Raw genomic sequence first — 56590 nt, forward strand, 5'->3', positions numbered from 1 at the left:
AGCGGCGATACCGATGCCGACGGCGAGCTCGATGTCAACGAGACCTGGACCTACACCGCGCAGTACGTGGTGACCCAGGCCGACGTCGACGCCAACAAGCCTATCGTTAATACCGCGACCGCCAATGCTGTCTCGGTAGCCTCGGGAGATGCGGCTGAAGAATCCTCGGACGACGCAAGTGTCGACGTGTGCTGGGAGCCTGCAATCGACGTCGAGAAGCTTGTTTCGATCAGCGGCAACACCTTCGATCCCGTACTCGACGATCACGACAGTCCGACAGGACCTCAGGCGACGACGGCCAATACGCCAATCTACTTCCTCGTATCAGTAGCCAATATCGGCAACGTCACGCTGACTGCACTCGACTTCAGCGATATCCTGTCGTCACCGGGAGGATCCATCTTCGCCGGAGAGCTCAACTACGCCGATCCCTCGATCGATGCCTGGGTTGATCTCAACGACAACGGATCGCGGGATGCGAACGAGGATTGGAACCTCAACGATGTCAATGCCGACGGCGTACTGGACACTGTCGAGCTCGCTCCGGGCGAGACGCTCAATGTCTACTACACCATGCCGTTCGAAGCCGGGCAGCACATCAACACCGTTACGGTCACGACCGCGCAAGGTGTGTCCGACAGCGATGCGGCACATTACTTCGGGCTCAACGATCCGGGATCGGGCGTCCGCACCCCAGGCTTCTGGCAGGGTCCGAACAATGGCCTTACGTTCTGGGACGGCATCGCCGACAACCAGGCGCACGACGGTGAAGGCTTCCCCGATGGCGATCCGGAGGCCGAGGGTAACCAGGACCTGCTCTACGCGGTGGATTCTGACGGACCCGGTGATGGCAATGACAAGGACCCGATCCCGGTCGATAGCGATGGCGATGGCTCCATCTTGGACGAGGCCGGTGCTGGGAAGGTCGGACTTCTGATCGGGGACTATAACAAGAATGGCGTTACGGATCCGGGTGAAGACACCTTCTTCATCTCGCTCAAGGATGCCCAAGACCTGGTCGATGCATCGACCAAGAGCGGCAACGACGTCATCTCCAAGATGGGCCGCGACGTCGTGGCGACCTGGCTCAATTACCTTGCCGGAAACAGCCTGGGCGACGGTTCGGAAGGCACGGCAAAGCATTACCTCGATGACGCCATCGACTGGATGCAGAGCTTCGCCGACGGCACACCCAAGGTCTCCGAACTTGGCGAAACCTTCGACGATTACGTGGCCGGTTCGCGCATCAAGACGAGCGACAACAGCTGGAAGTCCCCGCAAGGCGACAGCGATCACTCCGGCGCGGACATCCACAACGCACTCGCGGAATACAACGAGAGCGGCACGGTGAACGGCCTCTTTGTCGCCGGCGACGGGGACAGCGCGGCCTTCCAGGCAGCATTGTCCGAGGCAGTGAACAGCGGGCTCTTCATGGTGGCACCGATCGGAGATGATCCGCTCGTGGTGGGAGATGGCATGACCATCGCCATCGCCTGAGGAGAAACTGTCCGGGACCGGCATCGCTGCCATCGCGGCAGCGGTGCCGGACCTTTCATTGGGGGGAGGATTGGACTTGGCAGACCTGGAACATGAATCGGATGGGCCGAAGCCGCGCATAGCGCCGTGGTTGTCGGGTCCGCTGAAGAAGAGCCGCCCGCTCTACATGCGGGTCCTCGTCGCAGCCTTCCTGATCAATTGCTTCGCCCTTGTCACCGCCCTGTTCACGATGACGGTCTACGATCGCATCGTCCCGAACAATGCGACCGAAAGCTTGATCGGCCTTGCCATCGGGCTCGGCATTGTCCTGGTCTTCGATTTCGTCCTGAAGCTCCTGCGATCTTACTTCGTGGACATCGCCGGTGCGCGTGTGGACCGCGATATCGGCCGCGCCATTTTCGAGCGTATCCTAGCCCTGCGCCTGGACCTCAGCCGGCACACCACCGGCGGCCTTGCGGGCCTGGTCCGTGAAATCGAGACGCTGCGCGATTTCTTCGCCTCCGCCACCATCACAGCGATGGTCGATGTGCCCTTCACCATCATTACGCTGCTGGTGATTGCCATGATCGGTGGTTGGCTGGTCATGGTGCCCTTGGTGATGATCCCGGTGGTCATCTTGGCTGCACTCGCCACGCAGCCGGCCATGCGGCGGCTTTCGTCGCAGGCCCTCGATGAAGCATTGGGTAAACAGGCCGTGCTGGTGGAGACCATCGGCAGTTTGGAAACGGTCAAGTCGTCGAATGCCGGCGACATGCTGAGCAAGCGCTGGGACGAGGCGATGAAAGGCCATGCCGGCGTATCGCTGCGCCAGCGCCTGACCGCCAACCTCGCGACTACTGTCGCTGGTAGCGCACAGACCATGGCCTATACGGGCATGGTTATTTTCGGCGTCTTTGCGATTGCCGACCAGTCGCTGACGATGGGCGGCCTCATCGCCTGTTCTATCCTGGCCGGGCGTGCCGTTGCACCCCTCGGGGCGATTTCCGTCCTGCTGACGCGGATCCATGCAGCGCGCACCGCCTATCGCCGGATCGACGCGATGATGGAAATGCCCGCGGAAGGGCCCGAAGGCCTCGGTCTTGCCCCCGCAAAACTGGAAGGCGGGATAGAGTTCAGGGACGTCGATTTCCGCTATCCGGGCGCAGCCGAAATGGCCCTGACGGGTGTCAACTTCAACATCCGGCCGGGCGAGCACGTGGCCCTGATCGGTCCGATCGGGTCGGGCAAATCGACCGTCGCACGGCTGTTGATCGGGCTTTACCCGCCCACGAGCGGCCTGGTCATGATCGACGGCACCGATATCCGGCAGCTAACGCCCAAGTCGCTACGTGCGAAAGTAGGCGCGCTGCTGCAGGATAATGCCCTGCTTACCGGTACCATCCGCGAGAACATCATGCTCGGCCGTCCTGATGCCGATGACGAGGAGATGATCAGGGCTGCCAAGCTTAGCCATGCCCACGACTTCATCTCGCGCATGCCGAACGGATACGACCTCAGGCTGGCAGACCGCGGTTCGGGACTTTCCGGCGGGCAGCGGCAGGCCATCGCGATGGCGCGGGCACTCGTGGGGCAGCCGCCCATCCTCGTGTTCGACGAGCCGACATCGGCAGTCGATACCGAGACAGAGGCACTGCTGATGAACAATCTGCGCCACGAATTCCAAGGGCGGACGCTGATCCTGATCACGCACCGCCCATCCCTCCTCGGCCTGGTGGACCGGGTCATTCTCATGTCGCGCGGGCGGGTGGCGATGGACGGCACCCCTGAAGACATCACGCGCAAGGTGACAAGGATAGCGGCACGATGAACGCGTTCTCCAAGATAACGAGCAGCCTCCTGGGCGAGGAAGAGGAATTCGAAGAGCAGGAGCTCAAGGCGAAGAAATCGTCCAACCTGATCCTGTGGTCGATTGCCGCGTTCACGCTGATCGCGGTTGTTTGGGCTGCCTTTGCTACCGTGGAAAGGACAGTACGGGCGTCAGGCCGCGTAGTGCCCAGTTCCAAGCTGCAGGTCGCCTCGAACCTCGAAGGCGGCGTGGTGGAACAGATCCTTGTGACTGCCGGACAGGACGTCAGGCGCGGTCAGGTCCTCGTCCGCCTGAACCCCGCGATTACCGGATCTGCGCTTGGCAGTTCGGAAGCCAGCGTCGATGCTCTGGAAGCTCGTATCGCGAGGCTGCGTGCCGAAGTCAGCGGCGGTGCGCCGGAATATGGCAGTTTGCCCGACAGCCAGGTGACTATCGAACGCTCGCTCCATTCGGCGCGTTCTGCGGAACTGAGCAGCCTCCGGTCTGCCGGACAGGCACGTGTCGTCCAGGCGCAGCGTTCGGTTGCGGAAGCACAGTCGATCCTTGCTGCACGCGAGTCCAATCTCGTCACGGCAAACCGAGAGCTGGAAATGCTGCGGCCCCTTGCGGCCCAAAGGATCGTGCCGGAGATTGAGCTCATTCAGGCCGAGAACGCGGCCCAGATCGCTGCCAGCGAGGTAGCCGCGGCAAGGGCCTCCCTCGCCCGGTCCCAATCGAGCATCGCCGAGGCACAGGCGGCGCTGGCGCAGCAGGTCAGCGATTGGCGCAGTCGTGCGGGCATGGAACTTTCGCAGGCGCAGGCGGATCTTTCGGTGCAGAAGATGTCCCTCCCCGGCCTTGAGGACAGGGTCGACCGTACGGTGATCCGTGCTCCCATGACCGGGCGGGTGAACCGTGTGTTCGTCACCACTGTGGGCGGAAGCGTCGGTTCGGGCGAGCCGATCGTGGAGATCGTGCCGACCGACGATGCTCTCTATATTGAGGCCATGGTGCGCCCGCAGGACATTGCCAATGTAGGTCTCGGCCAGCGCGCCTTCGTGGAAATCACCGCCTACAATCCAGCGATCTTCGGCAAAATGGCCGGAACCGTAACGTCGATTTCGCCCGATGCCGTCGTAAACGAAGAGACGGGCGAAAGCTTCTATACCGTTGAGGTTAGGACGACAGAGGTGCTGAAAGACCAGAACGGCGACCCTCTCGACATCGGACCCGGCATGGTGGCCAATGTCAGCCTCCTGGGCGAGGAGCGCTCGATCCTGTCGTACCTCTTCACGCCGATAACCTGGCTGAAGGAAAACGCCTTCAGGGAGTAGGCGTCAGAAACCTTATTCGTCGCCCAACTGCACCAGAGATTGATCCTCGCGCTGCTCGCGCGGGTAATCCTCGGGGCGCACGCTCGACTGGTTCCGAAGCGCGATGTGGTCTTCGACCAACCCTCCGTCACGTCTTGCGCCCTCATCCCTGTTGCTCGGTCTACCCTGAGGATCGTCGCCGATTTCGTATTCCACAGCAAATCTCCTTTGCACGTGGAACGCGCTGGGCGCTTCGAGGTGTTTGGGGTTGAGACGAACAGTCGGGAAAAGACGCCGAGATGTTAAACGTTCAGTCGATGTGCCGCCAATGCTTCGTAATCTGATCGACATGCTTCGGCCACCGCTTCAAACTCCGGAGCGAGATCGGGAAGGCCGCCAGGGGGTGAGCCAAACCCGGTCGAGGCATTCACCTTGTCATACCAGTGAGCACCCCAGATCCCGTCTTCCGGATGTGGTCCTTTCGTCCAGGACAACATTGCCGGATCCCATTCGATGCCCAGCTTTTCGCACAGCTTAGAAAGAAGGCCTCCGGGATTGTCGAGGATGTCGCTCGTGTCGACTACCGGCGGTGCGTAACCCAGCCGGTCGGCTTCCATCTCGAAGTACAATCGCTGTCGTGTCACCCCGAGATGCTCGGGCCGGATCGAAGTCCGCTTGTTGGCATAGCTTGCCGCTACACGGCGTGGATCCCGGATGAGGAAGGCGTGCCTCGTCTCGGGGAAGTCCCGAATATCGACCGGGCCTTCCATGTGATGAGGCATGTGCTTCTGGTACCAGATCGGACTGCCGTCCGGACTTTCGCACCGCATCGCTTCGGCGACGGATTCCCAGTCGCAGTCCATATCGGCGATTACCGCATCGGCCATGGGTTGGGGATCGCCGGTTTCCTTCAGGTAGGCACCGTAGAAGGGTTCGTCGCTCACGTAGGTATCCGGTCGGGCGCCGAAGCTGCGCATCATCGCGGTCGAGATGTTGCGCGGTCCTGACCACATGGCGATGCGGATGGTCACGTGCGCGCCCTGCCCATCGTGTCCGCAGCCAGCCGCGCGAGGTACAGCTTCTGGAGGCGTTCCACCATCGGCCCGCGCTGGGTGCCAAGCACCCTTCCGTCGATCTGTCCCACCGGAGCAACGCCGGCGAACGTGCCGGTCGTGAAAGCTTCCTCCGCACCGTAGACATGCGTCAGCGAGAAATTACGCTCGCGTACGGTAATGCCTGCCTCGCGTGCGACTTCGATGACCATGCCCCGCGTGATGCCGTCGAGGCAGTAGTCGCCGCTGGAGGTCCAGATCTCCCCGTCCTTCACGATGAAGAAGTGAGTGGAATTGCAGGTCGCGACGAAGCCGTGCGGGTCCAGCATCAGCCCTTCGTCGGCACCCGCTTGCGCTGCCTGGATGCACGCCGTGATGCAATTGAGCTTGCTGTGCGAATTCAGCATCGGGTCCTGCACGTCGGGGTATCCGCGGCGAACATGGACCGTTGCGAGGCGCAGCATGCGGGTTGCGGTTTCGGGCGCGGGCTCCTTCCATTCCGGTATGATCACGATGGTCGCGGGCGACACGACCACACGCGGGTCCTGGTAGGGCGTCGAGCGGATACCGCGCGTGCACATCAGGCGGACATGCACGCCATCTTCGGTCATGCCATTCGCATCGCAGACGGCGTAGAGCCGTGCTTCCAGCTGTTCGCGCGAGACGCCAAGGTCCATCAGGATTGCCTTCGCGCCCCGCCACAACCGGTCGAAATGGCGGTCGAGGAAGGCGAAGCGTCCGCCATGCATCCGGATGCCTTCCCACACGCCGTCACCCAGCATGAAACCGCTGTCGAACACGCTGATCTTCGCATCGGGCCGGCGGAAGTGTTCGCCGTTGATATCGATCCAGACGTTTTCATTACGGCTATCGGGGACGTACAGGTGGGTGCCGCGCTCTTCCTTGTCGGTCATTTGCCCCTCTTGAGGATTTCATCCATCTGCGCGGTGAGGATCGGATCCCATTCGCTGCGCAGTTCCTTGACCCGCTGCATCAGCGGCTCGTTCTCGTGATACGGGATGTCCAGACGATAGAGACTGGCCACCTCGGGCATGAACCTGCGATCCATTTCCTCGAAGGCGTCGGTCGCAGCCTGGGCCTGCTGCCGGTCCATGCCGAGCGCCTCGAAGGCGGAGCGGCCCATGCGCAGGCTGCTGTCATAGGTTTCGCGTATGATGTCGCGGCAGCCATAGGCCCATAGCTCGTAGACATGGTTGCGATCGATCGCGCGCGCGATGACGTGCAGCTTCGGATAATGCTTGGTCGCGTATTTCACGAGCTTGTCGATTTGCTCGCGCTCGTCCATCGCGACGACGAGCAGCCGGGCTTTGTCGATGCCGGCGGAGTGCAGCAGGTCCGGCCTCGTCGCATCGCCGAAATAGGTGCGGAAGCCAAACTTGCGGACGATTTCCAGCTGGTGGCTGTCGTAGTCGATGACGGTGGTGGAGTGACCCGCAGCTTGCAGCATGCGGTCGACGATGCCGCCTACCCTGCCCCTTCCCGCGATAATCACGGGATTCTCTTCGTCGATCGTATCCGCTTCCAGTTCGTCGCCCGTGCAATAGGCATGCGCGATTAGCTTGTCGTAGAGGATGAACAGTAGCGGCGTGACCAGCATGGTGAGCGCCACGATGAGCAGCAAGAGTTCCGCGAATTCAGGTTCGAAGACAGCATTGGCAACCGCGAACGCAATAAGCACGAAGGCGAACTCGCCCGCTTGCGGAAGGCTGAGACAGAACAGCCAGAGCGCCTGCCGCCTGAGGCCGTAAAGCCAACCCACTATGAACAGCACGGCCAGCTTCGCCGCGATGGTGACGGCCGCCCAGAAGACTACGTCCTGCCAGACCTGCTGGGCCAGCACGAAGTCGATGCCTGCCCCTACAGTGATGAAAAAGAGGCCGAGGAGCAGGCCCTTGAAGGGGTTGATGTCGCTTTCCAGTTCGTGCCGGTACTCGCTCGTGGCGAGGACGACGCCTGCCACAAAGGCACCAAGCGCGGGCGACAGGCCGACAAGCGACATGAGCAGGGCAATTCCAATGACCACCACGAGAGCGGCAGCCGTGAACAGTTCGCGCAGGTTCGCCGCGGCGATGTAGCGGAACAGCGGGCGGATGGCGTAAATGCCAATGCCGACGACCGCCGCCACCGCCGCGATACGTGACAGGGCGGCGAGCCACACCGACATGTTTGCCGTGAGGTCCAGCCCGCCATGGCCTTCTTGGCTATGACCCGCACCGCTTGCGTAGAGCTCCGGCATGGCCAGCACGGGCAGCAGCGCCAGGATCGGGATGACCGCGACGTCCTGTACCAGCAGCACCGAGAAGCTGGCTTCCCCGCCTTCGCTGCGCAACAGGTTCTTCTCGGTCAGGGTCTGGACGATGATCGCGGTCGAAGAGAGCGCGAGGACCATGCCGATCGCCAGCGCTGTCTGCCATGGCTGGGCATCGATCAGGGCAATTCCCATGATGGCGAGCGTAGTCAGCACGACCTGCCCGCCGCCAAGGCCCAGCAGCTTGCCGCGCATCGCCCACAGCCGCTTTGGCTCCATCTCGAGGCCGATGATGAACAGCATCATCACCACCCCGAATTCGGCGAAGACCTGCAGTGCCTCCACATCGACATTCAGCGCGCCCAGCACCGGACTGATCGCCATGCCGGCGAGAAGGTAGCCGAGCATCGAGCCGAGCCCGAACCGGCTCGCCAGCGGCACGGCAACGACCCCCGCAACGAGGATCAGGAAGGCGAGGATCAGGAAACCGGTCACACTATGCGCCCTATATCAGCCAGCCGCCCTGGGGTCGGCACGCCGGAACACGCCGATGATGATGCAGTCTTCGGCTTGCGGCCAGTCGAGTTCGGAAAGTCCAACGTCATCCTCGCGGACAACCACTTCTCCCACTTCGATGGGCTCACCGCAATTGCGTTCGATCGTCAGGCTGTATGTGGTGGCATGGAGGTTGGAGAACCGGAAGGCGCCCTTGGAATCCAGGTTCCGGCGCCATTCGCGTCCTGCCGGATCGGTCAGGACGGCAACGGATCCGAATTCCGGGTATTTCGCCTTCCCGGTGATCTCGTAGCGCGGGGTAACCTCGTCGAGACCGGTCGTGCTGCAGGCGGCAAGCGCGAGGCCTAGCGGAGCGGCGACGGCGGCGAACAAGCGGCGGTTGGCATTCCCGGCAAGGGTCACCGAGCCATCGGCGGTTATCCTGGCCCTGACGCAGGCTTCTGCCTCGAGCAGGTTCAGAGCTTCGTCGAAACCGACTTCGGAAAGGTCGTGAATGGTCTGGTCGCAGGCGGCGCAGTGACGGTTGCAGCCGCGCGGCTCCATCGCATCCCAGCTTTGCGAGCATTGAGCGGGGAAGCTGACCTCGATATCGCGCATCAGCTTATCTCCCCTCCCCGATCCTGCGGCTGTCAGATATGCAGCGCCCTGCCGTAGCTAGCAAGCACGCTCTCGTGCATGCTTTCGCTGATGGTGGGGTGCGGGAACACTGTGTTCATCAGTTCCGCTTCGGTCGTCTCCAGCGTCTTGCCGACGACGAAGCCCTGGATCATCTCGGTCACTTCCGCGCCGACCATGTGCGCGCCGAGGAGTTCGCCGGTCTTCGCATCGAACACGGTCTTCACGAAGCCTTCCGCCTCACCCAGCGCGATGGCCTTGCCGTTGCCGATGAAAGGGAAGGTGCCCGCCTTGACGGTATAGCCGGCTTCCTTGGCCTTCTCTTCCGTCAGGCCGACGCTGGCGATCTGCGGGTGGCAATAGGTGCAGCCCGGGATGTTGCCGCGGTCGAGCGGGTGCGGATGGACATCCTTGTTGCCGAGTTCCTTGGCGATTGCCTCCGCAGTCGTGACGCCTTCATGGCTCGCCTTGTGCGCAAGCCACGGTCCCGGCGTGCAGTCGCCGATGGCCCAGAGGCCTTTCGACTTGGTGCGGCCATAGGGATCGATCTGGATGAAACCGCGGTCCATTTCGACCAGCTTTTCGAGGCCCACGTTCTCGGTATTCGGGACGATGCCAATCGCAACGATGCAGTGGCTGAACTCGGTCTCGGCAACCTTGCCGTCCTTGGCCTTGATCTTGGCCTTCACGCCCTTGTCCGACACGCCGAGCGCTTCGACGCCCGCGCCGGTCATGATCGTCATGCCCTGCTTGGTCAGGCTCTTTTCGAGGAAGGCGGACACGTCCTTGTCTTCCACCGGCACGATCCGGTCGAGCATTTCGACCACGGTCACATCGACGCCCATGTCGTTGTAGAAGCTGGCGAACTCGATCCCGATCGCGCCCGATCCGATCACGAGCAGCTTCTTGGGCATTTCGGCCGGAGTCATGGCGTGGCGATAGGTCCACACGCGCTTGCCGTCGGCAGGTGCGAAAGGCAGGTCGCGGGCGCGCGCGCCGGTGGCGACGATCACGTGCTTTGCAGTGAGCTTTTCCTCGCCCTTCTCGCCCTTCACGGTGAGGCTGGTCGGGCCGGTCAGCTGCCCCTCGCCCATGTGCACCGTGATCTTGTTCTTCTTCATCAGGTGCGTGACGCCCTGGTTAAGCTGCTTGGCGACGCCGCGGCTGCGCTTCACGACCGCGTCGAGGTCCGCCTCGATCTTGCCCGCGACCTTGAGGCCGTAGGATGCGGCGTGTTCCATGTAGTGCTTGATCTCGGCCGAGCGCAGCAGCGCCTTGGTCGGGATGCAGCCCCAGTTGAGGCAGATGCCACCGAGCAGTTCGCGTTCGACGATGGCGGTCTTCAGACCCAGCTGCGCACAGCGGATCGCGGCGACATAGCCGCCGGGTCCGGAGCCGAGAACGATGACGTCGTAGTTGGTAGCCATTTGGATTTAGCCTTCGGTTGGTCCGACAGGATGGAACACTTGGAACACGGTCCTGGCACTAAAAAGCCGCCCGGACGTGCGAGGGGAAACGGAATAGGTATTCGGGTGAAAATAGCGCGCGGTCATGCGGCCATTCATGCCACGGGGCGCGGTGTGTAGGACAGCGCTCATGCCCATTGCCCCGACACCGCGCGGGGGCGGTTGTTCTCGTCGAGCAGGACGAACTTGAACGTGCCCTGCGCCACCTTGGTCTCGGCTTCGCCGTTGCGTTCGCGGCCGATGGCTTCCGCACTGATGGTGAGCGAGGTGTTTCCGGTCGCCGCGATCTCGCAATAGACCGACAGTTCGTCGCCCACCTGCATCGCGCCGGGGAAGGCGAAATCGTTTGCCGAGACGACCACCGCCTTGCCCTTCCCCTCGCGACTGGCGAGCGAGCCTGCGCCAAGCGCCATCTGGCTCATCAGCCACCCGCCGAACACCCCGCCATAGGGGTTGAGGTCGGTCGGCATGGCCGTGACGCGGATTAGGGGGGAGCGGTCAGCCATGATGCGCTCTTTCGGCATCACCAAGGTGGAGCCAATACCAGAGGACTGAGGCAACGAGTCCGGCAAGCGCACCCATTCCAATCCAGAAGTGCACCCCGCTATTTATGAGATCCCAACTGCCTTGCCAGAAAAAGATACTCATCACGAAGCCACCGGCTGCGCCAGCAATGCAACCGAACAAGGCCAACTTGCGAATTTCGTGATCCCACCGATGGAGCCTTGCGAACCATAAGGCTGGGAGGCCGATAAATATGCCGCCGGTCACTGCCATGACTAAGGCGATCGCTCCCAGGCCGAAGAACGCTTCGAAGGAGAACGGCTCGCTCATCGCCAGGGAAACGGCCAGGAAGGCCGACGGAATGGCGATTGCAACCGCAAGGGCAATTACGATGAAGCGGCCGATTTCGACCAACAGTCTCAAACCACCAGCCCCATCGGGTTTTCGCACAGCTGCTTGAAGGCCTCCATCAGCTGCGCGCCGTCCGCACCGTCGATGGCGCGGTGGTCGAAGCTGCCGGTCGCGCTCATCACGGTGGCGACGCCCAGTGCGCCGTCGATCACCCAGGGGCGCTGCTCGCCAGCGCCGACGGCGAGGATCATCGCCTGCGGTGGATTGATCACCGCGTCGAACTGCTTGGTGCCGAACATGCCGAGGTTGGAGAGCGAGGCAGTGCCGCCCTGGAATTCATGCGGCTGTAGCTTGCCGTCCTTGGCCTTGCCAGCCAGCTCCTTCATCTCGGTGCTGATCTGCGCGAGGCCCTTGCGGCCCGCATCGCGGATGATCGGCGTGATCAGGCCCGAAGGTGCGGCCACAGCGACCGAGATATCCTCGCGCGTGTACTGGAACAGCTCGTCGCCCTGGAAGCTGACGTTGCACTTGGGGACGCGCTGCATCGCGCGGGCGAGTGCCTTGATCAGCAGGTCATTGACCGACAGCTTCACGCCGTCTGCCTCCAGGCTCTTGTTGAGTTCGCCGCGCAGCTTGAGCAGTGCGTCCAAGCGCACGTCCACGGTGAGGTAGATGTGCGGGATGGTCTGCTTCGCCTCGGTCAGGCGGCGCGCGATGACCTTGCGGACATTGTTGAGCTTCTGCGCTTCGTAAGGCGCATCGAGATCGCCGCCGAGCGTCGCAGGCTTTGCCGGAGCAGGCGCGGGAGCCGCCGCATCGGCCTTGGCCGGAGCTGCGCCGGGGCTCGCACCCTCGACGTCCGCCTTGACGATACGGCCATTGGGGCCGCTGCCCTTCACGCCTGCAAGGTCGACGCCCTTCTGTTCGGCAATGCGCTTGGCGAGCGGCGAGGCAAGGATGCGGTCGCCAGCGGCTTTGGGTGCAGCCGCGGCAGGTGCCGGAGCAGGTGCGGGTGCAGCAGCAGGAGCTTCTGCGGCCTTGGGTTCTTCCTTGGGAGCATCACCAGAAGGAGCCGCAGATGCTGCATCATCCACATCCTCGCCCTCTTCGGCGAGCATGGCGATGACCGTGCCGACCTTCACGCCTTCGGTGCCTTCATCGACCATGATCGAGGCAATCGTGCCTTCGTCCACGGCTTCGAATTCCATCGTCGCCTTGTCGGTCTCGATCTCGGCCATGATGTCGCCCGCTTCGACCTTGTCGCCCGGCTTCACCAGCCATTTGGCGAGCGTGCCTTCTTCCATGGTGGGCGAAAGGGCGGGCATCTTGATCGGCGTGGGCATGTGCTGACGTTACGTCCTCGCTGGAAATACTGTTGCTGCGACCTCTGGCCAAATCGCAGCCGCATCGCAAGGTCCTTGCGCAGAATACGAATTAGCGGATAACCCACGCGTGCGAGAGGGGAGCCGGGGCATGCGCGTTTATCTGGTGGTGATGGACGAGACCGAGGAAGCGCAGCGGGCGCTGCGCTTTGCCTCGCTGCGGGCGCAGCAGACGGGCGGATCGGTGCATATCCTCGCCCTCGTGCCGCAGCAGACTTTCAACGCTTTCGGAGGTGTGCAGGCGACGATCGAGCAGGAAGCGCGCGAACGCGCCGAGGTCATGGCCAACAATGCCGCCGGCAATATCTTTGCAGAAATGGGCAAGATGCCGGTCATCGCCGTGCGGCCCGGTGCGCCTGCCGATGTTATCAACAAGTACCTCGAGGAACACGGCGAAGTTGCCGCGCTCGTCCTCGGCACGGCCAAGGCCGGCGGCAAGGATCCGCTGGTGCAGCATTTCTCCGCCCGGGCGAGCGAGCTGCCCTGCCCGCTCTACATCGTGCCCGGATCGCTGACGCGCGAACAGATCGACGCGCTGGGTTAGCGCTTCTTGCCGCGCCCCTGGTGCCGGATATTCTTGGGTCGCCCTCGCTGGCCCTGCGAATGCTTCTGGCGCGGGGCGCCCTGCCCCTTCACGAACGGTTTCTTCTTGGGCGCAGGACGTTCGCCGCGCCGTTCGATCGGCGCGCCGTCGCTGTCGGGCACCTCGAACTTGAGCGCACCGGTCAGTGCATTCGCCTCTGCCAGTTTGAGCTTGAGCCTGTCGCCCACGGCATAGGTCGTGCCCGAGCTTTCACCGGTCAGTTTCTGCGCGGCTTCGTCATAGCTGAAATATTCGCGGCCGAGCGTTGAAACGGGCACCAGCCCGTCGCCGCCCAGCTTCTCGATCGTGGCGAAGAAACCGAAGCCCTGCACGCCGGTAATCCGGGTGTCGAACACCTCGCCCACGCGGCCCGATAGCCATGCGGCGACATAGCGGTCGATGGTATCGCGCTCTGCCTCCATCGCACGGCGTTCGGTCTGGCTGATGGCATCGGTGATCTGGCTGAGCGCGGTCCGGTCACGGTCCGACAGGCCGGAGCTTTCCGGGATGTCATGGTTCTTCGGCCGCGGCTGTTCCAGCTTGTATGCATCGACCAGCGCGCGGTGGACGAGCAGGTCGGCATAGCGGCGGATGGGTGATGTGAAATGCGCGTAGCTGCCCAGCGCCAGGCCGAAGTGGCCCGCATTGGCCGGTCCGTAATAGGCCTGCGTCTGGCTGCGCAGGACGGCCTCCATGATCAGCGCCTTCTCGGCCGGATCGGCAATGTCCTTCAGCATGCGGTTAAACAGGCCGGGCGTGATTACCTGGCCCAGGGCGAAATTGCGGCCCTGCGTGGCAAGGTAGTCCTTGAACGCGGTCAGCTTCTCGCGGCTCGGGGTTTCATGGATGCGGTAGACGACGGGTGCCTTCTTCGCTTCCAGCGCCTTGGCCGCAGCGACGTTGGCAGCGATCATGAAGTCTTCCACCACGCGGTGCGCATCGAGGCGTTCGCGCACGGCGATTTCCTCGATCTGGCCCGCATCGTTGAGGCGCACCTGCCGTTCGGGCAGTTCGAGGTCGAGCGGGTCGCGTGCCACGCGTGCCCGGTGGAGCAGCTTCCACGCGCCCCACAGGTTCCTGAGCACATCGTCGGCGCTGCCGTCGTCGATGGCCTTCTGCGCGTCCTCGTAGGCGATGTTGGCCGAAATGCGGACGATGGCGCGGGTGAAGCGCCAGTCGGTGACCTTGCCGTCCTTGTCGATGCGCATGTGGCAGGCCATCGCCGCGCGGTCCTCACCCTCGACGAGCGAACAGACGTTGGCGCTGAGGATTTCGGGGAGCATCGGCACGACGCGGTCAGGGAAATAGACTGAGTTGCCGCGCTTCCTCGCCTCGCGGTCGAGCGCGCCGCCAGGGCGGACGTAGAAGCTGACATCGGCAATCGCCACAATCGCGCGGTAACCGCCCTTGTCGTCTGGTTCGGCCCAGATGGCATCGTCATGGTCGCGGGCGTCGGCGGGGTCGATGGCGACGATCGGCACGTCGCGCAGGTCTTCGCGCTGGTCCGCGCTCAGCGGCAGGTCGGAGACGGCGTTCGCCTCTTCCAGCGCGCCATCGGGAAAGATGTGCGGGATGCCGTGCTTGGCAATGGCGATGAGGCTGAAGCTCTTGGGCGCCAACGGGTCGCCGATGACTTCGATGACCTTGACCTTGGCGCGCGGGCTCTTGCCCATGCGCTCGGCAAGGACGAGCTCGCCTTCCTTTGCTTCGCCAAGGTCGCCGATGGGCGCGCTTTCGCGCACGCGCTTGTCTACCGGGGCGAGCCACGGCTTCCCGCCGCCGTCCATCTCGACGACGCCCATCAGCCCTTCGGTGCGGGCCGGGAGCTTCTTCATCGGATGGGCGATCCACCCGCGCTCGGTCTCTTCGGTGCGGGCGAGGAAACGATCGCCGCGCTTCAATGCGGCCAGCTTCTTGCTTTCCTTGACCACGAGACGCGGCGGTTTCTGTCCGCCGTCGGTCTCCCAGTTCTCGGGCACGGCAACGGGCGCGCCGTCCTCGATCTCGACGACCTTGAGCACGGTGACCTTCGGCACGCCGCCCATACGATGATAGGCGGTGCGCTTGCCGTCGATGAGGCCTTCTTCGGCCATGTCCTTGAGACGCTTCTTCAGCGCGATCTTTTCCTGCCCCTTGAGGCCGAACGCCTTGGCGATTTCGCGCTTGCCCGCCGGTGTCGGCGAGCCCTGGATGAATTCGAGTATCTGTGTCTTGGAGGGCAGCCCCTGCGGGCGCCCTGTCCTGTTATGTTTTTTCATGCGCGCCATATGGGGACGCGCTTACTCGGTTTCACCCTCTGCCGCAGCAATTGGTGCGAATTGTCCGGCGGGCACGGCGCTGGCGAAGGGGCTGCAGGCCCCGCCCGAAGAGCAGGCGGCCACACCGAAGATCCAGTCGTCGCCGCGCACCGGCTCGACATGGCTGAGCTTGCGCTCTTCCATGGGGGTGCCCTCCCCGACAGGAAGCTCAGAGGTCATGATCGCTACCTGGTCTTCGCGCCATGCGGGCTCGTCTGTCCGGCGCTTGCCGACGAGGTAATAGCTGGCGCCCTTTACGCCCTGCCATTCGATCAGCGTGTCGGTGCGGACCGCTGCATTGGCAGTCACGACCGGCGGCTTGGGCGTGCTCGCCAGCTTGTCGAGCGCGCGGATGTTGAACTGCGTCACCTTGGCGAGATAGGGGAAATCCATCTCGTCGGGCGTATCGCCATAGACCGTGCCGTCCTCGGTGCGCAGGTCCTGGTGCTGGTGTTCGTAATCCTCCACCGCGACGGTGATGCGCACGGCGGGATAGCCCTTCTCGAGGAATGGGATCTGGTCCCCGCCCCGCCCCATGCGGTCGGTCCGCCAGATCTGGCGCACGTCGAGGCCGCCTTCGGCTTTGTCGGCAAGACCGTCGAGCCAGCGGGAGAGGTTGCGGCTCGGCGTGTCGTTCTCGCCGCCTTCGCGCCGCTGGGCCGCGCGCAGTTCTTCGGTGAGGTCGGCACGCGGGCCTTCGGAGAACACGCGGACGTGCTCGTCGTCACAATAGCCGTCGCTGCCGCAGGACCCGCCGACGATATCGTTGTTGAGCACGGCCTTCACGTCCCAACCCTGCTCTGCGGCATAGTCGGCCATCAGACGCCCGCCGTAGAGGCCCTGCTCTTCGCCCGACAGCAACGCGTAGACGATGGTGACGGGATAGCTGCGCTGCGACAGCTGCCGCGCCGCCTCGAGAACGAGCACGGTGCCCGAGCCATCGTCGTTCGCGCCCGGCGCATCGACCTTCCAGTCGAGCGGGTCGGAGCCGCGGCTGTCGATATGCGCCTGGACGATGACAACCTCGTTCGGCCGCTCGGTCCCGCGCTGGATAGCGACGGCATTGCGCAGTCGCGTGGGCTGCGGAATGCGGCGGCCCTCGACCACGGTTTCGGGTGCCACGACGTCGAGGCAATCGCCGCAGGCAGCGCCGATCCGGCGGAATTCGGCAAGGCCCCAATCCACGGCAGCGCCGATACCGCGCTTGGGATTGTCCTGTTCGGACAGCGTGTGGCGCGTGCCGAAAGCGACCAGCGTGTCGATATCGGCGCGCAGGCGCGCTTCGGAAACACCGGCAGCCGGATCGGAGTCCTGTGCAGATAGAGGTGTGGCGACGAGTGCGGCGAGAAGGGCGAGCTTTTTCATGCGGCCTGTCTTCCGCAGAAGCGCGCTCAGATCAAGCTAGTATGCCTTCGCCAGCAGCACGCGTTCGATCGCCGGCTTGCCGGTGAAGATGCATACGCCGTCTGCGGGCCTTGAACCGAGCGGCACGTTGCGCATGGTCAGCTTGAGCGCCTTGAGGCGTTCGACGACCTGTTCCAGTTCCGCGCCGGTGGGCTTCGACCACTGCACCTCGACCCAGCCCGGATAACGGGATGCGGCGAAGAACTTCTCCACCTCGGCGAATTCGGTCACGCCGCGCGTGATGTTCGCCTCGCGGCGCTCCTGCGCTTCGGAGAAGATCGCGGCCTGCATATCGCCAAGGATGGCGGGAATGCTCTGTCCCGCTTCAACGCGCGTCGGGGTCTGGAAATCGGGCTTTCCGGTCGTCTCGTCCCATAGGCGGTCGCGCCGCAGCAGGCTGACGACGCCGTTTTCCATGTCGCGGCCACCGACCTCGACGATGATCGGGGCGCCCTTGCGCACCCAGTCCCAGCGCTTGGCCGCAGCCTTGCCGGGGCGAGTGTCGAGCAGCACGCGGATCGGCTCGCCAACAGCGAACTGGGCGGCGAGCGTTGCACGCAGCGCTTCGCAATATTCGACCAGTGCATCGTCTTCCGGCTTGTCGCGCAGCATCGGCAGGATCACGACCTGCTGCGGAGCAATCTTCGGCGGCAGGCGCAGGCCGTCATCGTCGCCGTGCGTCATGATGACGCCGCCCACCATGCGGGTCGAAACACCCCAGCTGGTGGTGTGGCACAGGCTCTCGCCGCCTTCCCTGTTCTGGTACTTGATGCCGCTGGCATGCGCGAAATTGGTGCCGAGATAGTGGCTGGTGCCGGCCTGCAGGGCCTTGCCGTCCTGCATCATGGCCTCGATCGACCAGGTCTCGACCGCACCCGGGAAACGTTCGTTCTCGGGCTTTTCGCCGGCGATGACGGGAAGTGAAAGATCCTCTTCCGCAAAGGCGCGGTAGACTTCGAGCATGGTCAGCGTGTGCTCGCGAGCCTCGGCCTCGTCGGCATGGGCGGTGTGCCCTTCCTGCCAGAGGAATTCACTGGTGCGCAGGAACATGCGAGTGCGCATTTCCCAGCGCACGACGTTGGCCCACTGGTTGAGCTTCAGGGGCAGGTCGCGCCAGCTCTGCACCCAGCGCGCCATCGCATCGCCGATGATCGTTTCCGAGGTGGGGCGGACGACCAGCGGCTCTTCCAGCTTCGCTTCGGGATCGGGGATCAGCCCGCCTTCCGGCCCAGCAATCAGGCGGTGGTGCGTGACGACCGCCATTTCCTTGGCGAAGCCTTCGACATGCTCGGCCTCGCGCTCGAAATTCGACAGCGGAATGAAGATCGGGAAATAGGCGTTGGAATGGCCCGTCGCCTTGATCCGGTCATCCAGGAGGCGCTGCATGCGTTCCCAGATGCCGTAGCCCCACGGGCGGATGACCATGCAGCCGCGCACCCCCGATTCCTCGGCCATTTCGGCGGCGGAGATGACTTCCTGGTACCAGGCGGCGAAGTCGTCGGCGCGCTTGGTGTTCAAGGCATGGCGAATCTGGGCCACGGGGCAATTCCTGTATCTGGGTGGGTGTCGGCGCGCGGGCCGATGCAATTATTTGCCGAGTTCGTCCAGCTTCTTCTGCATGGCGGCCATCTGCTTGCGCATCTCGGCCAGCTCGTCGGCCTGGTCCGGCTTCGGCGGCGATTTGCGCGCACCCGGGATCAGCGCCTCGGCGGCGTTCTGCATCATCTTGAAGTTGGCTTCCGCCATCTTGGCGAGCGGATTGGCCTCGATCCCCTTGGCGAAGGCGGCTTGCAGCTGTTCGCGGTTCTTGCGGAAATTCGCCATGCTGGCTTCGAGATAGCTCGGCATCATCGACTGCATCGAATTGCCGTACATGGAGATGAGGTCGCGCAGGAAGCTGACCGGCAGCATCTGCTGCGATCCGTGGCTTTCCTCTTCCACGATGATCTGGGTCAGGATCGTATGGGTGATGTCGTCGCCGCTCTTGGCGTCGAGCACCTGGAAGTCGACATTCTCGCGGACCATCTTCGCCAGGTCGTCGAGCGTGATGTAGCTGGACGTGTCGGTGTTGTAGAGCCGACGGTTGGCGTACTTCTTGATCGTGATCGGTTCGCCTTCGGCGGTCCGCTTTGCCATGGATTGCTTCCCCCAATCTATTGTGCAGTGCAGCCCTGCTTAGCAGCCGCACAATGTGCAGCGCAACACGAGAGATTCAGCGGGCGAAGCGGTGTCCCAGAATGGTCAGCAATTCGTATTGGGAAACAGCAGTTTGCTGCGCAGCATCGGGCAGGTAATAGGGCAGTTCGACCCAGTCGCCCTCTCCGATCTCGGGAGCTGCGCCGAGGTCGATCACGATCATGTCCATCGAGACCTTGCCCAGGATCGGGAGCCTGCGACCCTCGTGTTCGAACGCCGCGCCGACCCATGCGCGCAGGATGCCGTCGGCATAGCCGAGCGAGACGACGCCGGTCCGCATCGTGGTTTGCGCGGTGAAGGTGGCGTTGTAGCCGACCGTCTCCCCGGCCTCGATCGTCCGCGTCTGGATTATCGCTGCTCGCGGAGTGGCGACCTGCCTGATCTGGCCGGCAAGCTCCTCGCGCGGGACACCGCCATAGAGCGAGAGGCCCGGGCGGGTCAGGTCGAAATGATAGTCGGGCCCAAGGGCAATGCCTGCGCTATTGGCAAGGCTCTTGGCCATGTGCGGGATCAGCTGCGCCACGGCGTTGAACCGGTCGCGCTGGGCCGCGTTCATGGGGCTGTCCTCGTCCGCGCAGGCGAGATGGCTCATGAGGACCTCGACCTGCAGCGAACGGATCACCGGGTCGGCAGCCTCGGCAGGGCTGATGCCGAGCCGGTTGATCCCCGTGTCCACCATGAGATGGCACGAACCGCCGCCACTCTCGCTCCACAGCCTTGCCTGCAGGAGGGAATCGATTACCGGCCTCACGCCCGTCTGGCGCGCAAAGGCCGCATCGGCGGCGCTCTGGGGGCCGTGGAGAACGGCGACCTGTTCAGGCGGCACATGTGCGACGACCGCAGGAACTTCGGACCAGTGGGCGACGAAGAAATCGCGGCACCCGGCATCGCGCAGGACCGGCACACAGTGTTCGACGCCCAGGCCGTAGCAATTGGCCTTCACTGCCGCCCCGGCGCGCGCAGACCCGCTCAACCGGTCGAGCGTGCGCCAGTTGTGCGCCAGCGCCTCGCGATCAATATCGAGCCGGAGTGTGGGCGGTGGAAGGTCAGCCATTGGCCTCTTCAAAGTCCTTGGGCGGTCCGTCGGGAATGCCCCACCAGGCGACAACCAGGCCGAAAGCGACGACGGCGATGGTGTACCACAGGCCCGAATACACATCGCCCGTCATGGCCACGATGTAACCGGCAATCAGCGGCAAGAACCCGCCGAGGTAGCCTGCACCGATGTGGTAGGGGATGGACATGGAACTGTAGCGGATGCGCGCGGGGAACATCTCGCACAGCAGCGCGGCCACCGAGCCATAAGTCAGCGCCGACAGCATGCCGCAAACCAGCAGCAGGCCGATGATGCCGAGAATGCTCGATATCGGCGGAGACTGCCGTTCGAAGCTGTAGCCGCCCTCTTCCAGCCAGCCCTGGATCGTCGCGCGGCGGTCAGCATCGCCCAGCGCCGCATAGCTATGGCGCGCTTCGCCGACGGCAATCGCGGCAGCCGCTTCGCCCGTCGCCGGCGCGCCGGTGTCGATCGTATAGGGCACGCCAAACGCGGTCAGATCCTGCAGCACGCGGCCGCAGGCGCTCGCCTGTACCTCGGCAAAGGGATCGTAGTCGCACTGGATGCCGCTGACGGTGACAGGCGCCGCCTTGGCGCTGGCCGACAGGCCGGGGTTCGCAAGCGCTCCCATCCCCCAGAACACGGGGAATAGCAGCACGAGCGAGGCAATCGCGCCGATGATAATGGGCTTCTTGCGCCCCACACGGTCGGACCATTTCCCGACCATGATGTAGAACGCCATCGAGATGGTGCCGGCGATCAGCAGCATCCATTCGACGATGCCCTCCTCGACTCGCATCGGACCGCGCAGGAACGACAGGCCCGAGAAGAACGCGGTGTACCAGATCGTCGTCAGGATGCCGGTGATGCCGAACAGCGCGACGAAGATGCGCTTCGGATTGCCCGGATAGGTCATGCTTTCCTTGAACGGGTTGGCCGAAGTTTCGCCCGCTTCCTTCATGGCCTGGAACACCGGGCTTTCGGACAGCTTCAAGCGCATCCACAAAGATATGCCGAGCAGGATGATCGAGAGCAGGAAGGGGATACGCCAGCCCCATTCAGCGAAATCTTCCGCCGGAATAAGCGCGCGGCAGGCGAGCACCACGATGATCGACAGGACAAAACCGCCGACCACGCTCGCCTGGATGAAGCTGGTGTAGAAGCCGCGCTTCTCCGGCGGGGCATGCTCGGCAACATAGATGGCCGCGCCGCCATATTCGCCGCCCAGTGCCAGCCCCTGGAGGATCCTCAGTCCGATGACGATGATCGGCGCTGCCAGCCCGATGCTCGCCGCGCTGGGGATCAGGCCGACACCGGCGGTCGCAACACCCATGAGGGTGACCGTCACGAGGAAAGTATATTTGCGCCCGAGCCTGTCGCCAAGGAAGCCGAACAGGATCGCGCCAAGCGGGCGGAAGCCGAAACCGACGGCGAAACCTGCCCAGACGAGCAGGACCTGCAGCGTCTCGTTATCGCTCGGGAAGAAGGCAGCGCCGATCAGGCCGGCCAGCGTTCCGTAGATGAAGAAATCGTACCATTCGAAAATCGTGCCGGCACTGCTGGCGGCGATGACGAGGCGGATTTCCTTTTCGGTCGGCTCCCTTTGCAGAGCCCCCTCACCTGCGGACATGCTTGCGCTCCCCTTCCAGTTCTCTCGAGCGAAGCGCGGTTTAGCGAGCGTCGCCAGCCTTGCCTAGCGCGTCCAAGGCCGCTCTCCACGGCAGCAGGATCGCGCCATGGCGACCGGGATACTCTTTCGCAGGTTCTAGCATCGCCAGGTCAGGCCAGTCCGGCAGCGCCCCGTCACCCGAAAGCCAGTCCTCTATTTCGGACGGCATGGCCATCAACCGGTCGCGGCCCGCATCGCCGCAATGGCGCGCGAAGATCGCGCTGGCCGCCTGCCCCACGGCACAGGCCGTGACCTTCAGGCCAGGAGCGTTGAACGCCGGATCGGCGGAAAGCGCTAGCGTGCTGCCACAGCTGCGCGAGCGGCTTTCACCCTGCAGCGGCGCATCGGGATCGTAGGGATATCGCGCCAGTTCGACCGCGAGAGACAGGAGGGCGGGTGAATAGAGTGCGCCGCCCGGTGCGGCGCTCACTCTTCGGTGACCTCTTCCGCGGCCCGTTCTTCGCCGAGCAGGCGGGCGCGGCGTTCGGCGAGCACTTCGACGAGCGTACGTGAGCCGCCGTCGACCAGCTCATAGCTGCGCGCGGTCGTGATCCATGCCGGACGGCCGCGATAATCCCACACGCTGTCATAGCCCAGCACCAGCAGCGAGAAGGCGATTACGACGATAACCACGCCTTTCAATGCTCCGAAACCGAAACCGAGCACGCGGTCGATCGGCCCGAGAACGGAACCGCGCGAAGCCTTGCCGACGTTGTTGGCGATCACTTTCATCGCGGCATAGGGGATCAGCAGCAGCAGTGCGAAGGCGAGGACCGAGGTCGCAATGCCCTGCCCCAGGAAATCCTGCATGGCGAGAGTAAGCGGGGTGTGCAGGAAACGGATCGCGAAGGCTGCAAGAACCCATGCAGCAAGCGACAGCACTTCCTGCATGAAACCACGCATGAAGCCGCCCACTGCGGCCACTCCCACGATCAGGAGAACGATGAAGTCAAAACCCGTCATAGACCCGACGATGGTGCTTATTGCGTCCCAATAATCCGGTCAACGAGGTTGGAGAGTTGTCCCAAGCCCGAGTAATCGAGTTCTGCCGAGCCGGTCTTTGCATCGGACGGACCGAAACCGCGTCCGAAACCCAGCTTGGCAGCTTCGCGCAAGCGGACATTGCCATGCGCGACAGGACGCACTTCGCCTGCAAGACTTACCTCGCCCAGCCAGACGCTGCGATCGGGTAGTGGTTTGTCTGCCAGCGCGCTCACGAGCGCGGCGGCAACCGCAAGGTCGGCGGCAGGGTCCGACAGGCGATATCCACCTGCAACATTCAGATAGACTTCCGCCGAGCTGAAATTCAGCCCGCAGCGCGATTCCAGCACGGCCAGCAACATGGCGAGACGGCCATTGTCCCATCCCACCACGGCACGGCGCGGCGTAGCGCCCGATTGCAAACGCACGATCAGGGCCTGGATTTCCACCAGTACCGGCCGGGTTCCCTCCATCGCCGGAAACACCGCACTGCCCGCCATGAGCTGGTCGCGTCCCGACAGGAACAGCATCGAGGGATTCTCGACCTCTTCCAGCCCCTCGCTAGCCATGGAGAAAACGCCGATCTCGTCGACCGCACCGAAGCGGTTCTTCAGCGCGCGCAGGATGCGGTACTGGTGCGAGCGTTCGCCTTCGAAGCTCATCACCACGTCGACCATGTGTTCGAGCACGCGCGGTCCGGCGATACTGCCGTCCTTGGTGACGTGGCCGACCAGCACCAGAGCCACGCCGTTTTCCTTGGCGTAGCGGATCAGTTCGAACGCGCATCCGCGCACCTGGCTGACCGTGCCGGGTGCACCCTCGATCGTGTCGGAATGCATCGTCTGGATGGAATCGATCACGAGGAACTTGGGCGGGGCCATCGTGCCGAGCGTGGTCAGGATGTCGCGCACGCCCGTTGCAGCGGCCAGCTTGACTGGCGCATCGGAGAGGCCGAGCCGCGATGCGCGCATCCTCACCTGCCCCGCTGCCTCTTCGCCGCTGACATAGACGACACCGTGCCCTTCGCGCGCGACCTTCGCCGCAGCCTGCAGCAGCAGCGTCGATTTGCCGATTCCGGGATCGCCGCCCATCAGGATCGCGCTGCCCGGCACTAGGCCGCCGCCAAGGGCCCGGTCGAATTCGGCCAATCCGGTCTTCTGGCGAACGGGCATTTCTCCCGGTTTGTCGAGGTCCACGAATTCCACCGCGCGACCGCCGCTCGACAGATCGTGCTTCAGCGAGAAGACCGTCGCGGGCGCATCTTCGACCAGCGTGTTCCACTCGGCACAATCGGCGCACTGGCCCTGCCAACGGTGCGAAACACCGCCACAGGCCTGACAGACATAGCGTTTCTTGGGTTTAGCCATCCACAAGAGCTAGCCGGAACATTTGAGGAACGCAATTGCCAATCCATGCGATGATGTGCACAAGGATGCCGATGCGGCAGAAGGAACTGAGGATCGCGCTCGTCTGCTACGGCGGGGTCAGCCTGGCGGTCTATATGCACGGCGTCACGCGGGAGCTTTGGCACCTCGCCCGCGCCAGCCGCGATTACCATTCCGGCGCCGCGCCCCGCAGCGGGGTGGACGGGGTCTACACCGAACTGCTGGCCGCCATCGAAGAGAAGCATGCCCTGCGCCTGCGCGTCGTACCTGACATCATGAGCGGCGCCAGTGCTGGCGGCATCAATGCTGTCTTCCTCGCGCAGGCCATCTATTCGGGGCAGAGCCTGGAGCCGCTGACCGACCTGTGGCTGGAAGTCGCCGATGTCGACATTCTCACCGATCCCGATGCCAAGCTTCGCTGGCGTGGCGGCAAGATCTGGGCGCAGCCGGTTGCCAGCTTCATCCTCAGCCGTCCGGGTACCGAACTGGCCGAACAGGTCGCTCCCGAGACGCGTGTCGAGGTGCGGCGCAAGGTATCGCACCTTATTCGTGGCCGCTGGTTCGAGCCGCCCTTTTCGGGGCTCGGTTTCTCCAAACTGCTGGAACGCGCGTTCACGGCCATGGCGGCAGCGCCGCACGAAGCCCCGCTCTTGCCGCCAGGCCACCCGCTCGATCTCTTCGTCACGACGACGGACTTCCACGGTTATCGCGAACTGCTGCGGCTCAACAGCCCTGCAGTGGTAGAGGATACCGAACACCGCCTGCCCATTGCGCTGAGGGCCAAGACCCCGCTCGAAGGCGGGCACGATCTGGCCAACCCGCTCGAACTGGTCTTTGCAGCCCGCGCGACTGCGAGTTTTCCCGGTGCCTTCCCTCCGCTGAGGGTCAAGGAAATCGACCTGCTGGCAGCCGAAACTGGCAGGCACTGGCCGGGCAAGGCGGATTTCCTCGACCGGATCATGCCGGTCCATGTCATGCGCGGGGAGACGCAGAATGTCTCGCTGATCGACGGGTCGGTGTTGGTCAACAAACCGTTCGCCGGGGCCATGACCGCGCTGCGTGGCCGCCCTGCCCAGCGCGAGGTGGATCGCCGCTTCGTCTATGTCGATCCGCGCCCCGAGGGCCTCAATCCGCGCGACGAAAGGCTGGCGCGCGATGTCGGGTTCTTCTCCGCCATTTTCGGCTCGCTCTCCACGATCCCGCGCGAACAACCGATCCGCGACAACCTCGAACAGTTGCAGGAACAGAGCCGGGAGGCGGAACGGCTCGGCCGTATCGTCGCAGCGCTCCGTCCGGAAGTCGATGCCACGGTCGAGCGCCTTTTCGGACGCACGCTCTTTCTCGACCGTCCCACGCCAAAGCGGCTCAAGGCGTGGCGACAGAAAGCCCAGCAGGCTGCCGCGCAGCAGGCGGGGTATGCCTTCCACTCCTATGCGCAGGCCAAGTTCAGCGGCATCGTGACGCGCCTTGCGCGGCTCGCGTACGAGGCGGCGCCATCGCTCCACCTGCCCGATCCTCTGGCAGTGGAGGAAGTGCTACGGGAAGAATTGGGCCGCCGCGGCCTGGTGAAGCTATCCGAAGGCACTTCCGGCGCAACGCCCGAGGCGATCGGCTTCTTCCGCGAACACGACATCGGTTTCCGCGTCCGCCGCCTGCGATTGCTGGCGCGCCGGCTCGCCCGCGACTGGGAGGCTGATCCCGATATCCCCGACGATGCGCTGGAGAAAGGTCGCGACGCAATCTACGCGATACTCGCGCTCTATTTCGAGAAGGAAGGCGTTGCCTCGCTCGGCGACGATTTTGGGGACGTGGCGCAGCATGTCCTCGCCGATCCGGGGCGGCTGCTCGACACGCTGGATGCCAAGCGCCACCTGATCGAAACGGACGACGAGGCGGAGGTCATGCTGGCCGATGCGCTCGAGCTGATGCCGGCAAACCTCAAGCGGCGGATGCTGTTCGCCTATCTCGGCTTCCCGTTCTACGACGTCGCCACCTTGCCCCTACTGCGCAACGAGGGGCTGACCGAGTTCGATCCGGTCAAGGTGGACCGCATCAGCCCCGACGATGCGCGCAGCATCCGCGACGGAGGTACCTCGGCCACCCTGCGCGGCATCGAGTTCTACAATTTCGGCGCTTTCTTCAGCCGTTCCTATCGCGAGAACGATTATCTGTGGGGCCGCTTGCACGGGGCAGAACGGATGATCGACCTCGTCTGCTCCACGATGGAGCACGAGCATGACGAGCCGTTGCTGCGCACGTTCAAACGCAAGGCGTTCCTCGCCATCCTCGACGAGGAATATGCCTCCGGGCGATGCGCGCGCAGCCTGCTCGACGAGGTACGCGCCGAGGTGCTCGAACGGGTGGTCTGACCTATTCCGCCTCGAGGCTCTGGTAGATTGCGGTGACGAAGGCATCGGGGCCGATGAAGCCCTCGCCCCGGTTGAACCCGGCCAGTGGCTTGGCAGCGACCGCTTCTTCCACACTGGCACCGCCATCCTTAAGCGTGCGAACCAGCCCGACCGCTTCACCGATCATCGCGCGGTAGGCGACGAGCCCGGCCTTGTCGCTCATCGGGCCGTGGCCCGGAATGACCTGTGTCTTGTCGTCGATCGCCCGAATGACCGTATCGAGCGAGGTCATCGCATGAAGCACGTTGCCGCCCGATTCCAGGTCGATGAAGGGATAGCCCGGGCTGTTGAAATAGAGATCGCCCATGTGGACGATGTTGTCTTCCTTCCAGAACACCACGCTGTCGCCATCGGTGTGACCGCCGCCGACGAACATCACGTCGATCGTGTCGCCGTTGCGATGCATGCGGACACCCTGTTCATAGGTCACGACGGGCAGTGCTGCAGCGGGCGCGGGCGGCACCTCGAAGCGCCCGGAGCTTCCCTCAATCATGCGCGCGCGGACGTTGTGATGCGCAAAGATGAGCGCGCCCTTCTCGCCGAAATTCTCGTTCCCGCCGGTGTGGTCGAAATGCCAGTGCGTGTTGATGACGAAGGCGGTGGGCGAGGCACCGAGGCCGGCGACTGCAGCCTCGATCTTCTCGCTGAGCGGGGCGAACTGGTCGTCGATCAGGATGGTGCCGTCCTCGCCATGGCTCACCCCGATGTTGCCCCCTGCGCCAAACAGCACCGCGATGCCGGGCGCGAGCTCCTGCGCCTTGACTTCGACCTGGCTGAAATCGCGTTGGGCATGGACGGGCGAGGCAAGGAGCACGGCTGCCCCTGCCAGAAAGATGGCTTTGCTGTTCATGAAGTCTCCCCTTTCGCAGCGACGCTAGAGGGGAGCGAACAACCTGTCGAGCCTGCGCGGATCAACCGCCGAAAGCGTCCTTCAGCTTGTCGAAGAAGCTGCGGCTTTCCGGGCATTCGTCGCCGGTTTCCAGTTCGCGGAACTGTTCGAGCAGCGCGCGCTGTTCCTTGGTCAGCTTCGTCGGAGTTTCGACCGCGATTTCCACGACCATGTCGCCGCGCCCGCGTCCCTGGAGGACCGGCATGCCTGCACCGCGCTGGCGCAGCTGCTTGCCCGACTGGATGCCGGCCGGGATTTCCAGCGTGAGTTCTTCGCCGTCGAGGCCGGGGATTTCGATCGAGCCGCCAAGTGCAGCCTTGGTGAAGCTGATCGGCACACGGGTCGCCAACGTGGTGCCTTCGCGCACAAAGATCGGGTGCTGCTTCACATGAACGAAGATGTAGAGGTCGCCGGGGGCCGCGCCGCGCGGACCGGCTTCGCCCTTGCCCGACAGGCGGATGCGCGTGCCGGTATCGACGCCGGGCGGAATATCGATCTGCAGCTTCTGCGGACGGTCGACCTGGCCTTCACCGCGGCAATCGCGGCAGGGGCTGGTGATGATCTCGCCGGCACCGTGGCAGTTCGGACAGGGCCGCTCGACGACGAAGAAGCCTTGCTTTGCGCGGACCTTGCCCTGCCCGGCGCACAGATTGCAGGTGCGTTTCTGCGTTCCCGGCGTAGCGCCAGAACCCTGGCAGGTGTCGCAGGTCTGGCTGACTTCGATCTCGATTTCGGAAGACTTGCCGTGGAAGGCTTCTTCCAGCGTGACTTCCATGTCGTAGCGCAGGTCGGCGCCGCGGCGTGCCTGCGCACGGCCACCGCCACCGAAGGCGCTGCCGAAAATGGTCTCGAAGATATCGCCGATGTCGCCGAAATCGGCGCCCGGATGGCCGCCGCCACCGCCGTTCATGCCCTGCGTGAAAGCGGCATGGCCGAAGCGGTCGTAGGCCGCGCGCTTCTGCGGGTCCTTGAGGCAGTCATAGGCTTCGGAGACGGCCTTGAACTTGGCCTCGTTCTCCTTGCAGCCCTGGTTACGGTCGGGATGGTATTTCATCGCGAGCTTGCGATAGGCGGACTTGATCGTCGCCCCGTCGGCATCGCGGCTCACCCCGAGCTGCTCGTAATAGTCGATATCGGTCGCTGACATGGTTCAAATGCCTAGCCGCCACCGGGACCAAAGGGCACCGGCGGCGGCGAGGTTTTCATCAACAGTCTCAGTTCTTCGCGTCTTCGTCGACTTCGGAGAATTCGGCGTCGACGACTTCTTCGTCGCTGCCTGCATCGCCGCCGTCGCCGGCTGGAGCTTCGGAAGAGGCCTTGGCCTGCTCCTGCTCGTAGATGGACTGGCCCATCTTCATGGCCGACTGCGAAAGTTCCTGCGCCTTGGCATTGATGTCTGCTGCATCATCGCCTTCGAGCGCGGTCTTGAGCGCTGCGACCTTTTCTTCGACTTCGCTCTTCAGCGAAGCGTCGATCTTGTCGCCATGCTCTTCGAGCTGCTTTTCGGTCGCGTGGACGAGGCTGTCTGCCTGGTTGCGGGCTTCGGCACCTTCGCGGCGCTTCTTGTCCTCGTCGGCGAACTTTTCCGCATCCTGCACCATCTGCTCGATATCGGCGTCGGTGAGACCACCGGAGGCCTGGATGCGGATCTGCTGTTCCTTGCCGGTGCCCTTGTCCTTGGCCGACACGTTGACGATGCCGTTGGCGTCGATGTCGAAAGTGACCTCGACCTGCGGCACGCCGCGCGGTGCGGGCGGGATTCCGACCAGGTCGAACTGGCCGAGCAGCTTGTTGTCCGCAGCCATTTCACGCTCGCCCTGGAACACGCGGATCGTCACGGCCTGCTGGTTGTCTTCAGCGGTCGAGTAGGTCTGCGTCTTCTTGGTCGGGATCGTCGTGTTGCGATCGATCATGCGGGTGAACACGCCGCCCAGCGTCTCGATGCCGAGCGACAGCGGGGTCACGTCGAGCAGCAGCACGTCCTTGACGTCGCCCTGGAGGACGCCGGCCTGGATGGCTGCACCCATGGCGACGACTTCATCGGGGTTCACGCCGGTGTGCGGCTTGGAACCGAAGAAGCCTTCGACCACTTCGCGCACCTTGGGCATGCGGGTCATGCCGCCGACCATGATGACTTCGTCGATCTCGTCCTTTGTGACACCGGCATCGGCCAGCGCCTTTTTGCACGGCTCGAGCGTGCGCTGGATGAGGTCGCCGACCATCTTTTCGAGGTCCGAACGGCTGATCGTTTCCACCAGGTGCAACGGGGTGGATGAGCCACCTTCCATGCGCGCGGTGATGAAGGGCAGGTTGACTTCGGTGGTCTGGGCCGAGCTCAGCTCGATCTTGGCCTTTTCCGCCGCTTCCTTGAGGCGCTGCAGAGCGAGCTTGTCGCTCTTCAGGTCCATGTTTTCCTTCTTCTTGAACTGGTCGGCCAGCCATTCGACGATCGCGCTGTCGAAGTCTTCGCCGCCCAGGAAGGTGTCGCCATTGGTCGACTTCACCTCGAACACGCCGTCGCCGATCTCGAGGATCGAGACGTCGAAGGTGCCGCCGCCAAGGTCGTAGACGGCAATCGTCTTGCCATCGTCCTTCTCGAGGCCATAGGCCAGCGCGGCCGCGGTCGGCTCGTTGATGATGCGCAGCACTTCGAGACCCGCGATCTGGCCGGCGTCCTTGGTCGCCTGGCGCTGCGCGTCGTTGAAGTATGCGGGAACGGTGATGACGGCCTGCGTCACGGTTTCGCCGAGATAGCTTTCGGCGGTTTCCTTCATCTTCTGGAGGATGAAGGCAGAGATCTGCGAGGGGCTGTAATCTTCGCCGCCGGCCTTGACCCATGCGTCGCCGTTCTTGCCCTTGACGATGTCATAAGGGACCAGCTCTGTGTCCTTCTTGGTCACCGGGTCGTCGAAGCGGCGGCCGATCAGGCGCTTGACCGCGAATACCGTGTTGTCGGGATTGGTGACCGCCTGGCGCTTGGCAGGCTGGCCGATCAGGCGCTCGCCATCCTTGGTGAAGGCGACGATCGAGGGCGTGGTACGCGCGCCTTCGGAATTCTCGATGACCTTGGGCTTTCCGCCGTCCATCACGGCAACGCAGCTGTTGGTGGTGCCGAGGTCGATACCGATTACTTTAGCCATGGTTTCCCCATAAGTTTCACATTGTTGGACACCGCGCGATTGGATCCCCACGAAGGGCGGAACCGGTCGGCGGCTCGTTCGGGTGGTGTGTTACTCAGGCGATATAGGTGCGGTTTCGCTTGGCACAAGGGAGGTCCCCCGCTAGTTTTTTCGGTCTCAGACAGGAGGGAAAATTACCGATGATGAAACCCGTTTTCGCCGCCATGATGCTTGCCGGGACCAGCCTCGGCCTCGCCGCCTGCGGCGGTGCAGAGACCGAAGTGCCTGCCGCAACCGATGATGCCGCCGGCCTCGAAATCGCCAATGCGCGCATGGTCCTGCCTGCTGTCGCCGGCAATCCGGCCGCGATCTACTTCGATCTCAAGAACAATGGCGAACGCGGCGTGGCCGTGCGCAAGGCCGAAGTCGCCGGTGCCGGCAAGACCGAAGTGCACGGCACGATGGAATGGGATGGCAAGATGGAAATGAGCGAGACGGGACCGCAGGCCGTGCAGCCCGGCGAAACGCTCAAGTTCGAACCCGGCGGCCTGCACGTCATGGTGTTCGACCTTTCGCCCGATCTTGTCGCGGGCAGCGAAACCGCGATGACCCTGACCGTCGCTGGCGGCAAGGCCGCGACCTTTAACGTCCCGATCCAGGAAGCCGGGGACGATCGCTGAACGACTTGCGCGACACGCTCGGGGTCGAAAGCCACGCCGCCGCTCCCGCGACTTGCGAAATCGGCGGGCAGCGGGCGCTCACCCCGGGCGAAGTCGCGCTTGCCCGCAGCGTGTTCGGGGATGCGATAGACTATGCCCGCGTGACCGTGCGCAGGCGCAAGTGGTTTCCTTTCCAGCCCCGACGCGTCACCATGGCGCCGCGGGGGCACCTGCATTTCCATCCGCACTCGGAAAACTATTGCGACGATTTCTCGCAGGCCAACGTGCTGCGCCAGGGGCTCTTCATCCACGAGATGGTGCATGTCTGGCAGGTGCAGACACTGGGCCAGTGGTATCTCGTCACACGGCGGATGCCCTGGGCCCGCTATGACTACAGCCTCAAGCCGGGGTGGAAGCTGGAACGCTATGGCATCGAACAACAAGCCGAAATCGTGAAGCACGCCTTCTGGCTGCGCAACGGGGTCAAGGTCGCCGGTGTCGCCGATGCGGCCCCTTATGAAATGCTCGTGAATTTTCCGGGTGTTGCGAAGGCTTAAGGGCAGCCATCCACCGGCCTGTTCATTCCAGCGACAGGTCCTATTGGCAAGGTGCCAGGGCTGAAAAGGGGAGCGCAAAGTGACGGTATCAAAAGCTATCTTCGGCCTTGCCGCTCTGGCCGCAATGACCGCGCCTACCGCACTCACTGCACAGGATCGCGACCAGAGTTCCGCTCTCATTGCCGAGGCTCTTGCAGAAGCCCGCCGTGCGCAGCCGAACATCGAGGTGCAGGCGCTCACCTGCGCAGAAAACCAGCGACAGATCGCGATCAGCGACGGGGTGACGATCCTCTACCCCTGCGGCCTCAGGGACGTGGTCGAGGACAGTTTCGACGCGACCATGCTCGTTACATTGCTGCTGGCAGAACCTGCCGCGATAATTCCGACATTCGACAAGGGCGTTCCTTTGCCCGAGGCCGTTGCGGCGATCGGTGCGGCAGCGCTTGGAGCGGGGCTCGACCCCGAAACCGGTGTCGAGAAAATCCAGCGCAACGCTTCTGCGCACACCGGCGAGCCCAGCCCGCCTCTTTCCGCCTATCTCGCGCGGGATTCCAAGGCGTTCAAGCAGGAGGTCGCCCGCGCCGAGAGCGAGGAAAGCCTCCGCCGGACCTCGGAACGCAGCGAGGAACGCCGCCGTGAACGCGCCGCCGAAGAACGGGCCGAGGAGCAGGCACAGGAAGCCCGTTACCGCTCGGTCACCGATTTCCTCAATCTGGCCCATGCGCAGGGCTTCTGTCCGGCCGACGGCCGCGCCTTCCTGAAGCGCGCGACAGCCTATTCGACCAGTCCGTTACAGAACGACCGCCCGATGGGCCTGTGGGCCGACGACCGGCGCCACGCGCTGGAGCCCTATCTCAACGACATGACCCGCTGCCGCTGAGGCGGCCCTAGTCGTAATTCACGCCGGGTAGCCCCTGCCCGCCATCGGCGATGAATGCATCGATCCGCTCTTCCAGCGCCGGAAGCGGGACGGAACCTAGCGAGAGCACCACATCGTGGAACTTGCGGATGTCGAACGCGGGCCCCAGCTCGCTTTCGGCCTTGGCGCGCACGCGGCGGATGGTCATCTCGCCCAGCTTGTAGGCCAGCGCCTGGCCCGGCCAACTGATGTAGCGATCGACCTCGGTCCCGACCTCGTGCTGCGACAGGGCGGTGCGCGAGGCGAGGTATTCCATCGCCTGTTCGCGGGTCCAGCCATAGTGGTGAATGCCCGTATCGATTACGAGCCGGACAGCGCGCCACATCTCGTAGCTCAGCTGGCCAAACCGTTCGTAGGGCGTGCGGTAGATGCCCATCTCGTTGCCGAGATATTCGGTGTAGAGGCCCCACCCCTCACCGAAACCGGAGAAATAGACTTGTCGGCGGAAAGCCGGTGCTTCCTCGCGTTCGAGCGCGATCGCGGCCTGGAAGGAATGGCCGGGCGCGCATTCGTGCAGCGTCAGTGCCGGAATATTGTAGACCGGCCGTGAAGGCAGGTCGTAAGTGTTGATCTGGCAGTAATCGAGCCCGCCCCGCCCTGCGGTATAGAACGGCGCGATGGCCGGATCGACGGGTCGCAGGCCGTTCCGGTAGCGGGGCAGGAAGCCGAAATATTCGTCCAAACGATCGTCCACGCGTTTTGCCGCATAGGCCGCAACGCCCATCAGTTCGTCTGCAGTCCCCGCAACGAATTGCGGATCGGTGCGGAGGAACTGCACGAATTCGGGAAGCGTGCCGGTAAAGCCGGCGTCCGCCTTCGCCTTCTCCATTTCCGCAGTAATCCGGGCGACTTCCGACAAACCGATCCGGTGGATCTCTTCCGCAGTCAGGTCCAGCGTGGTGTATTCTCTGATCTGCTGCGCGTAATAGGCCTGCCCTTCGGGCATCTCGCGCGCCCCGAGGCTAGTGCGCGTCTGCGGCAGATATTCCTCGCGGTAGAATTCGAGGAAATCGCGGTAGGCGGGTGTGACCACCTGTTCGATGATCTCGCGCGCTTCCTGCCGCAATGCACCTTGCTCGAACGAGGAGACGGTGAGCGGCGACATGACCGCAAACGCACCCCAGAAGGGGCTCTTTTCCGGGTCGTCGACGACATAGGCGGCAAGGCTGCGATCGCGACCTTCAAGCGTCACGCGCGGTACGCTGAACCCGCGCGCCAAGCCGGCGCGGGCATTGGCTTTCTGCTCGGCGAAGTAGCGCGGGATATCGCGCATCCGTTCGATATAGCGCCGGTATTCCTCCTCGCTTTGCAGGGGGAAGCGCTGGGCCAGATAGCTCCAGAAATTGTTGTCGCTGTCGAAAGGCATTTCCCACTCGCGGAAGCGGGCATCGCCGATTTCCGTTTCGAGCAGGTGGCGGAAAACCGCCGCATCAATCCTTCCCTGTGCCGACAAGGTCGCGGGGTCGATCTCGTCGAGGCGGGCCAGCATCTCCTCGGCATAACCGGCACGGGCCATGTTGGCTTCCGGCGTGACCGACCACAGCTGGGCGCCTTGCGAGGTCGAACCGTCGGCCTCCGCGACCTGCCCGTAATCGGCAAGGCGCTGCTTGTGCCAGCTGTCGGCCAGCGCCAGCACCGCCGCGTCGTCGGCCAGCGCGGGAGATGCACACAGGGCGGCAAGAACCGCCATCGATTTGAAAGCGGTCCTCATGCTCAACCCCTCGTCAGGCAAAATCAGTCGGGTTTCTTAGCGACGCCGACCATGGCCGGGCGCAGCAGGCGATCCTTGATCTTGTAACCTGCCTGCATCTCCTGGACGATAGTGCCCGGCTCGACCTCGTCGGTCGGGATTTCCATCATCGCCTGGTGCTCGTTCGGGTCGAGCGGCATGCCCATCGCAGCGACGCGGGTGATGCCGTTCTGGGTGAACACCTTGTCCAGCTCGCGGCGAGTCGCCTCGATACCCGCAATGAAGCCTTTCAGCTTCTCGTCTTCGCGCTGTTCCGCAGGAATGGCATCGAGCGCACGGCCGAGGTTGTCGGCCACGCTCAGGATATCGCGGGCGAAACCGGTTGCGGCATAGTTGCGCGCGTCCTGGATGTCCTTTTCCATGCGGCGGCGCACGTTCTGCGTTTCGGCGCGGGCATAAAGCGCATCCTGCTTGGCCGCTTCGAGGTCGCTGCGCAGGCTGGCGAGCGCATCTTCGAGCGAATCCGCTCCGCCTTCATCGTCCTCGCCATTGTCGCGCAGGTGTTCCGGCACGCCTTCCATCTCGCGCGCCACTTCTTCGTCGACCGCACTGTCCTGCGGTTCGTTGTTGTTTCCGTTGCTCACTGAATAACCCTGTCAGCCAATTCTCTTGCCCAATGATCGGGCCGTGAAATCCACCATGGGGACGACGCGCGCGTAATTCAACCGAGTCGGACCGATCACGCCCAGCACGCCGACCACCTTTCCGTCGCGGTCGCGGTAGGGCGCGGCGATGACGGAAGAGCCGGAAAGCGAGAACAGGCGGTTCTCGCTGCCGATGAAAATCCGCAAGGCTTCGGCCTCACGCGCGTTCTCCAGCAGGGCCGCCACCGATTGCTTGTTTTCCAGGTCGTCGAGGAGGGAACGCACCCGCTCGATGTCGGACAGGGCAGTCTCGTCGAGCAGGTTAGCCTGACCGCGCACGATCAGGACCGGCCTGTCGGCGGTGTCCTGCGTCCAGATCGCAAGCCCGCGCGCGACCAGATCGCGGCTCGCCTCGTCGAGCGCGCTGCGACCGCCTGCGATCTCCTGTTCCACCATGCGCGCCGCCTCGGCCAATGTCCGGCCGGAACTGCGAGCGGTGAGGTAATTGCTCGCCTGTTCGAGTGACACGCCGAGCGCGCCGGACGGCACAGCGAGTATGCGGTTCTCGACATGCCCATCTTCGCCCACCAGCACCGCCAGCACGCGGTTCGCATCGAGCGGTGTGAGCGAAATTTGCGACAGGCGCGGCTCGCGGCGGGGGACCATGACCATGCCCGCTGCCCCGGAAAGATCGGACAGGAGAGCGCTGGTTTCCTCCAGCGCGCGCTCGATCGGGCCGGGTTCCCCAAGGCGTTGTTCGATAGCCGCGCGCTCTTCGCGCGTCGGCTCGGCCACCTGCATCATGGCGTCCACGAACAGGCGCAGGCCGCTTTCGGTGGGCATCCTGCCGGCGCTGGTGTGCGGGGCCGCGAGCAGGCCGCGATGCTCGAGCTCGGCCAGCACCGAGCGGATCGAGGCTGGTGAAAGGTTCACTCCGCCCTCGCCCGCAAGCGCCTTCGACCCGACCGGCGTGCCGGTGTCGAGATATCCTTCGACCACGAGGCGGAAGATTTCGCGCGCGCGGTCGGACAGGTCGGTGAGCGCAGGGCCGTTCATACCCCCCTATCTAGCCGCTCCCCTTGCGGCCTCAAGGGGCTTGCGCCAAAGCCGTGCACGAGATTCGACTGCATTGGAGACACAAATGCGACCTTCCGGACGCGCGCCCGACGAGATGCGCGCCATCACCATCGAAACCGGCTACACCAAGCACGCAGAGGGCAGCTGCCTCATCAGTTTCGGTGAAACGAAGGTGCTGTGCACAGCCAGCGTCGAACGCAACGTACCGCCGTGGATGCGCGGAAAGGGCGAAGGCTGGGTCACGGGCGAATATTCGATGCTCCCCCGCGCGACCCATACGCGTGGCCAGCGTGAAGCGGCCAAGGGCAAGCAGAGCGGAAGAACACAGGAAATCCAGCGCCTTATCGGACGCAGTTTGCGCGCTGTCGTGGATCTGCGGAAGCTCGGCGAACGCCAGATCACGCTCGATTGCGACGTGATCCAGGCCGATGGTGGCACGCGGACGGCATCGATCTCGGGTGCATGGGTTGCTTTGCGCCTTGCTGTGGACGGCCTGATGAAGAGCGGCGACATCGTCGAGGACCCGATCAGCGCCAAGGTCGCCGCGATTTCCTGCGGCATCTACAACGGCACGCCGGTGCTCGACCTCGATTATCCCGAAGACAGCTCGGCCGATGCCGATGCGAATTTCGTGCTGATCGAAGGCGGCAAGATCGCCGAGGCGCAGGCCACGGCCGAAGGCGCTCCCTATGACGAGGAAGCCTTCCTGCGCCTCCTGCGCTTGGCCCAGATGGGCTGCGCCCAGGTCTTTCGCGCTCAGGACGAGGCGACCCGCAAGTGACCCGCCGGCTCGGTTCGGGAAGCCTCGTGATTGCCACGCATAATGCGGGCAAGCTGAAGGAGATTTCCGCCCTTCTCGCGCCCTATGGCGTGAAGTGCATCTCGGCGGGATCGCTGGGCCTTCCCGAACCAGCCGAAACCGGCACGACTTTCGTGCAGAACGCCCTGTTGAAGGCGCGTGCTGCGGCAGAGGCTTCGGGCCTTCCCGCACTGGCCGACGATAGCGGGTTGTCGGTCGACGCGCTGGACGGCCGTCCGGGCGTCTACACGGCGGACTGGGCTGAGCGGCAGTGGTTCGAAGGCGATCCCGGCCGCGACTGGTACATGGCCATGGGCAAGGTCGAAGGAATGCTGCAACAAAAGGGTGATGGGGTGGACCGTTCCTGCGCATTCCACTGCGTGCTCGCGATCGCATGGCCCGATGGCGAAATGGCGGTTTACGAAGGCACCGCGCCGGGCACGCTGACCTGGCCTCCGCGCGGCACGCTGGGCTTCGGCTACGACCCCGTGTTCGTGCCGAAGGGAATGGAACAGACTTTCGCGGAGATCGATCCGGAAGAGAAGCACCGCATCAGCCACCGCGCCGATGCCTTTGCCAAGCTCGTCGCAGAGCAGTTCGCCTAATAGGCTTTACGGCCCCAGACGTTGCCAGCGGGCCAGTACCGGCACACCAGCACGTCCCAGCCGTGGTCGTTCACGACCGAACAGCCGACTTCCTGCGTGTCGCGCCAGATGACCTGTGTGTAGTGGGCGACATCCGCCCATCTGCCGGTGCGCGAGATTTCAGGGAAGTTGCCGTGCCGGTAGTGCCGCTTCTCGTCGATGAACATGTTGACCATGGTTTCGACCGGCCACTGTCCCGCCGTACCCATCCACAGGTTCTCGCCCGTGCCGTTACGCACCGCGTTGTCGGCGTGCTGGAGCCTGCCCATGCTGGCAAGCTCGTGCCCCCACTGCTTGGCCTCGCGTTCCAGCGCACGGTTCCACTTGAGCTTCGGCAGGCCCAGAGCCTCACGCTCGCGGTTGTGGAGCGCAAGGATATGCGAGGCCTGGCGATCGCTCATCCGGTTGTCATATCGCGCTTCGGGCAGCCCAGATGCACTGCGCGCGCTTGCGGCAACGCCGGCACCCGTGGCACAGAGCATTCCGAGAGATGCCAATACGGCAGCAAGAAGTTTCGACCCGTCCATTGCCCGCGATTAAACATCGCGCACCTTAAAGTTCGTTGAAGGCACACTTGGCCAAAGCCCTCTACATCCACTGGCCCTTCTGCCTCGCGAAGTGCCCCTATTGCGACTTCAACAGCCATGTGCGCGAACGCACAGACATGGCCGCGTGGGAAGCGGCACTGCTCGCCGACGTGCGCCGCGAAGCAGGTGAGGTCGGGTCGCAGGAACGGCTCGCAAGTATCTTTTTTGGCGGGGGAACTCCTTCTCTCATGCCTCCTGCCCTGGTGGGACGCCTGCTCGAGGAAGCGGAGCATTTGTGGGGCTTCGAGGACGGGATCGAGATCACGCTGGAAGGCAACCCGTCGTCTGTCGAAGCGGCGAATTTTGCCTCTTTGGCAAGCGCCGGAGTGAACCGCGTATCGCTGGGCGTTCAGTCATTGCGCGACGAAACGCTCCGTTTTCTGGGCAGGCTGCACGGCGCGCAGGAAGCGCTCGACGCGCTGGAGACTGCTCAGAGCCATTTCCAGCGGGTTTCCATCGATCTCATCTATGCGCGGCCCGGCCAGTCGATGGGTGACTGGGAGCAAGAACTGGCGCAGGCGCTGGCACTCGGGACCGACCATCTCTCGCTTTACCAGCTGACGATCGAGCCCACGACGCGCTTTGCCACAGACGTGCGGCGGGGTGTTTTTACGCCGCTGGAAGACGACCCCGCAGCCGACCTGTTCGCCCTGACCCGCGAGATGACCGCCGCTGCCGGCCTGCCGGCATACGAGATCAGCAATCACGCGCGGCCGGGCCAGGAAAGCCGGCACAATCTCACATACTGGCGATACCAGGACTATTGCGGGATCGGCCCCGGCGCACACGGACGACGCGGCGGCGTAGCGACTACGCGGCACAAGAAACCGGAGAATTACCTCGCCGCGGTGGAGGCGCAGGGTGACGGCATTGCCGAGGCGAGGACGCTTGGCCTGCGAGAACAGGCATCGGAGGCCCTGCTGATGGGATTGCGCCTCAATGAAGGCGTCGACCTCGACGATATGTCCCGCCGCTTCGGCGTCGCGAAGGAAGACCTGGTCGATGACGCCAAGCTGGCGCTCTACCGCGACCTCGGCCTCGCATGGTCGAAGGACGAGCGGATCGGCGTCACCGAAGCGGGAATGCCGCTGCTTGATGCCCTGCTCGGCGAGCTTGTTCCCGCGGAGCTGGTCGAGGGGTGAGCAGCTCCGAATGCCTCGAGGCATGGCAGAGCCATCTTGCCCTCGCCCAGAGACGCTCGGCACACACGGTTCGTGCCTATGCAGCTGCCTCCCGGCGACTGATGGTGCACCTGAACCTCGAAACTTTCGAGGATGTCGCGGCCCTGTCGGCGCAGGAAGTCAGGGCACACCTGGCGTCGCGGCGCAGCGACGGGCTGGCGAATGCATCGGCGGCGCGGGAGCTGTCCGCGCTCAAAGGCTTCATCGCCTTTGCCAAGGCACAAGCCGGGCATGACGTCACGCAGCCCCCGCGCCTTCGCGGGCCGCGCTTGAAGAAGGGCCTGCCCCGCCCGGTGTCGCCGGATGACGCGCAAGGGTTGGCAGAAACCGTGGACGCGCTGGCCGCTGAGGAATGGATCGGTGCACGCGACCGGGCGGTTCTGCTGCTGCTTTACGGAGCGGGCTTGCGCATTTCGGAGGCACTATCCCTGACCGGGGCAGACCTGCCGCTTGGAGAGCGGCTGACCGTGACCGGCAAGGGCTCGAAACAACGCGTCGTGCCGATCCTGCCAATCGTGCGCGAGGCGGTGGAGGAATATTGCCATCTCAACCCGTGGCCCACCGGGCGTGAAGAGCCGATCTTCCGCGGTGCGAAAGGTGGCCCGCTATCGCAGGGCGTCGTCCAAAAAGCGACTGCGCGGGCCCGCCGCGCGCTAGGCTTGCCCGACACGGCGACGCCTCATGCCTTGCGGCATAGTTTTGCCACCCATCTGCTTGGCGCAGGTGCGGACTTGCGTAGCCTTCAGGAACTGCTCGGTCATGCGAGCTTGGGATCGACGCAGATCTACACGAAAGTCGATGCAGCCAGTCTGCTCGACACCTATCGCGACGCCCATCCGCGCGACCGCGACTGATTACATTGCCGCATGGCGGCGCTCGATCGCATCCCATATGCGTGCGGGCGTATCGGTGCCGTTGAATTTGTCGATGGCGATAATCCCGGTCGGCGAGGTGACGTTAATTTCGGTCAGGTACTTGCCTCCGATGACGTCGATACCGACGAACACGAGCCCGCGCCGCTTGAGTTCGGGGCCCATGGCCGCGCAAATCTCTTCCTCGCGCTCCGACAATGTCGTCGCTTCTGCATAACCGCCTTGCGCAAGGTTCGAACGGAACTCACCTTCGCCCGGGAAGCGATTGATTGCACCCGCGAATTCTCCGTTTATCAAGACGATGCGCTTGTCGCCTTCGGCCACTTCGGGAAGAAAGGGCTGGACCATGTGCGGCTCGGGCCAGGTCTGGTTGAACACCTCGCTCAGGGCGGAAAGGTTGGTGCCATCTGCATCGATCCGGAAGATCGCCTTGCCGCCATTGCCATGCAGCGGTTTCACGACGACCGAGCCGTGCTTCTTCTGGAATTCCCGGATATCCTCCAGCTTTCGCGCAACCAGCGTCGGCGGCATGAAGCGGGCGTAATCGAGCACGAACATTTTTTCGGGCGCGTTCACGACTTCGCGCGGGTCGTTGACGACCAGCGTCGTGCCCTTCAACCGGTCGAGCAGCAGGGCCGAGCTGATGTAGCCGAGATGGAACGGCGGGTCCTGCCGCATCAGCACCACGTCGATGTCCTGCGCAAGGTCGATACGGCGCCGCTCACCCGCCTTGAAGTGGTCGCCAGCCACGCGCTGCACCGTCACGGGCGCGGCATGGGCGGTAATGCGCCCGGCAGGCGTGCCGTCGCTTTCATAGGCAAGCGTAGTGACGTCGTAATGCCAGACCTCGTGTCCGCGCGCCTGTGCAGCAAGCATCAGGGCAAAACTGCTGTCGCCCGCGATATTGATGCTTTCGAGCGGGTCCATCTGGACGGCGACGCGTAAGGGCATGGATTATCCTTCAGGGTTGCCAGGCATTGGCGATGTGGCGAGGGAATGCGCCGGGCGCAAGGAGGATGACGTCGATGCGGATATCCTCCCCATGCGTGGCGTAGCGGTGGGCGACCGCTTCGACTGCCGCCGCGACACGGGCAAGGCGCCGTTCGTCGATGGCGAGGTCGAGGTCATCGCGGCGCGCGCGCCATTTCACTTCGACGAAGGCAATGGTCGCGCCACGTTTCGCCACCAGGTCGATTTCGCCGGCGGGCGTCTTCACGCGCGTGTCGAGGATGCGCCAGCCCTTCGCCCTGAGCCACAGGCCCGCCCTCGCCTCTGCGTCGCGCCCGCTTTTCTCGGCGATCTGCCGTTTCATCCCGGCTTGAGGTCCATCGCCCTTGCGTAAAGCGCCTTGCGGTCGAGCCCCGTCGCCTTGGCAACATAACCTGCCGCCTGAGATGGCTTCATCGTGGCCAGCGCCTCGATCAGCATGTCGTCGGCATCTGCTTCATTGGCCTGCTGGGCTTCGGGAGGACCGATCAGCAGGACGATCTCGCCCTTGGGCGGATTGGCGTCGTAATAGGCCATCAGTCCTGCCGAGAAGCCGCGCCGGCATTCCTCGTGGAGCTTGGTCAGCTCGCGCGCGACCGCGATTTCACGCTTGGGCATCACATCCTCGATCGCGGCGAGCGACTTGAGCAGGCGCGGCGCGGTTTCGTAGAAGATCAGCGTTGCGTCGATGGCCGCCATTTCGGCCAGCATCTCGCGGCGGGCCTTGTCCTTCGTCGGCAGGAAACCGGCAAACAGGAACCGGTCGTTGGGTAGGCCGGACAGCGTTAGTCCCACCACCGCCGCACATGGTCCGGGGATGCTGGTCACGGGAATACCCTGCTCGCGGCAGTCGTTGACCAGCCTGTAGCCCGGATCGCTCACCATCGGGGTTCCGGCATCGCTGACGAGCGCCACGGCGCGGCTGCGCATCGAGTCCAGCAGGCGCGAGCGGTCGCGGTGTTCGCTGTGGTCGTCGTAGCGCCACAGTGGTTTGGAGATACCGAGATGCTTCAACAGCTTGCCGGTGACGCGGGTGTCCTCGCAGGCGACTCCGTCGCAGCGTGACAGTATGTCCACGGCCCGCACGGTGATGTCACCCAAATTCCCGATGGGGGTGGCAACAAGGTAAAGCCCCGGTGTAAGGCTCTGGTCGGAAGTCTGGGGGGCGGGATCGCTCACACCCCTTCATGAACACCGACAAGGGACGCGGCAAGCATGGCATTGGCATTTATGAACCGGCGAAACCTCATCATGGCGACGGGTGCCGTGCTGCTGGGAGGTTGCTCGATCATTCCCAAGAGCGGCCAGCCCACGACCCCCACGCCGACGCCCGAGCCGAGCGCGACTTCCCAGCCCCAAGATTCCAAACGCCACCGCGTTGCCCTGCTGGTTCCCCTGTCGGGAGAGAACGGAGAAGTCGGCCAGTCGATCGCCAATGCAACGACGATGGCGATCCTCGACACCAATGCGGACAATCTCCGGATCACGACCTACGACACCTCGCGCGGCGCTCAGGCGGCAGCGCGGCAGGCGCTGGCGGATGGGAACAAGCTGATCCTCGGCCCCCTGCTGGGCAGCAATGCAGCCGTGGTCCGCAATGTGGTCGCCAATTCCGGCGTGCCGATCATCAGCTTTTCCAACGACACATCGATCGCGGCCCCCGGCGTTTTCGTCATGGGCCACATTCCCGAACAATCGGTGGACCGGGGCGTCGAATACGCGCGCTCTATCGGTGCGCGCAATTTCGCCGTCCTTGCGCCCGACAGCGATTATGGTCGTCGCGCAGAAGCGGCCATGCAAAGCGCCCTTGCAAGCTATGGCGGAACGCTTGTCGCAACCGAGCGATATGCGCGTTCGAACACCTCGGTGGTCAGCGCCGGCGGCCGCCTGAAGGCCAAGGGCAGCTTCGATACCGTGCTTATCGCCGATGGCGGCACCCCCTCGATCCGGGGCGCGGAGGCCGTGGCAGGGTCATCTGTCCGTCTTCTGGGCACGGAGCGCTGGGCAGGCGAAAGCGCGTTACTGGATTCTTCCGCCCTGTCGGGCGCCCTGTTCTCGGCAGTCACGGACAAGCGCTATCCCGATTTCGTCACCTCCTACCAAGCCCGGTTCGGAGGACAGCCTTACCGGATTGCGACACTGGGCTATGACGGTGTCCTCCTCACCCTGCGCGCAGCGCGCGAGTGGAAGGTGGGTCAGCCCTTCCCCGTCAATGTGCTGTTCCAGGACGGGGGCTTCGACGGCATGGACGGCCCCTTCCGTTTCCGCCGCAACGGCGTGGTCGAACGGGCGATGGAGGTTCGCAAGGTCCAGGGTGGCAGCTTCACGACGGTATCGGCAGCACCGACGGGCTTCTGACAGGCGGATAACGTAAGCGGGACGCTTGTGCGGGCGGATTCGCGCGCGATATAGCCACCACCATGTCCGACGATCTTTTCGAGAATACGCCCACTTCGAGCGGCGACTATGACGCATCCTCCATCGAGGTCCTTGAAGGCCTCGAACCGGTGCGCCGCCGCCCGGGTATGTATATCGGCGGAACGGATGACCGCGCCCTTCACCACCTCGTCGCCGAAGTGCTCGACAACGCTATGGACGAAGCCGTCGCCGGCCATGCCACCCGCATCGAGATGCGGCTCGACGAAGGCAACCGGGTCACCATCAGCGACAACGGCCGCGGGATCCCGGTTGGCGAGCATCCGAAATATCCGGGTAAGTCCACCCTCGAGGTTATCCTGACCACGCTGCACTCGGGCGGCAAGTTCTCGGGCAAGGCCTATGCCACCAGCGGCGGCCTTCACGGGGTCGGCGTGTCCGTCGTGAACGCATTGTCGAGCCTGACGCGGGTCGAGGTCGCCCGCGACAAGCAGCTTTACGCGCAGGAATTCTCCAAGGGGCATCCGGTCGGCAAGATCGAGGAACTCGGCCCCACTCCCAACCGGCGCGGCACGACAGTCACCTTTATCCCCGACACCGAGATTTTCGGGGACCGCAAGTTCAATCCCAAGCGGTTGTTCAAGCTGGCCCGTTCCAAGGCCTATCTCTTCGCGGGCGTGGAAATCCGCTGGCGCTGCGCGGATAGTCTCGCAAGCGACGACATCCCTGCAGAGGCAGTCTTCAAGTTCCCCGGCGGCCTGGCCGACCATCTCGCCGAACAGATCGGCGGGCGCGAATGCGTCACCACCCAGCCTTTCGCGGGCAGCCAGGGTTTCCCCGACGATCAGGGCCGCGTGGAATGGGCCATCGCATGGCCGCTGTTCTCCGACGGTTCGTTCAGCTGGTACTGCAACACCGTGCCCACCCCCGATGGCGGTACGCACGAGCAAGGCCTGCGTGCCGCGCTGACCAAGGGACTGCGCGCTTTCGGCGAACTGACCGGCGTGAAGAAGGCTAAGGACATCAGTGCGGACGACGTGATGAACGGGGCCGAGGTCATGCTCAGCGTCTTCATCCGCGATCCGCAGTTCCAGAGCCAGACCAAGGACCGCCTGACAAGCCCGGAAGCCGCTCGTTACGTAGAGAACGCTGTACGCGACCATTTCGACCACTTCCTCTCGGACAACATGGACCGGGGCAAGGCGCTGCTCGGACAGGTCATGGAGCGTATGGACGAGCGCCTGCGCCGCAAGGCCGAACGCGAGATCAAGCGCAAGACCGCAACCAACGCAAAGAAGCTGCGCCTGCCGGGCAAGCTCACCGATTGTTCGGGCGAAGGCGACGGCGATACGGAACTGTTCATCGTCGAAGGCGACAGCGCAGGCGGCAGCGCCAAGCAGGCGCGCAATCGCAAGACGCAGGCGATCCTGCCCATCCGCGGCAAGATCCTGAACGTCGCGTCGGCCACCGCCGACAAGATCCGCGCGAACAGCGAAATCGCGGACCTCGTGCTCGCCATGGGTTGCGGGACCCGCAAGGACTGCGATCCCGAAAACCTGCGTTACGACCGCATCATCATCATGACCGACGCGGACGTGGACGGGGCGCATATCGCGACGCTGCTGATGACGTTCTTCTTCCAGGAAATGCCGGAAGTCGTGCGTAACGGGCACCTCTACCTCGCCCAGCCCCCGCTCTACCGCCTGACATCGGGCAAGGAGAGCCGCTACGCCCGTGACGACGCGCACCGCAAGGAACTGGAGGAGACGGTTTTCAAGGGCAAGAAGTTCGAGGTCGGCCGCTTCAAGGGCCTAGGCGAGATGAACCCGCAGCAGCTTCGGGAAACCACCATGGATCCCGAAAGCCGCAGCCTGATCCGCATCACCCTGCCGCAGGAATTCGAACAGCGCGCCGTGGTGAAGGAACTGGTCGATCAGCTCATGGGGCGCAACCCGGAACACCGGTTCAACTTCATCCAGAACAACGCCGGCGAATTCGACCGCGAAATGATCGATGCCTGACAAGGGTTTTCCCGACCCTCGCGAAGAAGACATCATCTATGCGGACCGCAGGATTTCGCGCCCGGATGCCTCGCTTCCGGATTGGGAAGTGCCAGACGCGGCCTATCGCCCGGTGCCGATCGTCTGGTTCACCGGAGCAATGTTCATGCAGATGACCTTGCAAATCGTTGTTCTCGTAATTGGCCAACGCTGGCTTGCGTTACCCCACCTTCTCGTTTTTGGCTGCGCTTTGCTGGCAAGCGGTCTCGTTTGGCATAACACGATGAACAGGGGCATGGCAGGTGCCAGTCTCGTCTGGCGCTTTGCCACTTTGATCGGGTTGCTGGCATGGCTTGGCCTGTCAACCCTGGCATTGTTTGGTTGAGGGGTGAGGGAAGTATGAAAGCGAAATGCCTTGGCGCCATGCTGGCGCTGTCTACGGCCCACGTCGCAAGCGCACAGGACCTTCCCGCGCTGAAGCTGGCTCCGATACTGCTGGTCGATGATCGTAATCATGCGTCAGGTCCCGAAGAACGGACCGTTGCATTGGGAGATCCGGTGCTCGACCTTGCGCTCGTCTTCAAATCTGCAGCGACGATTACCGCTCCGAAGCAGAGTAAAACTCCTGCATGGGTGCCGGCGAACATGCTTGCCCTGCTCCGCGAGGCGGTCATGATACCGGGCGACCCACGCGCCCTTCCCGGGGTCGCGGCCTATTGCACGCGGGAGTTCACGCTCACTGAAAAGGCCGGGGAAACCTATGGCCCTGCGGCAGCAGATTTCCCGCTCGGCGAAGATTTGCGGGCTTGCTTCATGGACACCGATGGCGATGGGAGCTTCGACAACGTCTTCGCGCCCGGTGACCGGTCGGGTAGGTTTGCCCTGCCTCAGCCGCTCGAACCCCTCACCTACAAAGCCGCCCAAATGGTGCCGATCGGAGAGGCGCGCTGGCGTATTGTCGCGAAGCAGGAAGATCGAACGCGCTCGCTCGGCGCCCTTGGCCTGCTCTCCCAACGCCAGGTGTTCCAGGCCCAAACAAATGGCGCAAGGGGACGATACGACGAGGTCGTGACCAGCCTTGTCGGAGGAGCCTGCGGAGAGGCAAGCATTCCGATCGACACCGGCCTCAAGACGAACCGCCTGCCGCGCACCTACAAATTCGGCTGTGCCGAGATCGAAGTGACGGGCTATGACAAATCGAGCAAGAGGCTGACCTATCGCATTACGAAAGCCATGACCGAACAGCCGGTCAGCCTGCGGGTTAGCTTTCTCGATATCTATGGTGGGACGATCTACACCTTAGAGTAGCGTCTACTCCCCGATGCGCGTGTGGATGTGCAGTTCGCCCTCCAATGTGCGGTGTACCGGGCACTTGTCGGCGATTTCCATCAGCTTCGCGCGCTGCTCATCGTCCAGTTCTTCTCCGCGTATCGTGATGGTTCGGTTGAGCGCCTGCATCTGCATGCCTTCCGCCATGGCCTCGGCGTGCGAACAGGTCGTCGTGTGATCGCGCTCATGCGTCACGTGGACGCGGACAGCTTCGAGCGGCCAACCTTTGCGGTCGGCGTACATCTTCATCGTCATGGCCGTGCAGGTGCCAAGCGCGGCATTCAGCAGGTCGTAGGGCGTCGGTCCGCTGTCGTCCCCGCCATAGCTCTTGGGCTCGTCGGCGATGAACTGGTGCGAGACGGTGTGGACCTCGGTTCCGAACTTGCCGTGGCCGGTGCAGGCAACGATCCCTTCTTCCGGCATTGGCCAATCGGCGGACAGCGGTATGTAACGATGCGCCCAGGCTGCAATTACGTTGGCGGCAAAGCGGGCATCCTCCTCGTCAAGCAAAAGGTGGTCGGCACCTTCCAAGCTTACGAAGCTCTTAGGATGTTTGGCGGCCTGGAAGAGTGCGCTGGCATGTTCGATCCCGACCACCGCATCGGTGGGCGAATGGAGGAAGAGCAGCGGCTTTCGCAGCCGTCCGACTTCGGCAAGCAGGTCCACGTTCTCCACCTTTTCGATGAATTCGCGCCCGAGGGTGAATTCGCGTCCGCCGATGCGCACCGCTCCTTCTCCCTGCTCGCGGATCGCGTCGATGTCTCCGTCGATATTGCCCAGGACGTGGGGAACGTCGGACGGGGCACCGACGGTCGCAATCGCGGCAATCCGGTCGAAGCCGATCTCGGCCGCAGCGGCGAGGACCGCTGCCCCGCCGAGGCTGTGGCCGACCAGCAGGATCGGCCGTGCGAAGCGCTCGAGAAGCTGGTCCGCCGCCTCGACCAGGTCGGACACGTCCGCCGCAAAACCGGCACGCCCGAAATCGCCGCCGCTGCCGCCGAGTCCGGTAAAGTCGAACCGCAGCGTAGCAATCCCTTCGCTCGCCAGCGCTCGGGCTACGGCAACCGCCGCCTTGCTTTGCTTGGTGCAGGTGAAGCAGTGCGCGAACAGCGCTGCACCGCGCACTAGGCCGGTCGGCAGCTCGAGCGAGCCGGTCAGTTCATGGCCTGCCTGCGTGGCGATGGTCAGGTTCTCGGTCGGCATCGGTGCTCCTTCGACTGGCGCTTTTTTTCGGTGGGCGTGTAAGAAATACGCGCGGGGGCGGACTAAGGATACATGACCAAGGAAAAGCAACACGCATACTATCGCGAGGCAGGGGCGCAATTTGCCCCGGCCATCGCCCGCCTCGCCCGCGCGATGGAGCGCGATGGCGACAAGGCACGCGACCTGGAACAGGACATCCACTGCGAGCTCTTCCGCAGTTTCGCCCGGTTCGAAGGACAATGTGCGCTCAAGACCTGGGTGTACCGCGTGGCTCACAACGTGGCTGCCGAGCACCGCCTTCGCGAAAGCCGACGCAGGCCTACCGTGTCACTGGAGGAAACGGATGAATTGCCGAGCCTGGGCAGCGGTGAACGTGCTGCCGCGGAAGGCCACACGGTTGCACGCGCCCAGGAGATGATCCGCCAGCTGCCGACGCTGGATGCGCAGGTGATGCTGCTGTGGCTCGAAGGCGAAAGCGCCCGCGATATATCCGAGGTGACCGGCCTCGCTTCCGGCACGGTCGCCACCCGCATCCACCGGCTGAAGACTGCCCTTGCCGACCAGTTCGGCACCCCCGATCACCAGGAGACAATCCGATGACCCAAGATCCGTTCAACTTCTGGACCCGTGAAAATTCCGACGCGAATTTCAGCGAACCGGGCGCGTGCCGGGCACGCAGCACTCGGTTCGAAAAGAGCATCCGTCGCCGCAACCTGTTGGAATATGCCGCCGGTGCACTGGTTGTCGGAGTGTTCGGCGCCCTTGCAGTTTTCTTTGCCGGCGAAGGCGAATGGGCGCTTTCCGCTACCGTCGCCATGACCGTTGCCGCCGCGATCTTCGTGGTGAGCAAGCTCCACCGCGACGGCAGCGCGCAGGCACGTTCCCCCGAAGCAAGCTGCAAGGATCACCTGCGCAGCCAGCTCGTCCGTCAGCGCGACCTGCTGCGCGGGGTTCCGACCTGGTATCTCGCGCCCTTCGTCCCCGGCCTCGTCGGCTTCTACTTCGTCGTCACGGCCAATGTGGCCGAGGTTCAGGGGTGGGCTGCCGCGCTGGAAGGCGTCTGGTTCAAGTTCGCCGCGACGGCCGTCTTCTTCGTCTTCGCTGGTTGGCTCAACCTGCACGCCGCTCGCAAGCTCGACCGGGAAATCGCTGCGCTCGACCGGGCGTAAGCACCGGAGCGCCGGAGCACTCTTGCACGGTCCGGCGCTTACCCCTAACGCACACGTAAAGTTGCAAGGGAAAACCGATGTCAGACCAGACCCGTTTCGAAGGCACCAGTTCGTATATCGCGACCGACGATCTCAAGGTCGCCGTCAATGCCGCGGTCACGCTGCGCCGTCCGCTGCTGGTCAAGGGCGAACCGGGCACGGGCAAGACCGTGCTCGCCCATGAAATTTCCAAGGCGCTCGATGCCCCGCTGATCGAATGGAACGTCAAGTCGACGACCAAGGCGCAGCAGGGCCTTTACGAATACGACGCGGTCGCCCGCCTGCGCGATGGCCAGCTCGGCGACGAGCGCGTTCATGACATCTCGAACTACATCAAGAAGGGCAAGCTGTGGGAGGCGTTCACCAGCCCCGAACTGCCCGTCCTGCTGATCGACGAGATCGACAAGGCCGACATCGAGTTTCCGAACGACCTGCTGCAGGAACTCGATCGCATGAGCTTCGACGTCTACGAAACGCACACGCGGATCGAGGCGAAGGAACGACCGATCGTCGTCATTACCTCGAACAACGAGAAGGAATTGCCCGACGCATTCCTGCGCCGCTGCTTCTTCCACTACATCAAGTTCCCCGACCGGGAGACGATGCGCGACATCATCGAAGTTCACTATCCCGGCATCCAGAAGAATCTGGTCAGCAAGGCGATGGATATCTTCTACGAACTGCGCGACGTGCCGGGCCTGAAGAAGAAGCCTTCGACGAGCGAGCTGCTCGACTGGCTGAAGCTGCTGCTGAACGAGGACATGCCGCTGGAAGTGCTGCAGGACAGCAACCCCAACAGCGCCATTCCGCCGCTGCACGGTGCCCTGCTAAAGAACGAACAGGACGTGATGATGTTCGAACGCCTTGCGTTCATGGCCCGTCGCCAGCCCTGATACTGGCAGGACCAGACGAGAAAAGGGCGCGCTCCGCTTGCGGAACGCGCCCTTTCTCCTTGGGGGACAAGCTTGATCAGCCGAAGCTGTAGGCCAGCTCGAAATCCCCCCAGCGGCGGCCGTTGATGTAAACCGGCACGTAGACATTGCGGACCACCACGTAGTTCCGGCCATCGCCTTCCTGGCGGTAGACGGCCATGGTGTAGGGATCCTTGGTCGACTTTGCGACGAGGTCCACGCCTTCGAGGATGATGCGGCCGTTGCGGCAATACTTGGTGTCGTGTGCAAGTTCGCCGATGGGTTTACGCGAGTGTGCGGTGACGTGGGTCGGCAGGAAGCCGTTCATGTCGGCCTGCGAACACATGATCACATGGCCGCCCTCACCCACGACGGCATCGTTGATCGGACGCCAGTTGGCATCCGCCCAGTCGCTGAGGCCGGTGCGGTAGAGCTGCGGATTGGTACCCGGCTGCGGGCGATAATTCTGGTCGAACAGCTGCTCGGCCGTCAGTTCGCCATTGGCGATGGCTTCTTCGGCGCGGGCGACGATCTTCTTGGCGTGTTCCTGCGCCCGTTCGACCATCGCACTGTCTTCCGGCGAAAGGCCTGCCTTGACCAGCTTGTCGAACATGTCGCTGGCAGTCAGCTCCAGCTCTTCGATGCGGTCGTGAGCGGTCGCAAGGCGCTGCTCGTTCTCGCTGGCAGCACGGTCGAAACTTTCGATGACGGACGAAACCCGGTCGACGTGCTCGGTCATCATGCCGGTTGCACGGGCGATCTGGTCGTTCTGCTGGTCGACTTCCTCGACCAGCTGCGACACGCCGGAAATGGTGGAATCGATGCTGGCGACCGAAGTCTTGGCCTCGTTCGATGCCTTAGCGCCCGCCTCGATACGCTCGATCACTGTGGCCGCTTCTGCACCCAATGTTTCGATCACGTCCGAGATTTCGTCGGTCGCCTTGCGGGTTTCGCCGGCGAGCGACTTCACCTCGTTGGCGACCACGGCGAAGGTGCGGCCCGCGTCACCGGCACGCATCGCTTCAATAGTTGCGTTGAGGGCGAGGATGTTGGTCGTCTCGGCAATCTGTTCGATGTCCTGCGAACAGCGCTTCACCTGGTCCATCGCCGCAGCGAAGCCGGTCACGTGCGTTGCCAGCGTTTCCACGAGATCGAGCAGGCTGGTAATCTGGCTGAGGGAGGACTGGATCTGCTTGGTGCCCTGCCCGAGGCGCTCGATAGCGCGGGCGGACAGCAGGCGGGCTTCGTCGGAAGCCTCGGCGACCTTGCGCTGATCCTTTTCAAGTTCATGGACCGTGCCCTGCAGTTCCGCATGCTCTGCGCGCAGGATGCCCGAACTGTCGATCACGGCCTGCACGATACCGGCAACGTCGGTACAACCGACCGTAACCTTGCCGCAGGCCTCCGGAATTGATTCGAGGCTCGACGCCTTCGCAGCATCAATCGCGGTGAGTTCCATGTGTGACGATCCCTTTGTCCCTGTTCGGCGGATCGTCTAAACGGAAGTGGTTATTGTCCGGTTAAGGGCTTTCCACGATTTCCCTCTTCCACCGCCTCGCCGATGCAGGCTAGGAAGCTCGCATGTTCTTCAATTTCGTCGACGAGCTTCGGGCCGCGGGCATTCCCGCCAGCTTCAAGGAACACCTCACCCTGCTGGAGGCGCTCGACAAAGACGTGATCGAGCAGACGCCCGAGGCGTTCTATTACCTCTCCCGCGCAACCTTCGTGAAGGACGAAGGCCTGATCGACCGGTTCGACCAGGTGTTCAGCCGCGTATTCAAGGGGATCATGTCCGAATACGGCCAGAACCCGGTCGACATCCCGGAAGACTGGCTGAAGGCCGTTGCCGAGAAATTCCTCTCCGAGGAAGAGATGGCGAAGATCAAGTCGCTGGGTGACTGGGACGAGATCATGGAGACGCTGAAGAGGCGGCTCGAGGAACAGGAAAAGCGCCATCAGGGCGGCAACAAGTGGATCGGCACCGGCGGCACCAGCCCGTTCGGCAATTCGGGATACAATCCCGAAGGCGTGCGGATCGGCGGCGAGAGCAAGCACAAGCGCGCCCTGAAGGTCTGGGACAAGCGCGAGTTCAAGAACCTCGACAACACCAAGGAACTGGGCACCCGCAACATCAAGATGGCGCTGCGCCGCCTGCGCCGTTTCGCCCGCGAAGGCGCAGCGGACGAGCTGGATCTCGACGCGACGATCGAAGGCACGGCAAAGCAGGGCTGGCTCGACATCCACATGCGGCCCGAGCGGCATAATGCGGTCAAGCTGCTGCTTTTCCTCGACGTGGGCGGATCGATGGACCCGTTCATCAAGGTGACCGAGGAGCTGTTCAGCGCCGCCACGAGCGAGTTCAAGAACCTCGAGTTCTTCTACTTCCACAACTGCCTCTACGAAGGTGTGTGGAAGGACAACAAGCGTCGCTGGCAGGAGCGTACCAAGACCTGGGACGTGCTCCACAAATACGGCCACGACTACAAGATCGTCTTCGTCGGCGATGCCGCGATGAGCCCGTACGAGATCACCCACCCGGGCGGTAGCGTCGAGCACATGAACGACGAGGCAGGTGCAGTCTGGATGCAGCGGGTCACCAACACCTATCCCGCCACGGTCTGGCTGAACCCGGTGCCGGAAAAGCAGTGGGGCTATTCCCAGTCGACCAAGATCATGAAGCAGCTGGTCAACGACCGGATGTATCCTCTGACGCTGGACGGTCTCGACGACGCCATGCGCGAGTTGAGTCGGAAGCAGGGCTAAGCCGCAGGTTTGCCAAGGTTTTTCTTTTGCGGTATTCTGCGCCGCGGAAGGAAGCCCTATGCACTACCTTGCCCTCACAAGCCTCCCGCTAGCCGGACTGGTGCTCAGCGCGCAGCCCCTGCCGCGCGCGGTGGAACCCGGAGGCGAAATCCCCAATCTGCGCGAGCCGCAATCGGCCCGGTGCAACGAGGTTATTCGCGAAGTTCGCGAAACAGGCGGGCTTCCTGCCTTGCAGCGAGGGCCTGCGACCGGAGAGGACGGCTATATGATCGCGGCCGTCGACAAGCGGGTCGATGGCTGTGCCGTCATGCAAATGCATGGCGATGTGAACGACCTGCGGCCACTACCTGAACCGACAGAGGATTATCTCCTCCGTCCCGCGGGCGAGTAGGCACTCAGCTATAAATAAGATGCGGCGCGATCGTTTCGCGCCATGCTGCCTCGTCACGGGAAGCGATGTCGTCGAGGTCGCCTGCCTCGGCCTCGCTGTCGTCCACCCATTCGCGAAGTGACGGGCCGCCGTTGATCACGTCGATCGCAAGGCGGTCAAACTCGTATTCATAGGGGAAGTCACGCCAGATCTCGTAGTCCGGATAGAGCGTGCGGATGGCCTTGAAGGCCAGTGCCTGAAGCCGCCAGGGCTTGAATTCATGATGGTCGTAGAACGGAACTTCTGCGTGGATCATCAAGCCGTTACACAGCTTTCCTGCGTGCTTGTGGAAGGTCGGCTCGAACCAGCACTCGCGCAAGGCGCAGCCGCGCAGCCAGCTCGGGGCCTGGCGGCGCATTTCTGCCAGGACCGCGGGTGCATCGATATCGGGCGCGCCGAACAGAACCTCCAGCGGGCGGGTGGTACCCCTGCCCTCGCTCAGCGTGGTGCCTTCCAGCATGACAGTGCCGGCATAGGCGCGGGCCATGTTGACGTTGGCGGCATTGGGGCTGGGGTTGATCCACACGCGATCCTCTGGCCATCCGTAGCCAGGGGCCTTTCCGGGCTTCCAGCCTTCCATCTCGATCACGCGATAATCGACGTCGAGCTTGAAATGGTCGACGAACCAGCGGCCCATTTCGCCCATGGTCATGCCGTGGCGCATCGTCATCGCCGCCGCGCCAACGAAACTCTCCTGTCCCGGAACCAGCAGCGTGCCCTCGACTGGTCCACCAGCGGGATTTGGGCGGTCGAGAACCCAGACTTCCTTGCCACCCTTGGCCGCTTCCTCGAGCAGGTAGAGCAAGGTCGTCACAAAGGTGTAGATACGGCAGCCGAGGTCCTGCAGATCGAACAGGAAGACGTCCGCCGTGCTCATCATCTGGCCGGTCGGACGGCGCACCTCGCCATACAGGCTGAACACGGGGATGCCGTGGCGCGGATCGGTTTCGTCCGCGGTTTCGACCATGTTGTCCTGCTTGTCACCCTTGAGCCCGTGCTGCGGACCGAATGCGGAAGTGACATTGATACCGCGCTCAATAAGCGCGTCGAGTGAATGGTCGAGCTGCGCCGTGACCGACGCCGGATGCGCGACGAGCGAGACACGCTTGCCTTCGAGGGGGGCGCGAAGTTCGGCCTGTGTGAGCAGGCGATCGATACCGAATTTCATGCCGCGTTGGGTGGCCCAAGCTCCGCCTTGAAGCAAGACGCATCGTGGAAATCCGGCTGATCTTTCCCATGATCCATCGCCCAGAAGCTCTTGATCCCGCCCTCTTCCTCGATGACGCAGGTCAGGCCCATCGCGCTCGGGGCGTCAGGCAAGGCAGAGTTGGGGAGCGCAGCATCGAAAATGGCGAAACTGCTGCCGAGCCGCATGGTACACGCGGGCTCACGCGGGACGGGCCGTTCGGACATGCCCTCGCGATAGGCGCAGAAGTCATAGGCGTTCCAGCGCTCGGACGGCGAGAGATTCCATTCCGAGTAAGCTTCGCCTCCCAAGGGGTTGAGAAACATCTCGAAACAAGTGGTTTTCCAAAGCTCGTCGGCCCTGCCCCTGCCCGCGAACTGTGGCACGACGAGGCACGAAGAACCCTCCACGCGCCAACGAAGTCGCAGCCAATCGTCATCCCGGCCGATGATGCGCGCCTGCACGCCCGACACCTCCAGGGGTGGAAAGGCGGGATGGGCGATCAGTTCATGCGTTTGCACGGGGCCTCGTTCCTGCTAGCGGGCGCCCTGTCATGAGCAGTCACCAATCCGAACTCCTGCGCGTGCTCGAAGAGCGCGGCTACATCCACCAGGTCACCGATGTTGAGGGACTCGATGCCCTCGCCGCCAGCCAGGTAGTGCCCGGCTATATCGGCTTCGATGCCACCGCGCCAAGCCTGCATGTCGGCAGCCTCGTGCAGATCATGATGCTGCGCCGCCTCCAGCAGGCCGGACACAAGCCGATCGTGGTGATGGGCGGCGGCACGACGAAGGTGGGCGATCCGTCCGGCAAGGACGAAAGCCGCAAGATGCTCACCAATGAGGATATCGACGCGAACATCGCCGGTATCCGCAAGGTGTTCGAACGCCTGCTGACCTTCGGCGACGGGCCGACCGATGCAGTCATGGTGAACAATGACGAATGGCTGAGCCAGCTCGGCTATATCGAGCTTCTGCGCGACGTCGGGCCGCATTTCACTATCAACCGGATGCTCACCTTCGATTCGGTGAATCTGCGGCTCGAGCGCGAGCAGCCGCTGACCTTCCTCGAATTCAACTACATGATCCTGCAGGCCTACGACTTCCGCGAACTGGCGCAGCGTTACGGCTGCCGTCTGCAGATGGGCGGCAGCGACCAGTGGGGCAATATCGTCAACGGTATGGAGCTGGCACGCCGCATGGACGGCAGCGACCTGTTCGGCCTGACCACCCCGCTGTTGACCACCGCCGACGGGTCCAAGATGGGCAAGACAGCCGCCGGCGCGGTCTGGCTAAACGAGGAGCAGCTGCCGAGCTACGATTTCTGGCAGTACTGGCGCAATGTCGACGACCGCGACGTGGGCCGTTTCCTGCGCCTGTTCACAGACCTTCCGCTGGACGAGATCGCTCGTCTCGAAGCGCTTGAAGGGGCCGAGATCAACAGCGCCAAGACAGTTCTTGCCAACGAAGTGACCAAGCTTGTCCGCGGTGCGGATGCTGCTGCACTGGCGGAAAAGACCGCTTCCGAAACCTTTGCCGGTGGCGGCGCTGGCGAGGATCTTCCGACCCTGTCGGTGGGCGAAGAAGGCGTGCGCATCGGGGCTGCCCTGACGGCATTGGGGTTCACCGCATCGAACGGCGAAGCCAAGCGCAAGCTGGCGGAAGGCGCGATCAAGCTGGACGGCGAAACGGTCACCGACCCCGGCCACCTGGTCGAGATTGCCGAAGGGGCCGAGGTGAAGCTTTCGCTGGGCAAGAAGAAGCACGCGATCCTGCGCCGCTGAGAACATTTTAACCCTGCAAGTTCGGTTAACCGGATATTTGCCTTTTGCG

At 63.6% G+C, this 56590-nt stretch carries 54 protein-coding genes; 22 read left to right on the top strand and 32 right to left on the bottom strand.

What is annotated here, in order from left to right:
* The 3 genes from LC083_RS13220 to LC083_RS13230 form a co-directional block, all read left to right on the top strand.
* Positions 1-1497, top strand: a 1497-nt coding sequence (locus LC083_RS13220) for a hypothetical protein (protein ID WP_226700813.1), incomplete at its 5' end; no start/stop codon positions are given.
* 76 nt (positions 1498-1573) lie between these two features.
* Positions 1574-3304 (top strand): type I secretion system permease/ATPase, encoded by a 1731-nt coding sequence (locus tag LC083_RS13225; protein WP_226700814.1) that lies wholly within the window; start codon positions 1574-1576, stop codon positions 3302-3304.
* Positions 3301-4617 (top strand): HlyD family type I secretion periplasmic adaptor subunit, encoded by a 1317-nt coding sequence (locus LC083_RS13230; protein ID WP_226700815.1) that lies wholly within the window; start codon positions 3301-3303, stop codon positions 4615-4617. Before LC083_RS13225 ends, LC083_RS13230 begins: the two co-directional genes overlap by 4 nt.
* Before the next feature lie 12 nt (positions 4618-4629).
* Here the strand turns inward: LC083_RS13230 and LC083_RS13235 are convergent, their stop codons facing one another.
* From LC083_RS13235 to LC083_RS13275, 9 genes are all read right to left on the bottom strand, one after another.
* Positions 4630-4812 (bottom strand): hypothetical protein, encoded by a 183-nt coding sequence (locus tag LC083_RS13235; protein WP_226700816.1) that lies wholly within the window; start codon positions 4810-4812, stop codon positions 4630-4632.
* Between the two features lie 86 nt (positions 4813-4898).
* Positions 4899-5627 (bottom strand): sulfotransferase, encoded by a 729-nt coding sequence (locus LC083_RS13240; RefSeq protein ID WP_226700817.1) that lies wholly within the window; start codon positions 5625-5627, stop codon positions 4899-4901.
* Positions 5624-6562 carry an aminotransferase class IV gene (locus tag LC083_RS13245; protein WP_226700818.1) on the bottom strand — a complete coding sequence of 313 codons (939 nt, stop codon included), beginning with the start codon at positions 6560-6562 and terminating at the stop codon, positions 5624-5626. The genes LC083_RS13240 and LC083_RS13245 overlap by 4 nt, the downstream gene beginning before the upstream one ends.
* Positions 6559-8412: a cation:proton antiporter gene (locus tag LC083_RS13250; RefSeq protein ID WP_226700819.1), complete on the bottom strand. Its 1854-nt coding sequence runs from the start codon at positions 8410-8412 to the stop codon at positions 6559-6561. Before LC083_RS13250 ends, LC083_RS13245 begins: the two co-directional genes overlap by 4 nt.
* Positions 8413-8427: 15 nt before the next feature.
* Positions 8428-9030: a carboxypeptidase-like regulatory domain-containing protein gene (locus tag LC083_RS13255; RefSeq protein ID WP_226700820.1), complete on the bottom strand. Its 603-nt coding sequence runs from the start codon at positions 9028-9030 to the stop codon at positions 8428-8430.
* 32 nt (positions 9031-9062) lie between these two features.
* Entirely contained in the window at positions 9063-10475 is a 1413-nt protein-coding gene (lpdA, locus tag LC083_RS13260) for a dihydrolipoyl dehydrogenase (RefSeq protein WP_226700821.1), read from the bottom strand.
* A gap of 167 nt (positions 10476-10642) precedes the next feature.
* Complete coding sequence (locus LC083_RS13265) at positions 10643-11020, bottom strand: acyl-CoA thioesterase (protein ID WP_226700822.1); 378 nt, start codon at positions 11018-11020, stop codon at positions 10643-10645.
* Positions 11013-11432 (bottom strand): hypothetical protein, encoded by a 420-nt coding sequence (locus tag LC083_RS13270; RefSeq protein WP_226700823.1) that lies wholly within the window; start codon positions 11430-11432, stop codon positions 11013-11015. The genes LC083_RS13265 and LC083_RS13270 overlap by 8 nt, the downstream gene beginning before the upstream one ends.
* Positions 11433-11437: 5 nt before the next feature.
* Positions 11438-12712, bottom strand: coding sequence for a pyruvate dehydrogenase complex dihydrolipoamide acetyltransferase (locus LC083_RS13275; protein ID WP_226700824.1), 1275 nt, complete (start codon positions 12710-12712; stop codon positions 11438-11440).
* Between the two features lie 130 nt (positions 12713-12842).
* Here LC083_RS13275 and LC083_RS13280 point away from each other — a divergent pair, with 130 nt between their 5' ends.
* Positions 12843-13295 (top strand): universal stress protein, encoded by a 453-nt coding sequence (locus LC083_RS13280; protein WP_160607111.1) that lies wholly within the window; start codon positions 12843-12845, stop codon positions 13293-13295.
* Here the strand turns inward: LC083_RS13280 and rnr are convergent.
* The 9 genes from rnr to radA form a co-directional block, all read right to left on the bottom strand.
* Positions 13292-15601 carry a ribonuclease R gene (gene rnr / locus LC083_RS13285; protein ID WP_226700825.1) on the bottom strand — a complete coding sequence of 770 codons (2310 nt, stop codon included), beginning with the start codon at positions 15599-15601 and terminating at the stop codon, positions 13292-13294. The two genes, LC083_RS13280 and rnr, sit on opposite strands and share 4 nt — an antisense overlap.
* Before the next feature lie 12 nt (positions 15602-15613).
* Entirely contained in the window at positions 15614-16996 is a 1383-nt protein-coding gene (locus tag LC083_RS13290; protein ID WP_226700826.1) for a M20/M25/M40 family metallo-hydrolase, read from the bottom strand.
* A 36-nt stretch (positions 16997-17032) separates the two neighbouring features.
* Complete coding sequence (gene proS / locus LC083_RS13295; protein ID WP_226700827.1) at positions 17033-18574, bottom strand: proline--tRNA ligase; 1542 nt, start codon at positions 18572-18574, stop codon at positions 17033-17035.
* Between the two features lie 48 nt (positions 18575-18622).
* A complete protein-coding gene (gene phaR / locus LC083_RS13300; RefSeq protein WP_160607115.1) occupies positions 18623-19171 on the bottom strand; it encodes a polyhydroxyalkanoate synthesis repressor PhaR in 549 nt (182 codons plus the stop codon).
* 76 nt (positions 19172-19247) lie between these two features.
* Positions 19248-20285 (bottom strand): alanine racemase, encoded by a 1038-nt coding sequence (alr, locus tag LC083_RS13305; protein WP_226700828.1) that lies wholly within the window; start codon positions 20283-20285, stop codon positions 19248-19250.
* Positions 20278-21915, bottom strand: a complete 1638-nt coding sequence (locus LC083_RS13310) for an MFS transporter (protein ID WP_226700829.1) — start codon at positions 21913-21915, stop codon at positions 20278-20280. The genes alr and LC083_RS13310 overlap by 8 nt, the downstream gene beginning before the upstream one ends.
* 40 nt (positions 21916-21955) lie before the next feature.
* Positions 21956-22384: an iron-sulfur cluster assembly scaffold protein gene (locus LC083_RS13315; RefSeq protein WP_226700830.1), complete on the bottom strand. Its 429-nt coding sequence runs from the start codon at positions 22382-22384 to the stop codon at positions 21956-21958.
* Positions 22381-22917, bottom strand: coding sequence for a CvpA family protein (locus tag LC083_RS13320; protein WP_224830473.1), 537 nt, complete (start codon positions 22915-22917; stop codon positions 22381-22383). Before LC083_RS13320 ends, LC083_RS13315 begins: the two co-directional genes overlap by 4 nt.
* A 17-nt stretch (positions 22918-22934) precedes the next feature.
* A complete protein-coding gene (gene radA / locus LC083_RS13325) occupies positions 22935-24302 on the bottom strand; it encodes a DNA repair protein RadA (RefSeq protein ID WP_226700831.1) in 1368 nt (455 codons plus the stop codon).
* A 71-nt stretch (positions 24303-24373) separates the two neighbouring features.
* Between radA and LC083_RS13330 the strand changes: the two genes are divergently transcribed.
* Complete coding sequence (locus LC083_RS13330) at positions 24374-26689, top strand: patatin-like protein (protein ID WP_226700832.1); 2316 nt, start codon at positions 24374-24376, stop codon at positions 26687-26689.
* 1 nt (position 26690) lies between these two features.
* Here LC083_RS13330 and LC083_RS13335 read toward each other — a convergent pair whose 3' ends face one another.
* From LC083_RS13335 to dnaK, 3 genes are all read right to left on the bottom strand, one after another.
* Positions 26691-27578 (bottom strand): MBL fold metallo-hydrolase, encoded by an 888-nt coding sequence (locus LC083_RS13335; RefSeq protein WP_226700833.1) that lies wholly within the window; start codon positions 27576-27578, stop codon positions 26691-26693.
* Between the two features lie 61 nt (positions 27579-27639).
* A complete protein-coding gene (gene dnaJ, locus LC083_RS13340; RefSeq protein WP_160607123.1) occupies positions 27640-28764 on the bottom strand; it encodes a molecular chaperone DnaJ in 1125 nt (374 codons plus the stop codon).
* A gap of 67 nt (positions 28765-28831) precedes the next feature.
* On the bottom strand, positions 28832-30757 hold the full coding sequence (gene dnaK / locus LC083_RS13345; protein ID WP_160607124.1) for a molecular chaperone DnaK: 1926 nt from the start codon (positions 30755-30757) through the stop codon (positions 28832-28834).
* Positions 30758-30936: 179 nt separating this feature from the next.
* Here dnaK and LC083_RS13350 point away from each other — a divergent pair, with 179 nt between their 5' ends.
* The 3 genes from LC083_RS13350 to LC083_RS13360 all read left to right on the top strand — a co-directional run bounded on the left by LC083_RS13350 (position 30937) and on the right by LC083_RS13360 (position 32832).
* Complete coding sequence (locus tag LC083_RS13350; protein WP_226700834.1) at positions 30937-31416, top strand: copper chaperone PCu(A)C; 480 nt, start codon at positions 30937-30939, stop codon at positions 31414-31416.
* 59 nt (positions 31417-31475) lie between these two features.
* Positions 31476-31952: a vgr related protein gene (locus tag LC083_RS13355; protein ID WP_226700928.1), complete on the top strand. Its 477-nt coding sequence runs from the start codon at positions 31476-31478 to the stop codon at positions 31950-31952.
* A gap of 79 nt (positions 31953-32031) precedes the next feature.
* Positions 32032-32832, top strand: coding sequence for a hypothetical protein (locus LC083_RS13360; protein WP_226700835.1), 801 nt, complete (start codon positions 32032-32034; stop codon positions 32830-32832).
* 7 nt (positions 32833-32839) lie between these two features.
* Here LC083_RS13360 and LC083_RS13365 read toward each other — a convergent pair whose 3' ends face one another.
* From LC083_RS13365 to hrcA, 3 genes are read right to left on the bottom strand one after another with little or no spacing between them, the layout of a single operon-like run.
* Positions 32840-34582, bottom strand: coding sequence for a DUF885 domain-containing protein (locus LC083_RS13365; protein WP_226700836.1), 1743 nt, complete (start codon positions 34580-34582; stop codon positions 32840-32842).
* Between the two features lie 23 nt (positions 34583-34605).
* Entirely contained in the window at positions 34606-35205 is a 600-nt protein-coding gene (gene grpE, locus LC083_RS13370; RefSeq protein WP_224830482.1) for a nucleotide exchange factor GrpE, read from the bottom strand.
* 12 nt (positions 35206-35217) lie between these two features.
* A complete protein-coding gene (gene hrcA, locus LC083_RS13375) occupies positions 35218-36261 on the bottom strand; it encodes a heat-inducible transcriptional repressor HrcA (protein ID WP_226700837.1) in 1044 nt (347 codons plus the stop codon).
* Positions 36262-36346: 85 nt separating this feature from the next.
* Here hrcA and rph point away from each other — a divergent pair, with 85 nt between their 5' ends.
* Positions 36347-37063, top strand: a complete 717-nt coding sequence (gene rph / locus LC083_RS13380) for a ribonuclease PH (protein WP_160609076.1) — start codon at positions 36347-36349, stop codon at positions 37061-37063.
* Positions 37060-37686 (top strand): RdgB/HAM1 family non-canonical purine NTP pyrophosphatase, encoded by a 627-nt coding sequence (gene rdgB, locus LC083_RS13385; RefSeq protein ID WP_226700838.1) that lies wholly within the window; start codon positions 37060-37062, stop codon positions 37684-37686. The genes rph and rdgB overlap by 4 nt, the downstream gene beginning before the upstream one ends.
* On the opposite strand, the gene LC083_RS13390 is transcribed toward rdgB, so the two are convergent.
* Entirely contained in the window at positions 37683-38126 is a 444-nt protein-coding gene (locus LC083_RS13390) for a CAP domain-containing protein (RefSeq protein WP_226700839.1), read from the bottom strand. The two genes, rdgB and LC083_RS13390, sit on opposite strands and share 4 nt — an antisense overlap.
* A gap of 173 nt (positions 38127-38299) precedes the next feature.
* On the opposite strand from LC083_RS13390, the gene hemW reads away from it, so the two are divergent.
* Together hemW and LC083_RS13400 are read left to right on the top strand one after the other, a co-directional pair.
* The gene (gene hemW / locus LC083_RS13395; protein WP_226700840.1) at positions 38300-39454 is read left to right on the top strand and encodes a radical SAM family heme chaperone HemW; all 1155 of its coding nucleotides are present in this window, start codon (positions 38300-38302) and stop codon (positions 39452-39454) included.
* The gene (locus LC083_RS13400) at positions 39451-40347 is read left to right on the top strand and encodes a tyrosine recombinase XerC (RefSeq protein WP_226700841.1); all 897 of its coding nucleotides are present in this window, start codon (positions 39451-39453) and stop codon (positions 40345-40347) included. Before hemW ends, LC083_RS13400 begins: the two co-directional genes overlap by 4 nt.
* Here LC083_RS13400 and gshB read toward each other — a convergent pair whose 3' ends face one another.
* Genes gshB through rsmI form a run of 3 tightly spaced genes read right to left on the bottom strand, consistent with a single transcriptional unit; the run spans position 40348 to position 42531 of the window.
* The gene (gene gshB, locus LC083_RS13405; protein WP_226700842.1) at positions 40348-41316 is read right to left on the bottom strand and encodes a glutathione synthase; all 969 of its coding nucleotides are present in this window, start codon (positions 41314-41316) and stop codon (positions 40348-40350) included.
* 10 nt (positions 41317-41326) lie between these two features.
* On the bottom strand, positions 41327-41677 hold the full coding sequence (locus tag LC083_RS13410) for a YraN family protein (protein WP_222553303.1): 351 nt from the start codon (positions 41675-41677) through the stop codon (positions 41327-41329).
* Positions 41674-42531 carry a 16S rRNA (cytidine(1402)-2'-O)-methyltransferase gene (gene rsmI / locus LC083_RS13415; protein WP_226700843.1) on the bottom strand — a complete coding sequence of 286 codons (858 nt, stop codon included), beginning with the start codon at positions 42529-42531 and terminating at the stop codon, positions 41674-41676. The genes LC083_RS13410 and rsmI overlap by 4 nt, the downstream gene beginning before the upstream one ends.
* Before the next feature lie 36 nt (positions 42532-42567).
* Here rsmI and LC083_RS13420 point away from each other — a divergent pair, with 36 nt between their 5' ends.
* The 4 genes from LC083_RS13420 to LC083_RS13435 all read left to right on the top strand — a co-directional run bounded on the left by LC083_RS13420 (position 42568) and on the right by LC083_RS13435 (position 47036).
* The gene (locus LC083_RS13420; RefSeq protein WP_226700844.1) at positions 42568-43710 is read left to right on the top strand and encodes a penicillin-binding protein activator; all 1143 of its coding nucleotides are present in this window, start codon (positions 42568-42570) and stop codon (positions 43708-43710) included.
* Between the two features lie 62 nt (positions 43711-43772).
* A complete protein-coding gene (gene parE / locus LC083_RS13425; protein ID WP_226700845.1) occupies positions 43773-45749 on the top strand; it encodes a DNA topoisomerase IV subunit B in 1977 nt (658 codons plus the stop codon).
* A complete protein-coding gene (locus LC083_RS13430; RefSeq protein ID WP_226700846.1) occupies positions 45742-46113 on the top strand; it encodes a hypothetical protein in 372 nt (123 codons plus the stop codon). Before parE ends, LC083_RS13430 begins: the two co-directional genes overlap by 8 nt.
* Positions 46077-47036: a hypothetical protein gene (locus tag LC083_RS13435; protein ID WP_226700847.1), complete on the top strand. Its 960-nt coding sequence runs from the start codon at positions 46077-46079 to the stop codon at positions 47034-47036. The genes LC083_RS13430 and LC083_RS13435 overlap by 37 nt, the downstream gene beginning before the upstream one ends.
* A 3-nt stretch (positions 47037-47039) precedes the next feature.
* Here LC083_RS13435 and LC083_RS13440 read toward each other — a convergent pair whose 3' ends face one another.
* Positions 47040-48260 (bottom strand): bifunctional alpha/beta hydrolase/OsmC family protein, encoded by a 1221-nt coding sequence (locus LC083_RS13440; protein ID WP_226700848.1) that lies wholly within the window; start codon positions 48258-48260, stop codon positions 47040-47042.
* 72 nt (positions 48261-48332) lie between these two features.
* Between LC083_RS13440 and LC083_RS13445 the strand changes: the two genes are divergently transcribed.
* The 3 genes from LC083_RS13445 to LC083_RS13455 all read left to right on the top strand — a co-directional run bounded on the left by LC083_RS13445 (position 48333) and on the right by LC083_RS13455 (position 50361).
* Positions 48333-48860 (top strand): RNA polymerase sigma factor, encoded by a 528-nt coding sequence (locus LC083_RS13445; protein ID WP_226700849.1) that lies wholly within the window; start codon positions 48333-48335, stop codon positions 48858-48860.
* Positions 48857-49429: a hypothetical protein gene (locus tag LC083_RS13450; RefSeq protein WP_226700850.1), complete on the top strand. Its 573-nt coding sequence runs from the start codon at positions 48857-48859 to the stop codon at positions 49427-49429. Before LC083_RS13445 ends, LC083_RS13450 begins: the two co-directional genes overlap by 4 nt.
* Before the next feature lie 77 nt (positions 49430-49506).
* On the top strand, positions 49507-50361 hold the full coding sequence (locus LC083_RS13455; RefSeq protein ID WP_160607142.1) for an AAA family ATPase: 855 nt from the start codon (positions 49507-49509) through the stop codon (positions 50359-50361).
* 76 nt (positions 50362-50437) lie between these two features.
* Here the strand turns inward: LC083_RS13455 and LC083_RS13460 are convergent, their stop codons facing one another.
* Positions 50438-51838, bottom strand: a complete 1401-nt coding sequence (locus LC083_RS13460) for a methyl-accepting chemotaxis protein (protein WP_222553295.1) — start codon at positions 51836-51838, stop codon at positions 50438-50440.
* Positions 51839-51960: 122 nt separating this feature from the next.
* Here LC083_RS13460 and LC083_RS13465 point away from each other — a divergent pair, with 122 nt between their 5' ends.
* Positions 51961-53142, top strand: coding sequence for a vWA domain-containing protein (locus tag LC083_RS13465; RefSeq protein WP_226700851.1), 1182 nt, complete (start codon positions 51961-51963; stop codon positions 53140-53142).
* A gap of 58 nt (positions 53143-53200) precedes the next feature.
* Positions 53201-53533 (top strand): hypothetical protein, encoded by a 333-nt coding sequence (locus LC083_RS13470; RefSeq protein ID WP_226700852.1) that lies wholly within the window; start codon positions 53201-53203, stop codon positions 53531-53533.
* 4 nt (positions 53534-53537) lie between these two features.
* Here LC083_RS13470 and LC083_RS13475 read toward each other — a convergent pair whose 3' ends face one another.
* Together LC083_RS13475 and LC083_RS13480 are read right to left on the bottom strand one after the other, a co-directional pair.
* Positions 53538-54740, bottom strand: a complete 1203-nt coding sequence (locus LC083_RS13475; RefSeq protein ID WP_226700853.1) for an exo-beta-N-acetylmuramidase NamZ domain-containing protein — start codon at positions 54738-54740, stop codon at positions 53538-53540.
* On the bottom strand, positions 54737-55279 hold the full coding sequence (locus tag LC083_RS13480) for a DOMON-like domain-containing protein (RefSeq protein WP_226700854.1): 543 nt from the start codon (positions 55277-55279) through the stop codon (positions 54737-54739). The genes LC083_RS13475 and LC083_RS13480 overlap by 4 nt, the downstream gene beginning before the upstream one ends.
* A 32-nt stretch (positions 55280-55311) precedes the next feature.
* Here LC083_RS13480 and tyrS point away from each other — a divergent pair, with 32 nt between their 5' ends.
* Complete coding sequence (tyrS, locus tag LC083_RS13485) at positions 55312-56541, top strand: tyrosine--tRNA ligase (RefSeq protein ID WP_226700855.1); 1230 nt, start codon at positions 55312-55314, stop codon at positions 56539-56541.
* Positions 56542-56590: the final 49 nt, after the last annotated feature.

The sequence above is a fragment of the Qipengyuania gaetbuli genome, from assembly GCF_020524765.1.
Taxonomy (GTDB): Bacteria; Pseudomonadota; Alphaproteobacteria; order Sphingomonadales; family Sphingomonadaceae; genus Qipengyuania; species Qipengyuania gaetbuli_A.

Bases quoted from the DNA above. Each gene is read 5' to 3' on its own strand.
- LC083_RS13230 (WP_226700815.1), top strand. From the start codon at position 3,301: ATGAACGCGTTCTCCAAGATAACGAGCAGCCTCCTGGGCGAGGAAGAG.
- LC083_RS13245 (WP_226700818.1), bottom strand. From the start codon at position 6,562: ATGACCGACAAGGAAGAGCGCGGCACCCACCTGTACGTCCCCGATAGC.
- LC083_RS13255 (WP_226700820.1), bottom strand. From the start codon at position 9,030: ATGCGCGATATCGAGGTCAGCTTCCCCGCTCAATGCTCGCAAAGCTGG.
- lpdA (WP_226700821.1), bottom strand. From the start codon at position 10,475: ATGGCTACCAACTACGACGTCATCGTTCTCGGCTCCGGACCCGGCGGC.
- LC083_RS13265 (WP_226700822.1), bottom strand. From the start codon at position 11,020: ATGGCTGACCGCTCCCCCCTAATCCGCGTCACGGCCATGCCGACCGAC.
- LC083_RS13275 (WP_226700824.1), bottom strand. From the start codon at position 12,712: ATGCCCACGCCGATCAAGATGCCCGCCCTTTCGCCCACCATGGAAGAA.
- LC083_RS13280 (WP_160607111.1), top strand. From the start codon at position 12,843: ATGCGCGTTTATCTGGTGGTGATGGACGAGACCGAGGAAGCGCAGCGG.
- rnr (WP_226700825.1), bottom strand. From the start codon at position 15,601: ATGGCGCGCATGAAAAAACATAACAGGACAGGGCGCCCGCAGGGGCTG.
- LC083_RS13290 (WP_226700826.1), bottom strand. From the start codon at position 16,996: ATGAAAAAGCTCGCCCTTCTCGCCGCACTCGTCGCCACACCTCTATCT.
- phaR (WP_160607115.1), bottom strand. From the start codon at position 19,171: ATGGCAAAGCGGACCGCCGAAGGCGAACCGATCACGATCAAGAAGTAC.
- alr (WP_226700828.1), bottom strand. From the start codon at position 20,285: ATGGCTGACCTTCCACCGCCCACACTCCGGCTCGATATTGATCGCGAG.
- LC083_RS13310 (WP_226700829.1), bottom strand. From the start codon at position 21,915: ATGTCCGCAGGTGAGGGGGCTCTGCAAAGGGAGCCGACCGAAAAGGAA.
- LC083_RS13320 (WP_224830473.1), bottom strand. From the start codon at position 22,917: ATGACGGGTTTTGACTTCATCGTTCTCCTGATCGTGGGAGTGGCCGCA.
- radA (WP_226700831.1), bottom strand. From the start codon at position 24,302: ATGGCTAAACCCAAGAAACGCTATGTCTGTCAGGCCTGTGGCGGTGTT.
- LC083_RS13330 (WP_226700832.1), top strand. From the start codon at position 24,374: ATGCGGCAGAAGGAACTGAGGATCGCGCTCGTCTGCTACGGCGGGGTC.
- LC083_RS13335 (WP_226700833.1), bottom strand. From the start codon at position 27,578: ATGAACAGCAAAGCCATCTTTCTGGCAGGGGCAGCCGTGCTCCTTGCC.
- dnaJ (WP_160607123.1), bottom strand. From the start codon at position 28,764: ATGTCAGCGACCGATATCGACTATTACGAGCAGCTCGGGGTGAGCCGC.
- dnaK (WP_160607124.1), bottom strand. From the start codon at position 30,757: ATGGCTAAAGTAATCGGTATCGACCTCGGCACCACCAACAGCTGCGTT.
- LC083_RS13350 (WP_226700834.1), top strand. From the start codon at position 30,937: ATGATGAAACCCGTTTTCGCCGCCATGATGCTTGCCGGGACCAGCCTC.
- LC083_RS13365 (WP_226700836.1), bottom strand. From the start codon at position 34,582: ATGAGGACCGCTTTCAAATCGATGGCGGTTCTTGCCGCCCTGTGTGCA.
- hrcA (WP_226700837.1), bottom strand. From the start codon at position 36,261: ATGAACGGCCCTGCGCTCACCGACCTGTCCGACCGCGCGCGCGAAATC.
- rph (WP_160609076.1), top strand. From the start codon at position 36,347: ATGCGACCTTCCGGACGCGCGCCCGACGAGATGCGCGCCATCACCATC.
- LC083_RS13390 (WP_226700839.1), bottom strand. From the start codon at position 38,126: ATGAGCGATCGCCAGGCCTCGCATATCCTTGCGCTCCACAACCGCGAG.
- gshB (WP_226700842.1), bottom strand. From the start codon at position 41,316: ATGCCCTTACGCGTCGCCGTCCAGATGGACCCGCTCGAAAGCATCAAT.
- LC083_RS13410 (WP_222553303.1), bottom strand. From the start codon at position 41,677: ATGAAACGGCAGATCGCCGAGAAAAGCGGGCGCGACGCAGAGGCGAGG.
- LC083_RS13420 (WP_226700844.1), top strand. From the start codon at position 42,568: ATGGCATTGGCATTTATGAACCGGCGAAACCTCATCATGGCGACGGGT.
- parE (WP_226700845.1), top strand. From the start codon at position 43,773: ATGTCCGACGATCTTTTCGAGAATACGCCCACTTCGAGCGGCGACTAT.
- LC083_RS13430 (WP_226700846.1), top strand. From the start codon at position 45,742: ATGCCTGACAAGGGTTTTCCCGACCCTCGCGAAGAAGACATCATCTAT.
- LC083_RS13435 (WP_226700847.1), top strand. From the start codon at position 46,077: ATGGCTTGGCCTGTCAACCCTGGCATTGTTTGGTTGAGGGGTGAGGGA.
- LC083_RS13440 (WP_226700848.1), bottom strand. From the start codon at position 48,260: ATGCCGACCGAGAACCTGACCATCGCCACGCAGGCAGGCCATGAACTG.
- LC083_RS13445 (WP_226700849.1), top strand. From the start codon at position 48,333: ATGACCAAGGAAAAGCAACACGCATACTATCGCGAGGCAGGGGCGCAA.
- LC083_RS13450 (WP_226700850.1), top strand. From the start codon at position 48,857: ATGACCCAAGATCCGTTCAACTTCTGGACCCGTGAAAATTCCGACGCG.
- LC083_RS13455 (WP_160607142.1), top strand. From the start codon at position 49,507: ATGTCAGACCAGACCCGTTTCGAAGGCACCAGTTCGTATATCGCGACC.
- LC083_RS13460 (WP_222553295.1), bottom strand. From the start codon at position 51,838: ATGGAACTCACCGCGATTGATGCTGCGAAGGCGTCGAGCCTCGAATCA.
- LC083_RS13465 (WP_226700851.1), top strand. From the start codon at position 51,961: ATGTTCTTCAATTTCGTCGACGAGCTTCGGGCCGCGGGCATTCCCGCC.
- LC083_RS13470 (WP_226700852.1), top strand. From the start codon at position 53,201: ATGCACTACCTTGCCCTCACAAGCCTCCCGCTAGCCGGACTGGTGCTC.
- LC083_RS13475 (WP_226700853.1), bottom strand. From the start codon at position 54,740: ATGAAATTCGGTATCGATCGCCTGCTCACACAGGCCGAACTTCGCGCC.
- tyrS (WP_226700855.1), top strand. From the start codon at position 55,312: ATGAGCAGTCACCAATCCGAACTCCTGCGCGTGCTCGAAGAGCGCGGC.